This window comes from Reyranella sp. (assembly GCF_004296935.1).
Classification (GTDB): domain Bacteria; phylum Pseudomonadota; class Alphaproteobacteria; order Reyranellales; family Reyranellaceae; genus Reyranella.
The window spans coordinates 1-47734 of record NZ_SCVH01000047.1 but is presented as its reverse complement, the minus strand read 5'-3'; the positions used below and the strand labels follow the sequence as shown (position 1 = coordinate 47734).

At 66.0% G+C, this 47734-nt stretch carries 49 protein-coding genes; 23 read left to right on the top strand and 26 right to left on the bottom strand.

Annotated features, from left to right (window positions below; translation table 11 throughout):
- On the top strand, window positions 1–1620 hold a 1620-nt coding region (locus EPO55_RS06410; protein WP_296335710.1), incomplete at its 5' end, for an SIR2 family protein.
- Entirely contained in the window at window positions 1617–2102 is a 486-nt protein-coding gene (locus EPO55_RS06405) for a nucleoside 2-deoxyribosyltransferase (RefSeq protein ID WP_296335709.1), read from the top strand. The genes EPO55_RS06410 and EPO55_RS06405, both read left to right, overlap by 4 nt.
- Window positions 2103–2325: 223 nt before the next feature.
- On the opposite strand, the gene EPO55_RS06400 is transcribed toward EPO55_RS06405, so the two are convergent.
- From EPO55_RS06400 to EPO55_RS06380, 5 genes are all read right to left on the bottom strand, one after another.
- Window positions 2326–2505: a hypothetical protein gene (locus EPO55_RS06400; RefSeq protein WP_296335708.1), complete on the bottom strand. Its 180-nt coding sequence runs from the start codon at window positions 2503–2505 to the stop codon at window positions 2326–2328.
- A 29-nt stretch (window positions 2506–2534) separates the two neighbouring features.
- Complete coding sequence (locus tag EPO55_RS06395) at window positions 2535–3383, bottom strand: TauD/TfdA family dioxygenase (protein ID WP_296335707.1); 849 nt, start codon at window positions 3381–3383, stop codon at window positions 2535–2537.
- A 246-nt stretch (window positions 3384–3629) separates the two neighbouring features.
- Window positions 3630–5012: a tetratricopeptide repeat protein gene (locus EPO55_RS06390; RefSeq protein ID WP_296335706.1), complete on the bottom strand. Its 1383-nt coding sequence runs from the start codon at window positions 5010–5012 to the stop codon at window positions 3630–3632.
- 111 nt (window positions 5013–5123) lie between these two features.
- Window positions 5124–6395 carry an amidohydrolase/deacetylase family metallohydrolase gene (locus tag EPO55_RS06385; protein WP_296335704.1) on the bottom strand — a complete coding sequence of 424 codons (1272 nt, stop codon included), beginning with the start codon at window positions 6393–6395 and terminating at the stop codon, window positions 5124–5126.
- A 174-nt stretch (window positions 6396–6569) separates the two neighbouring features.
- A complete protein-coding gene (locus EPO55_RS06380; protein ID WP_296335703.1) occupies window positions 6570–6818 on the bottom strand; it encodes a hypothetical protein in 249 nt (82 codons plus the stop codon).
- Between the two features lie 56 nt (window positions 6819–6874).
- Here EPO55_RS06380 and EPO55_RS06375 point away from each other — a divergent pair, with 56 nt between their 5' ends.
- Entirely contained in the window at window positions 6875–7957 is a 1083-nt protein-coding gene (locus tag EPO55_RS06375; protein ID WP_296335701.1) for a serine hydrolase domain-containing protein, read from the top strand.
- A gap of 9 nt (window positions 7958–7966) precedes the next feature.
- Here the strand turns inward: EPO55_RS06375 and EPO55_RS06370 are convergent, their stop codons facing one another.
- A complete protein-coding gene (locus tag EPO55_RS06370) occupies window positions 7967–9067 on the bottom strand; it encodes a serine protease (protein ID WP_296335700.1) in 1101 nt (366 codons plus the stop codon).
- A 209-nt stretch (window positions 9068–9276) separates the two neighbouring features.
- Between EPO55_RS06370 and EPO55_RS06365 the strand changes: the two genes are divergently transcribed.
- The gene (locus EPO55_RS06365; RefSeq protein ID WP_296335698.1) at window positions 9277–10245 is read left to right on the top strand and encodes a tripartite tricarboxylate transporter substrate binding protein; all 969 of its coding nucleotides are present in this window, start codon (window positions 9277–9279) and stop codon (window positions 10243–10245) included.
- Between the two features lie 12 nt (window positions 10246–10257).
- Here EPO55_RS06365 and EPO55_RS06360 read toward each other — a convergent pair whose 3' ends face one another.
- Window positions 10258–10590, bottom strand: a complete 333-nt coding sequence (locus tag EPO55_RS06360; protein ID WP_296335697.1) for an EthD domain-containing protein — start codon at window positions 10588–10590, stop codon at window positions 10258–10260.
- Window positions 10591–10642: 52 nt separating this feature from the next.
- Between EPO55_RS06360 and EPO55_RS06355 the strand changes: the two genes are divergently transcribed.
- Both EPO55_RS06355 and EPO55_RS06350 read left to right on the top strand, forming a co-directional pair.
- Window positions 10643–11428: a dienelactone hydrolase family protein gene (locus tag EPO55_RS06355; protein WP_296335696.1), complete on the top strand. Its 786-nt coding sequence runs from the start codon at window positions 10643–10645 to the stop codon at window positions 11426–11428.
- 53 nt (window positions 11429–11481) lie between these two features.
- The gene (locus EPO55_RS06350; RefSeq protein ID WP_296335695.1) at window positions 11482–12045 is read left to right on the top strand and encodes a LysE family transporter; all 564 of its coding nucleotides are present in this window, start codon (window positions 11482–11484) and stop codon (window positions 12043–12045) included.
- On the opposite strand, the gene EPO55_RS06345 is transcribed toward EPO55_RS06350, so the two are convergent.
- Window positions 12030–13553 carry an MFS transporter gene (locus EPO55_RS06345; RefSeq protein ID WP_296335694.1) on the bottom strand — a complete coding sequence of 508 codons (1524 nt, stop codon included), beginning with the start codon at window positions 13551–13553 and terminating at the stop codon, window positions 12030–12032. The two genes, EPO55_RS06350 and EPO55_RS06345, sit on opposite strands and share 16 nt — an antisense overlap.
- Window positions 13554–13638: 85 nt before the next feature.
- Between EPO55_RS06345 and EPO55_RS06340 the strand changes: the two genes are divergently transcribed.
- Window positions 13639–14367: a haloacid dehalogenase type II gene (locus EPO55_RS06340; RefSeq protein WP_296335693.1), complete on the top strand. Its 729-nt coding sequence runs from the start codon at window positions 13639–13641 to the stop codon at window positions 14365–14367.
- A gap of 102 nt (window positions 14368–14469) precedes the next feature.
- Here the strand turns inward: EPO55_RS06340 and EPO55_RS06335 are convergent, their stop codons facing one another.
- Window positions 14470–15618: an alpha/beta hydrolase gene (locus tag EPO55_RS06335; RefSeq protein ID WP_296335692.1), complete on the bottom strand. Its 1149-nt coding sequence runs from the start codon at window positions 15616–15618 to the stop codon at window positions 14470–14472.
- Window positions 15619–15853: 235 nt separating this feature from the next.
- Between EPO55_RS06335 and EPO55_RS06330 the strand changes: the two genes are divergently transcribed.
- The 3 genes from EPO55_RS06330 to EPO55_RS06320 are packed head-to-tail and all read left to right on the top strand — an operon-like array spanning window position 15854 to window position 17226.
- On the top strand, window positions 15854–16288 hold the full coding sequence (locus tag EPO55_RS06330) for a VOC family protein (RefSeq protein ID WP_296335712.1): 435 nt from the start codon (window positions 15854–15856) through the stop codon (window positions 16286–16288).
- Between the two features lie 54 nt (window positions 16289–16342).
- The gene (locus EPO55_RS06325; protein ID WP_296335690.1) at window positions 16343–16699 is read left to right on the top strand and encodes a metalloregulator ArsR/SmtB family transcription factor; all 357 of its coding nucleotides are present in this window, start codon (window positions 16343–16345) and stop codon (window positions 16697–16699) included.
- On the top strand, window positions 16696–17226 hold the full coding sequence (locus EPO55_RS06320) for an SRPBCC family protein (RefSeq protein ID WP_296335689.1): 531 nt from the start codon (window positions 16696–16698) through the stop codon (window positions 17224–17226). Before EPO55_RS06325 ends, EPO55_RS06320 begins: the two co-directional genes overlap by 4 nt.
- Window positions 17227–17463: 237 nt before the next feature.
- Here the strand turns inward: EPO55_RS06320 and EPO55_RS06315 are convergent, their stop codons facing one another.
- The 7 genes from EPO55_RS06315 to EPO55_RS06285 all read right to left on the bottom strand — a co-directional run bounded on the left by EPO55_RS06315 (window position 17464) and on the right by EPO55_RS06285 (window position 22431).
- On the bottom strand, window positions 17464–17766 hold the full coding sequence (locus tag EPO55_RS06315) for a hypothetical protein (RefSeq protein ID WP_296335688.1): 303 nt from the start codon (window positions 17764–17766) through the stop codon (window positions 17464–17466).
- A gap of 42 nt (window positions 17767–17808) precedes the next feature.
- A complete protein-coding gene (locus EPO55_RS06310) occupies window positions 17809–17952 on the bottom strand; it encodes a hypothetical protein (RefSeq protein WP_296335687.1) in 144 nt (47 codons plus the stop codon).
- Window positions 17953–18083: 131 nt separating this feature from the next.
- Window positions 18084–19250, bottom strand: coding sequence for an acyl-CoA dehydrogenase family protein (locus EPO55_RS06305; protein ID WP_296335686.1), 1167 nt, complete (start codon window positions 19248–19250; stop codon window positions 18084–18086).
- 146 nt (window positions 19251–19396) lie between these two features.
- Window positions 19397–20191: a 3-oxoadipate enol-lactonase gene (gene pcaD, locus EPO55_RS06300; protein WP_296335685.1), complete on the bottom strand. Its 795-nt coding sequence runs from the start codon at window positions 20189–20191 to the stop codon at window positions 19397–19399.
- Window positions 20192–20206: 15 nt separating this feature from the next.
- The gene (locus EPO55_RS06295) at window positions 20207–20977 is read right to left on the bottom strand and encodes a glucose 1-dehydrogenase (protein ID WP_296335684.1); all 771 of its coding nucleotides are present in this window, start codon (window positions 20975–20977) and stop codon (window positions 20207–20209) included.
- Window positions 20974–21900 carry a DMT family transporter gene (locus tag EPO55_RS06290; RefSeq protein ID WP_296335683.1) on the bottom strand — a complete coding sequence of 309 codons (927 nt, stop codon included), beginning with the start codon at window positions 21898–21900 and terminating at the stop codon, window positions 20974–20976. The genes EPO55_RS06295 and EPO55_RS06290 overlap by 4 nt, the downstream gene beginning before the upstream one ends.
- A 90-nt stretch (window positions 21901–21990) precedes the next feature.
- The gene (locus EPO55_RS06285) at window positions 21991–22431 is read right to left on the bottom strand and encodes a hypothetical protein (protein ID WP_296335682.1); all 441 of its coding nucleotides are present in this window, start codon (window positions 22429–22431) and stop codon (window positions 21991–21993) included.
- 121 nt (window positions 22432–22552) lie between these two features.
- Here EPO55_RS06285 and EPO55_RS06280 point away from each other — a divergent pair, with 121 nt between their 5' ends.
- The gene (locus tag EPO55_RS06280; protein WP_296335681.1) at window positions 22553–23152 is read left to right on the top strand and encodes a VOC family protein; all 600 of its coding nucleotides are present in this window, start codon (window positions 22553–22555) and stop codon (window positions 23150–23152) included.
- A 40-nt stretch (window positions 23153–23192) separates the two neighbouring features.
- On the opposite strand, the gene EPO55_RS06275 is transcribed toward EPO55_RS06280, so the two are convergent.
- The 5 genes from EPO55_RS06275 to EPO55_RS06255 form a co-directional block, all read right to left on the bottom strand.
- Entirely contained in the window at window positions 23193–24695 is a 1503-nt protein-coding gene (locus EPO55_RS06275) for a hypothetical protein (RefSeq protein WP_296335680.1), read from the bottom strand.
- Window positions 24692–26056: a hypothetical protein gene (locus EPO55_RS06270; RefSeq protein ID WP_296335679.1), complete on the bottom strand. Its 1365-nt coding sequence runs from the start codon at window positions 26054–26056 to the stop codon at window positions 24692–24694. Before EPO55_RS06270 ends, EPO55_RS06275 begins: the two co-directional genes overlap by 4 nt.
- An 8-nt stretch (window positions 26057–26064) precedes the next feature.
- A complete protein-coding gene (locus EPO55_RS06265; RefSeq protein WP_296335678.1) occupies window positions 26065–27105 on the bottom strand; it encodes a serine protease in 1041 nt (346 codons plus the stop codon).
- An 83-nt stretch (window positions 27106–27188) separates the two neighbouring features.
- Entirely contained in the window at window positions 27189–29234 is a 2046-nt protein-coding gene (locus tag EPO55_RS06260) for a DNA/RNA non-specific endonuclease (protein ID WP_296335677.1), read from the bottom strand.
- A 175-nt stretch (window positions 29235–29409) separates the two neighbouring features.
- Window positions 29410–30633 (bottom strand): acyl-CoA dehydrogenase family protein, encoded by a 1224-nt coding sequence (locus EPO55_RS06255; RefSeq protein WP_296335676.1) that lies wholly within the window; start codon window positions 30631–30633, stop codon window positions 29410–29412.
- A 112-nt stretch (window positions 30634–30745) separates the two neighbouring features.
- Here EPO55_RS06255 and EPO55_RS06250 point away from each other — a divergent pair, with 112 nt between their 5' ends.
- The 6 genes from EPO55_RS06250 to EPO55_RS06225 all read left to right on the top strand — a co-directional run bounded on the left by EPO55_RS06250 (window position 30746) and on the right by EPO55_RS06225 (window position 36535).
- Entirely contained in the window at window positions 30746–31840 is a 1095-nt protein-coding gene (locus EPO55_RS06250; protein ID WP_296335675.1) for a mandelate racemase/muconate lactonizing enzyme family protein, read from the top strand.
- A gap of 44 nt (window positions 31841–31884) precedes the next feature.
- Window positions 31885–32196, top strand: coding sequence for a nucleotidyltransferase domain-containing protein (locus EPO55_RS06245; protein ID WP_296335674.1), 312 nt, complete (start codon window positions 31885–31887; stop codon window positions 32194–32196).
- A 61-nt stretch (window positions 32197–32257) separates the two neighbouring features.
- The gene (locus EPO55_RS06240) at window positions 32258–32575 is read left to right on the top strand and encodes a HEPN domain-containing protein (protein WP_296335673.1); all 318 of its coding nucleotides are present in this window, start codon (window positions 32258–32260) and stop codon (window positions 32573–32575) included.
- A gap of 51 nt (window positions 32576–32626) precedes the next feature.
- Window positions 32627–34507: an AMP-binding protein gene (locus EPO55_RS06235; RefSeq protein ID WP_296335672.1), complete on the top strand. Its 1881-nt coding sequence runs from the start codon at window positions 32627–32629 to the stop codon at window positions 34505–34507.
- 4 nt (window positions 34508–34511) lie between these two features.
- Window positions 34512–35390 (top strand): glucose 1-dehydrogenase, encoded by an 879-nt coding sequence (locus tag EPO55_RS06230; RefSeq protein WP_296335671.1) that lies wholly within the window; start codon window positions 34512–34514, stop codon window positions 35388–35390.
- The gene (locus EPO55_RS06225; protein WP_296335670.1) at window positions 35387–36535 is read left to right on the top strand and encodes a DSD1 family PLP-dependent enzyme; all 1149 of its coding nucleotides are present in this window, start codon (window positions 35387–35389) and stop codon (window positions 36533–36535) included. The genes EPO55_RS06230 and EPO55_RS06225 overlap by 4 nt, the downstream gene beginning before the upstream one ends.
- Before the next feature lie 19 nt (window positions 36536–36554).
- Here EPO55_RS06225 and EPO55_RS06220 read toward each other — a convergent pair whose 3' ends face one another.
- Window positions 36555–37763, bottom strand: a complete 1209-nt coding sequence (locus EPO55_RS06220; RefSeq protein WP_296335669.1) for an MFS transporter — start codon at window positions 37761–37763, stop codon at window positions 36555–36557.
- Window positions 37763–38887, bottom strand: a complete 1125-nt coding sequence (locus EPO55_RS06215) for a CaiB/BaiF CoA-transferase family protein (protein ID WP_296335668.1) — start codon at window positions 38885–38887, stop codon at window positions 37763–37765. The genes EPO55_RS06220 and EPO55_RS06215 overlap by 1 nt, the downstream gene beginning before the upstream one ends.
- Window positions 38888–38982: 95 nt before the next feature.
- Here EPO55_RS06215 and EPO55_RS06210 point away from each other — a divergent pair, with 95 nt between their 5' ends.
- The 6 genes from EPO55_RS06210 to EPO55_RS06185 all read left to right on the top strand — a co-directional run bounded on the left by EPO55_RS06210 (window position 38983) and on the right by EPO55_RS06185 (window position 45716).
- Complete coding sequence (locus EPO55_RS06210) at window positions 38983–40185, top strand: CoA transferase (RefSeq protein WP_296335667.1); 1203 nt, start codon at window positions 38983–38985, stop codon at window positions 40183–40185.
- A 133-nt stretch (window positions 40186–40318) separates the two neighbouring features.
- Window positions 40319–41515, top strand: coding sequence for an acyl-CoA dehydrogenase family protein (locus EPO55_RS06205; protein ID WP_296335666.1), 1197 nt, complete (start codon window positions 40319–40321; stop codon window positions 41513–41515).
- A gap of 1 nt (window position 41516) precedes the next feature.
- Entirely contained in the window at window positions 41517–42680 is a 1164-nt protein-coding gene (locus tag EPO55_RS06200; RefSeq protein WP_296335665.1) for an acyl-CoA dehydrogenase family protein, read from the top strand.
- Between the two features lie 27 nt (window positions 42681–42707).
- Window positions 42708–43850: an acyl-CoA dehydrogenase family protein gene (locus tag EPO55_RS06195; protein ID WP_296335663.1), complete on the top strand. Its 1143-nt coding sequence runs from the start codon at window positions 42708–42710 to the stop codon at window positions 43848–43850.
- 25 nt (window positions 43851–43875) lie between these two features.
- Window positions 43876–44835 (top strand): AEC family transporter, encoded by a 960-nt coding sequence (locus EPO55_RS06190; RefSeq protein WP_296335662.1) that lies wholly within the window; start codon window positions 43876–43878, stop codon window positions 44833–44835.
- Window positions 44836–44858: 23 nt separating this feature from the next.
- A complete protein-coding gene (locus EPO55_RS06185) occupies window positions 44859–45716 on the top strand; it encodes a TauD/TfdA family dioxygenase (protein WP_296335660.1) in 858 nt (285 codons plus the stop codon).
- 9 nt (window positions 45717–45725) lie between these two features.
- Here EPO55_RS06185 and EPO55_RS06180 read toward each other — a convergent pair whose 3' ends face one another.
- The 3 genes from EPO55_RS06180 to EPO55_RS06170 form a co-directional block, all read right to left on the bottom strand.
- Window positions 45726–46235 (bottom strand): DUF992 domain-containing protein, encoded by a 510-nt coding sequence (locus EPO55_RS06180; protein WP_296335659.1) that lies wholly within the window; start codon window positions 46233–46235, stop codon window positions 45726–45728.
- A 27-nt stretch (window positions 46236–46262) separates the two neighbouring features.
- On the bottom strand, window positions 46263–46796 hold the full coding sequence (locus EPO55_RS06175) for a DUF992 domain-containing protein (RefSeq protein ID WP_296335657.1): 534 nt from the start codon (window positions 46794–46796) through the stop codon (window positions 46263–46265).
- 66 nt (window positions 46797–46862) lie between these two features.
- On the bottom strand, window positions 46863–47734 hold an 872-nt coding region (locus tag EPO55_RS06170), incomplete at its 5' end, for an ABC transporter ATP-binding protein (protein WP_296335656.1).

Sequence of the window (47734 nt, the reverse complement as noted above, 5' to 3'; positions counted from 1 at the left end):
AGTGACATGCCCAAAGCGGTCGTTCATTTGCGTGCTCAATATCAACGCAAGCGGCTTGGTCTAATTTTTGGATCAGGCGCGAGCAAAGAATTGGGCTTCCCCGACTGGGATCAGCTAGTTGCGCGGATAGCTGAAGACGGTAACGTCCAAGGCCAAAAGATTCTTGAAAAATTTCAACCTCAAGGTGAAGCAGGTTCATCCAAGCAAGTGAGATCCTTAGCATCAATCACGCAGATGCTATTTAGTCACTATCGCGACGGTTGCGCTAGGAAGGAGGGCCTGAGCGGATCTCTTACCTTCTTGAAAGAACAGCGCATACGAAGTGACTGGCTCAAGATAATTCATAGCTGCTTGTACAGAGATATATCGGGCGAGAATCGAGAAGAGCTAATCAATGGGCACGTTTATCTAAAGGCATTTCTCGAAATTATTAAGACGTCGCCGCTAACGGTTAACTACAATTTTGACGATACACTTGAAAAGATGCTGTTGAACGCTCGTGACCATAAAGAGGCGGTATCAACTCGTGGATATGAGGTGACAGACAAACCTAACGCGCAATTCCAAAAGGATTTCGGCGTTATCTATCATCCAAACGGTTATCTGCCATCGGCATTCGACGATGGCACCAGTGTCGAGGTGGTGTTTTCAGACGACGCGTTTCAAGATCGTCTGATTAGTGCTGCTACTGGAAAGTACGTTCACCTGTCTAATCATCTGCTTCGAAATACTTGCCTTTTGATTGGTCTGTCCTTGGATGATTCGACTCTCCAAAGTCTCCTTCGACAGAATGCAGTGACGAATCCGGGGAATGTGCACTACATCGTCCAATTTCTGCCCGAGGGTGATCGCCCCGATGACCAGACTTTGGAAGCTGTATTCGAATCGAATTTTTCTTCTTACAATCTTTACACGTTGTTCCTCGATAGTGCTGGTATCAAAGCGCTAGCCGAGTTGGTGTCCATGCCAACTCAGCCATTCGATATGAAATTTCCAGGTGCTAGTCGGAAATTCGTCTACTACGTCGTAGGTTGCATGGGTGCGGGAAAAAGCACTGCGGCGAGTAATTTCCGTAGTTTGATTACGTATGATGAGTGGTTCGACGAACGGAAGGCTGAACTCGCCGTTCCAGAAGACAGTCTCCCGCCATCAGAAATCGCTGATGTAAATCGGTGGGTTGCAGAGCAGTTCAGAAAGAAGAACTACGCACTTAACATGGCGCATGAAGGTATTCATTTGGTTGATCGATGCCCGCTGGATCCCCTGGCGTTTGGTTCGCCAGAAGAGAGACCTACGAAGGCAAAGTCGTTAATTGAGAAAATCACGGATTCGGGAGAACGCCGGATCGAGCGAGGTCACATCATATTTCTCGATGGCGACTTGGCCGAGTTGCGACTGCGGAACAGCCTCAAGCATCGTTATTGGCCCGATGACGAGTTAGAAAGACATCTTTCGGCGCTTCAGGACGTCTACAAAGACGTCTCGACTTCATTGATATGCACGCGCGGTCGTACCATCAGCGATGTGACGAGAGAGATTGCAAAGACCATATTTCTCGAACGATACAATGGCACTGATGTCCAAGAAGCTCTTGCCAAAGTATCGGCTGGCCAGTCATGACCATTCCGCGACCCCAAATCTATCTGGCCGCTCCATTGTTTAATGATCGTGAGCGGCAATTCAATATTCAACTTGCGCATACGTTAGAGGAACACGCTTGTGTCTTTCTCCCTCAACGGAACGGAGCTTTGTTAAGTGAGCTTGTCGCGTTGGGCGTGCCGGGACCTGCCGCTGAAAGAAGGGTTTTTGATCAAGATGTAGCAGCCATGTCCGCTGCGGACTTTCTGGTTGCCGTTCTTGACGGAGGACACATAGATGAAGGGGTCGCGTTTGAGATCGGCTTCATGTGTGCCCTTGGGAGGGTATGTATTGGTCTTCAGACTGATATCCGACGGGCACTGCCAACGGGGAACAATCCGATGATTTCTCAAGGACTTAATGAAGTCTGTAGGAGCGTAGGAGAGTTGATAGGTCGCGTGGAAAGTCATGTTCGTGCTGGTGCGCTTGTGCACAGGCGTCAAAATGGCCGGAGGCACGCCTGACCTCATGCGCATCGTCTAACAGTGCTCGTCTCTATATTATATTTGAGAATGTGCTGACTGGGTCAAAGGTTAAGCCGAAAGACCAGTAGCGCCCTTTCGCCGTCAGCACCTCTGGCGCCCACCGGAGCTTGACAGCACATTATCGCCCGCGATCAGCGTGTGCTGTCTGACCTGAGCCCCAAATTTGATCCAGCCGAGAGTAGAATCCGTTCGCCATTTGGGCCTACCTGGCCCGCATCCATTCCTGACGCAGCGCGTCGTCGGTGACGTATTCCTCGCGGTGGGATCCGTCGGTCGCCCGCAGGACCCACACCGGCTCGCCGCCTGCCTCGTTGCGGCGGCCCACGACCTCATAAACCGCGCGCAAGGCATCGATACGCTTGATGTATCGAGAGCCCGTCATCGCGATGTCCTCCTTGCGGCCGGCCGCCCTCACACCACCGCGTCGCCGGCGATCTGCGTGCGCTGCAGGCGGCGGTGGAACGGGCCGGCATCGTGCACGGCGAGGTGCTTGGTGCAGCGGTTGTCCCAGAAGGCGATCGAGCCCGCCTGCCAGCGGAAGCGGCAGGTGAACTCCGGCCGGTGGCCGTGTTCCATCAGGAACTCGAGCAACGGCGCGCTCTCGCGTTCGGTCATGCCGTCGAAGCGCATCGAGTAGGAGCGGTTGACGAACAGGCACTTGCGGCCGGTCTCGGGATGGGTGCGCACCACCGGATGCACGCTCTCGGTCGCCTGCCAGTTCGAATCCTCGCGGATCTTGCTGGAGCGCCGCGCATTGAGCTTGTTGTGCGGGCCCGCCACCTTGATGTCACTGTGCACGGCTTTGAGGCCGGACAGCATCGCCTTCATGCCGTCCGACAGGGTCTCCCAGGCGAGGTACTGGTTGGCGAACAGCGTGTCGCCGCCGTAAGGCGGCACCTCCAGGGCATAGAGGATGGCGCCCATCGGCGGCTCGGCCATCATCGTGGTGTCGCTGTGCCAGTCCTCGCCGATGATGCGCTCGTCGCCGGGCTGGCGCACCACGCGCACGATCTCGGGGTCGGCCTGGCCGAGGTCGAAGTTGGGATGGACGAAGAGCCGGCCGAAGCGGCGCGAGAATTCCTTGTGGCTGCGGTCGTCGAGCTTCTGGTCGCGGAAGAAGATGACCAGGTGTTCGAGCAGCGCGCGGCGGATCTCGGCGATCGTGGCGTCGTCGAGGCCCGCTTCGATATCGACGCCGCCGATCTCGGCCCCGAGCGCGCCGGCAATCGGCGAAACGGTGATGCGTTGGTAGGCTGTCATGGCGGGAAGAGTAGGACCAAGTCGGGGCCCCGTCCAAGGGGGCCTTCGGGGTCGACTTTGTCCTGGAGTCTTTCCGACTGAAGTAGAATCAATCTCCTCCCCATTCAGATGGGGAGGTGCCCCGTAGGGGCGGAGGGGTCATGACCCCATCGCCCTCGTAAGACGAGGGCACTTCCCCTGCGCGGAGTCCGCGCAGGGGAAGAGAAAGATCGCGACCCTGATGGTTCAAGCCACGCCGGAAAGGCCCTAGTTCAGCCCGTAGACGGCGAACTGCTGGTCGATCTCGGGATTGATCGTCCGTGCGGCGGCCTGGTCGCCTTCGCCGCCCCTGATGTCGCCGCTCCTGATCCGGGCCAGGCCGCGGCCGAACAGGGCCGTCGCGCGATTGGGGTCCTTCTCGAGGGCGGCGTTGTACTCGTTCAGCGCCAGCGCCGGATCGCCCAGCTTCAGGTAGATGAAGCCGCGCGTGTCGCGAACGTCGAGGTTGAGCGGCATGAGCCGGAGCGCCACGTCGCAATCGGCGAGCGCCCGCAGGAGATCCTGGCCGACGATGGCGCGCGTGAGGCAGCGGTTGTTGTAGGCGAGGCCGAAGTTCTCATCGAGATCGATGCCCGAGGTGTAGTCGGTGATCGCCTTCTGGTACTCCGCCTTGGCGAAACGGGCATAGCCGCGGTTGAAGAAGACGTTGGGGTTCCGATTGTCGACGGCGATCGCCGCATCGAGGTCCTGGATCGCGAGGTCGAGCTTGCCGTCGAGCGAATGGATCGCCGCGCGGCTCGTGAGCGCATCGACATTGCGCGGGCCGCGCTGCACGGCCGCGTCGTAGTCGCTGAGGGCGGCCGCCGTCTCGTTGCGCCGGGAGTGGATCAGGCCGCGGTAGAAATAGGCCTGCGAGCTGCTGGGCGCGAGCGCGATGGCGCGATCGAGGTCGACCAGGCCGCGCCCGGTCTCGCCCAGTTCGCCGAAGGCCGCGCCGCGGCGGATCAGGGCCAGTACATTGTCCGGCTCGAGCACGAGGACCTTGTCCAGGTCCTCGATGGCCCGCTCGTAGGTGCGCTTGCGGCTCGCCAGCAGGATGCCGCGTCCCAGGAAGGCCAGGGTCGACCTGGGGTCGAGGCGGATGGCTTCGCTGTAGAGCTCCAGCGCCTTGTCGGTATTGCCGAGCGCATCCTCCGCCACGGCGCGCCGGAACAGGTTGAGCGCGTCGGGGTTCCTCGAATCGAACATGCTGTCGTAGCGCCTCAGCGCGTCGCTGTAGTCGTCACCCCCCAGCTGCTTGTCGCCCAGCGCCATGCGCGCGCTGCCGCGGATCAGGCGCGCCAGCGCCAGTTCGTCGGGCGTGAGTTCGCGGCTCTGGATCGCCCTGGAACAATCGGCATTGCGCTGCTCGGCATCGTCCAGCGTGGGGAAGCTGCCCCGCACGCATTTGTCGTAGAGGGTTCTGGTCGACGGCGCGCGTGTTGCCGCTGCCGGCGCGGAAACGGGCATTGGAGAAGCCGCGGGAGCGGGGACGGCAACGATGTCAGGGGCGGCGTGCCGCTGCGCATACTTGTAGTAGGCGTAGCCGTAAAACGCCGCCGCCGCGCAGACGACGACTCCTGCTCCCATCAGAATCCTGCCGAAACGCATGACATTTTCCCCAACCCCGGCCGCATCATAGCGTGCCGGCCCGGGGGCCACGATGCCCCCGCCTGGATCCGTGCCTGGGCCCGTGTCAGGGGCCCGTGTCAGGGGCCCGTGTCAGGCCGCCAGCACTTCCGGCAGGATCGGCGCCGCGGCGTCGTGGCGTGTGCCGGCGCGGAGGCAGAACAGCGGCGTCAGCATGCGGTCGGCGATCACTTCCGTGCCCTCGTTGTCGCCCAGCCTGAAGCGGCCGCGGTCGTCGGCCAGCACCGAGACATCGGCGATGGCGCCCGGCCTCAAGGTGCCGATCTCGTCCGCGAGGCCGAGCATGGCGGCGGCATTCGTTGTCACCATGGGCACGATCTGCGGCAGCGTGAGGCCGAGCGTCAAAAGCTCGGTCATGGCGTAGCAGAGGCTGAAGCGGGCGGCGCCGGCGAAGGGATGCGCCTCCTCGTCGTCGGGATGTCTGGCGGGCGTGCCGGGTGGTGGCGTCATGCGCGTGTTGTAGCCGTGCATGTCGGCGCCCAGCGTGTCGGGCAGCACGCCGGCATCGAGCGCGAGGCGGGCCATGCGGAAGGAGAAGTGGCTGCCGTGGCCGACGTCGACTTTCAGGCCGCGCTCGAGCGCCCGCTGCACGACGGGATGGAGCTTGCCGTGCCTGTCGACGAAGCCGCCGGGATGGCGGGTGAAGGGATGGGCCAAAATATCACCGGGCCGCATCAACTCGACGACGGCAGGCAGGATTTCGTCGGGGTCGACGCCGTTGCTGCCATCCGGCAGAGCCCACATCTGGCCGAAGTGCATATAGACAGGGAGATCGGCCTCGCGGCCGATTTCGGCCGCCTTGCGCAGGACCTCGTAGCCCCAGCGCGTGACGCCGCCGACCTCGGCATGGACTTTTATGCCGCGAATCAGATCGCGGTTGGCGAGCGCGGTCTTCACGGTGGCGGCGACGTCAACGCCTTCGGGGCCGTAGAGGCTCGGGTAGAAATGGCCTTCGAGGCCGCCCACGACATAGGCCGAGAGGAAGGACAGCACGCGGCTCCTGGCCGGCTCGGCGATGAACTTGCGGAAACCGGGGAAGGTCATGCACGAGGCGCCGCCCTGGTCGACGAGGGTGGTGACGCCGCTTTCCACGCCCACCATGTCGGCCGGCAGGCCGAAGCGGCCGGAGACGTAGGTGTAGATGTGGGCGTGGGTGTCGATCATGCCCGGCAGGACGATCCGGCCGCGCACGTCGATGGTCTCGCGCGCCATGCCGGGGAGATCGGTCTGCATCGCCGCGATGCGGCCATCCGTGATCGCGACATCGGCGATGCCGTCGAGACCGGTGGCCGGGTCGATGACGTGTCCACCGCGCAGGATCAGGTCGTAGGGGGCGAGGGTCATCGCACTATCTCCTTTGGGGCCCATGACCCCCTCCGGCCTTCGGCCACCTCCCCCGAGACGGGGGAGGAGTCCGTTTTTCTTCTCCTCCCTCGCGAAGCGGGGGAGGTGGCCGAAGGCCGGAGGGGGTCAGAGAAGACAGCTAGGTCGCAAGCGTCGTGCCAATGGCCCACCACGTCAGCGGCAGATGAAGGCCTTGAAGGTGATGATGTCGCACGGCGAGCCGGTGCGCTCGCAATAGGCGACGAACTCCTCGGGCGTGACCGCGACCATCTGGATGGTGTGCCGCCGGGCCCGCCACTCGGCCATGCGGGCCGCTTCCTTCAGGTGCCAGTCGGCATAGGAGGAGGCAGGGTAGTGCTTCACGAGTTTCTGCAGCTTCTCGTGATCGGTGGCGCTCACCTTGGCGAAGTGCTGGACGGCCATGCCAGTGTATCCTCTTTGCTGGTGCCGCTTTTACCCGCCCCCGGAGGCTTTCCGCAATGCGCCGCTTTCGCGTCCTGAGCCTTGCCCTGCTGCTGGCCGCCTGGGCGGTCGAAGCACGCGCCGAGACGGTGGCCGGCATCGAGGCGGCCTGGCGCGGCTGGATGACCAAGTCCGGGCGCTCGACCGGCGGCCTCGCGGTGATGCATGGCGGCCGCCTCGCCCACCAGGCCGTGATGGGCCGCGAGGCGCCCGGCGCATCGGTGCCGCTTGCCAGCCTCTCCAAGGCGGTGACCGGCGTCTGCGTCGCGGGCCTGGTCGACCGCGGCCGGCTCTCGTTCGACACGCCGCTGTCGCGGGCGCTCCCCCGCACCTTCGCGCGGCTGGGCGCGCCGGCCGATCCCCGCCTGCAGGGCGTCACGATCGGCCAGCTGCTGGTCCATCGCGCCGGCTTCGACCGCTCCGATGGCGGCGATCCGGTGACCGGTCGCCTGGCCACCTACCTGCGGACCGCCACCGCGACCCGGCCCTCGATCGACGAGCAGATGAAATGGGTGCTGCGCCGCCGCCTGCCGCTGGCCCCCGGTGAACGCTTTGCCTACACCAACGCCACCTACCTGATGCTGGGCGCCGTGGTCGAGGAGGCGAGCGGACAGGACTACGAAAGCTATTGCCGCAACACCATGCTGGCGCCGCTCGGCGTCCGCGGCGCGGCACTCGACCCGGCGTGGCGCATCCTCGCGAGCTACGGCGGCTGGCGCATGCCGCTCGCCGACTACGGCCGCTTCTACCAGGCCTTCGCCGCGAACAGTCCCGCGATTGGCCCGGCGGCGCGGCGCTGGATGATGTCACCGGAAGGCAAGCAGATCGGCGGCGGCGCCCACTACGGCCTCGGCACGATGGTGCGGCCGACGCCGGGCGGCGGCAACTTCTGGCACTGGGGAAGCTGGACCTTCACGCTGGACAACGCCTTCGACGGGCATCTCAACATCTCCTACGCCACCTTCGCGGTGCGGTTGAGCGCCCTCGACGTCAACATGGTGGTCTACATGACGCCGTCGCGCGGCGACGCCGATGCCACGCGCAACGAACTCGACCGCGCGCTGGGCGAGGCCGCCCGCGCGGTCAAGCGCTGGCCGTAGGGCGTCCGCTCAGCGCTTGCAGTCGACGAGGACGGAGAAGGCGCGCGCCTTGTCGCCGATGTCGGCGACGCTGAGGTCGCGGCCGCCGCCCGCGGATTCGGCCGGGACGCCCGCGGCGGCGAGGAAGGTCCGGGCGACATCGGCCTTGAGCGCGAAGTTGACGTTCTGCGGCACGTCGCGGCCGCGCAGGCCGAGGGACGACGTGGCGATGCCGACGACGCTGCCGGCGGTGTCGAGCACGGGGCCGCCGCTGTTGCCGCCCTGGATCGGCGCGGAAACCTGCAGATAGCGCGAGTCGTCGCGAAAGCCGGACAGGGCGCTGATGCTGCCGTTGGTCACCACGCCACTGGAGGAGAGTGTCCCGGTCATCGGATAGCCGTAGACGACCACGGCCTCGCCGGGGCGCACCGGCCGGCCAGTGCGGAAGGCCGCGACCGCGGGCGAGGGGGTTGCGATGAGGACGGCGAGATCGTTCGAGGCGTCCGACTTCACGACGCTTGCCGGGACCGCGGCGCTGCCCTGGCGGGAAACCGTGATTTCCCGACACTTGTCGATGACATGGGCGTTGGTGAGCACATGGCCCTGGCGGCTGATGTAGAAGCCGGTCCCCGTGGCGACCCGCTTCGTCGCAGCGGGCGGCGCGGTGCCTGGTGCCGCCGCTTGTCCTGCTCCCTGTCCTGCCCCCTGTCCTGCGCCTTGTCCCGCTCCGGGCGCCGTGCCGGCGATCGTCGTGGCGCCGAAGCCGAGGTAACGCGCGCTCTGCTGGCGATCCATGCCGTAGGTGAAGGTCACTGGACTGCCGGTGCCGGAGGTTCCCACGCCGTAGCCGCTGACCGGCGTCAGGCCGGTGAAGCGGATGAGGGCGCGCTGGCCGTCGTCGCAGCCGATGATGCCGCGACCCTCGAGAACGCCGGGGTAGTAGGCGAAGTCGCCGGTGCAGCGGTTGCCGCTGGTGTTCCTGACTTCGATCTTGCCGGTGCGATCGGCGTAGCCGGTTGCCGTGCCGGTGTAGAGATCGTCCTCGTCGCCGACGATGCCATAGGCCGGCGCGGTGGCCGAACAGCCGGCCAGCGCCAGCGCGGCCAGGAGAAGCAGAAGAAGTCGGGGCATCGTCGTCTCTCGGATGATGGGAGAATTATACAACCCAACTTTCAGGCAGCCAGCAACTCCAGATTGCAATCCGTGCGGCGTGCCGCGCCGGGACCAGCCTGCGGTCCGACGCCGCGCGACCAGGGCCGCCTCGATGGCCTGCCGGCACTGGTTGGCGGAACGCAATCCCTCTAGATTGCGCGGCAAGAAGATGGATCAGGGAGGATCTGGTGAGAGAGTTGAAGCGTCGTGGCGTCATTGTGGGCGCGGCCGGTGCCGTACTGGCGCCAGCAGTCGTTCGCGCCCAGGAGTTTCCCACCAAGCCGGTCCGGGTCGTGGTGCCCTATCCGGCGGGCGGCGGCACCGACCTGGTGGCGCGGCTGATCGTGCCGCGGCTGGCCGATCGCTGGAAGCAGACCGTCGTCATCGACAACAAGGGCGGCGCCAGCGGTATCCTGGGCAGCGAGATCGTCGCCAAGTCGGCGCCCGATGGCTACACGCTCCTGATCATGACCAGCGCCCACACCATCAATCCCTTCACCACCAAGACGCTGCCCTACGACACCGAGCGCGACTTCACGCCGATCACGCCGCTGGTGGCCGGCGTCATCGCCCTGGTGGGCTCGCCCAAGGCAGGCTTCGACACGGCCGAGAAGTTCATGACGGCGGCGCGCGCGGCGCCGGGCAAGTACACCTTCGGCAGCACCGAGAACACGACGCGCATGGTGGGCGAGCTGTTCCGCCTCAAGAGCGGGCTCAAGATCGAGAACGTGGCCTACAAGGGCGCGGCGCCGATGATGCAGGAGCTGGCCGGCGGCCATATCCCGGTCGGCTTCACCAGCCCGCTGACCGTGATGTCGCACCACCGCGCCGGCACCTTGCGCATGCTGGCGGTGAGCAGCGGCAAGCGGCTGGCGGTGCTGCCGGAAATCCCGACCATGGCCGAGATCGGCGCTCCCGGCGTCGACCAGTCGGCCTGGTTCTCGCTGTTCGGTCCGGGCGGCATGCCGCCGGCGCTGGCGCAGCGCCTGCGCGACGATGTGGTCGCCGTGCTCGCCGAGCCGGAGGTCCGGGCCAAGATCGCCGATCTCGCCAGCGAGCCGGGCGGCGAGGCGCCGGCCGTCTTCGCCGAACGCGTCAAGACGGAGCTCGCAACCTGGCGCGCGATCGCCAAGGAAGCGGGCATCCAGCCGGAATAACCGGCGCAAGGCTCAGCCCACGATCGTCTTCTCCTCGACGACGTAGCTCCGGATGCGGCCGATGAAGATCGCGCCGTCGGCGTGCAGCGCCTGCATCTCGGGCGTGCGCGCCGCGGCTTCCAGCGCGGCGCGATCGTCGAACCACAGTTCGGCCACGCCGTCGATCTCGACGTCGATCGCAGGAATGTCGGCGCGGGTGCGTTCATCCCGGATGTGGTTCTGCACGTAGCGCCTGAGGCCGGGCACGGCATGGGCGAGCGGCGCATGGACCTCGACCCAGTGCTTCATGAATTGGTCGTGCGTCCAGCCGGGCTTGCGCGCGAGCAGTCCGATGGTCTTGATCATGGTGCATTCCTCCAGCCTTTGAGGCCTCCCGCAGATCGGTCTAGTATCGCTCATGATCCGCGCGCTCGCGATTGCATTGCTTGTGCTGTTTGCCGGCGGCGCCTCGGCGCAGTCCGTCAGCTTTCCCAGCGTCGCCGTCGGCAGCTCGGCCGCCGGCCCCGAGATCAAGGGCTGGATCTACAAGCCGGCCGGCCCGGGCCCGTTCCGGGCCATCGTCCTGGCGCACTCCTGCTCGGGCACGAGCCCGCATACCGACGTCTGGGGCAGGCTGCTGGTGAGCTGGGGTTACCTCGTGCTGGCGCCCGACTCGTTCGGCCCGCGCGGGACCAAGGCAGTGTGCACCACGCCCGGCGCGGTGACGCCCAACATGCGCATCGCCGACATCGCGGGCGCGCTCGACTATCTCGCCACCCGTCCCGACGTGATCAAGGGCAAGGTCGGCATCATCGGCCACAGCCACGGCGGCTCGACCACCATCCGCTCGTCGCAGAAGATCTTCGGTCTCGCCCAGCGCGGCCTGGCGGGCGGCGTCGCCTATTATCCCGGCTGCAATCCGGCGTTCGATACCGGCATCGACGTCCCGGTGCTGCTGCTGGCCGGCGACAAGGACGACTGGACGCCGGCCGACCGCTGCCGGCAGATGGTCGCGGGCCTTGCCAGGCCGGCGATGGTCGAGGCGGTCTATTATCCCAACGCCTATCACAGCTTCGACAACAAGGCGCCCGACCGCAGCGTGCCCGGCGCCGGCGGCAAGACGCACCGGCTGGTCTACGATTCCGTCGGCGCGCCCGACGCCGAGGCACGCACCAGGGCGTTCTTCGCCAAGATCCTGCAGTAGATCTCGCACGATCGTTCAAGACGGCGGTTGGCGGCGGGCGATAGCCTTCGCCCATGTTGCTGTCGCTGATCGTGGCGTGCCTCGTCGTCATGGGCAGCCCGGGCCCCTCGACGATCAGCGTGACGGCGGTCGGCGCGGCCTTCGGTTTGCGCCGCTCGCTCGGCTATCTGTCGGGGCTGATCGCCGGCACGGTCGCCGTCCTGCTCGCGGTGGCGACCGGCGTGGTCGCGCTTCTGCTCGCGGTGCCACGCCTCACGCCGGTGCTGCTGGCGGCGTCCGCCGCCTACATTCTTTATCTCGCCTACCGGATCGCCACCGCGTCGCCCCTGTCGAAGCCGGACGCAGCGGCGGCCGCACCCTCCTTCGCGGGCGGCGTGCTGCTGGCGATCGCCAATCCCAAGGCCTATGTCGCGATCGCCGCCGTCTTCGCCGGCTCGGCGCTCGAGCCCGCGCTGAAGACGGCGGTGCTGGCGGTCATGATCGTGCTCATCCATCTCGTGTGGCTGCTGGCCGGCGCGGCCTTCTCGCGGATCTTCCACGATCCGCTGTGGTCGCGGCGCGTCAACATCGCCTTCGCCGCGGCGCTGGTGGCGACGACGGCCTACGCGGTCTTGTGACCGTCACCGCCTGCTTCGGTCGTCTGTGGGCGCGCGGGACGGATCAGCGCGATCAGGCCCGCGAGGGCGGCTAGGATGCCCAGCATCAGAACGACGTCGCGGCTGGCCCCCACCAGCAGCGCCGGCGCGACATCCAGCGTGCTGCCCTCGATCCGGCCGAGGCCGAGCGCCAGCACCGTCGACCCCGCGGAGACGCCAGCGCTGATGCCGAGGAAACGCACCACGTTCAGCGCACTGCCCGCCTGGCCGGTCTTGTCGGCGGGCGCCGTCGCCATGATCGCGCTGCTGTTGGGCGAGATGAACAGGCCTTGCCCCGCGCCGAAGACGGCCAGCGCCAGCATGACCATGGGCATATTGCCGGGAGTGCCATCGAGAAAGACATAGAGGAGGGCGAGGCCGACGACGCAGATCAACATGCCGCAGAAGGTCGGTACCCGGGATCCCAGCCGATCGGAGAGCGCGCCGCCGATCGGTGCCACCAGTCCCAGCACCACCGGCAGGATCGACAGCCTGAGTCCCGCCGCCAGCTCCGAGTCGTGGTAGACGCGCACCAGAGCGAAGGGGATGACGAAGAACACCCCGAACAGGGCGGCGTAGGACAGGAAGTTCGACATGTTGCCGAGCAGGAACGCGGGCTTGCCCAGGAGATGCAGGTCGAGCAAAGGTGCTGCGGCGCGGCGCTCGGTACGGATGAACAGGACGAGAAGGACGATCGCCAGCAGCAGGCAGCCGAGCAGGGCAGGCGATGTCGGTCCCCAGGCGTGCAGCTGGTTCAGGACCGCCATGACCGCCGTCATGGCCGGCGCGATCAGGATCGCGCCCCGCCAGTCGAAGCCGCCCGTGTCCGGCGACAGGCTCGACCGTGGCAGGACGAGCCAACCCAGGACGGCCCCCGCAAGGCCGACCGGCACATTGATCCAGAAGGCCCATTGCCAGCCCAGCGTATCCAGGACCAGACCGCCGACCGCCGGTCCGGCGCCGAGGCCGACGGCCTGGGCCGCCGACAGCAGCCCGAGGGCGCGCCCGCGTTCCTCGGGGCCGACGGCCATGACGATGATGGCGATGCCGTTCGATGTCAGCAGCGCCGCGCCGGTCGCCTGGAGGATCCGGAACGCGATCAGCATCGGAAGGTCCGTGGCGAAGCCGCACAACGTCGAACCCGCGAGGAAGATCAGGAAGCCGCTGGTGTACATCAGCTTGCGGCCGATCAGGTCGGCCAGGCGACCGAAGATCGGCGCGAAGGCGGCGAGCGTCAGCAGGTAGGAGATGGCGACCCAGCTCACGGTGCTAAGACGTGCCGCGAACTCGCGCTCGAGTCTGGGCAGGAGCATCTGGGTCATGCTGGCGTCGAGCTGGCCCATGCAGGCGCCGATGCACACCGTTGCGACGACGAACCAGCGGTACGAAGCGAGGCGGGCGACGGCCTGCAGCGGCGGCGGCTCGCGCCCCTCGAGCACCGCCGCGCGAAGCGCCCCGATCGAGAGGGGACCCGGAGTGGCTTCAGTCATCAGGCACGGTATCGCGCGGCGGTGGTTTGACGCCAGCCGAATTCGCAGGCGATGCTCGGCCGGGCAAATGGGGATGATGAGGGACATGGCGCACGCGGCATCACTTGCGAACGTCCGGGCGCTCACTTTCGACGTCCAGGGCACCTGCGTCGATTTTTGCCGGCCGCTCCTGCGCATGGGCGAGGCCGTGAACCGGGCCAAGGGCCTGCAGATCGACTGGGGCGCGTTGTCCTCCGACTGGCGCGGGCTCTATCGCGCGGTGCTCGACCAGATCATCGCGGGCGAGCGGCCGTGGCTCCGGGTCGACCGCATCTACCGTGAAACCCTCGATACGTTGCTCGAGAAGCACGGTCTGTCCGCGGTGTTCACGGCTGCCGAGCGCGACGAGCTGAACCAGATCTGGAGCCGGCTCGATGCCTGGCCGGACAGCGTCGAAGGACTCGCACGGTTGCGTCGTCGTTTCGTCGTCTCGACGCTTTCCAATGCCGGCATGAGAGCCATGGTCGCGGTGGTCAAGCACGCGGGCCTGCCGTTCGACGCCGTGCTGACGGCGGAACTTGCGCGGAGCTACAAGCCCGCGCCTGCCGTCTATCAGCTCGCGGTCGACTATCTCGGCTACCGGCCCGACGAGATCATGATGGTGGCCTGCCACAAGTACGACCTGAAGGCGGCCCGCGCCTTCGGGATGCGCACGGCCTTCGTGGTCCGCCCGCTGGAATTCGGTCCGGGTGCCAAGCCCGACGTCGCGCCGGAACCCTGGTTCGATCTCTATGCGGACAGCTTCGTCGCGCTGGCGGACGCCCTGGGGGCCTAGGGCGCGTTCCGATTGGACGTCATCACCTTCATACACCTCTCCCCCTAGCGGGGGAGAGGAACATGAAAGCACCGAAACGATGCCACCTGATCGGAATCCGCTCTAGCGGGCGTTTTTCAGGAACTCGATCAGCAGCCGGTTCACCGCCTCCGCCTGCTCCTGCTGCACCCAGTGGCCGGCGCCGTCGAGGAGATGGATCTCCTTCATGTTCGTGCAGGCGACCTTCTGCATCTTCGCGATGGCGCCCGGTGTCTGGTAGATGCCCCAGTCGCTCTTGCCCGAGATGAAGGTCGCGGGCACGTCGATGGTGCGGCCGGAGAAGACCTCCAGTTCCGCGGTGAGCCGGCCGGTGGTACGCACACGATACCAGTTGAGACCGCCCTGGAAGCCGGTGCGGGCATATTCGCTGCTGTAGACCGTGAGTTCGTCCTCGGTGAGCCATTTGTTGGCGGCGATCTCGCCGGGCGAAGGCATTTCCCTGGCCACCGTCTCGGCCATGCCGTCGGCCATATCCATGATGTAGTAGGTCGGCATCTTCGCGAGTTCCTCGGCCGTCCAGCCGGCGAGCTCGAACGGCTTGTTGGCTTTCCAGTCGGCGCTCTTGTGATGGTAGTAGCCGCGCAGGAAATCGTGCACGCCCTGCGGTGCGCGCCACATGTTCTCGTTGGCCGGCCGGGTCGAGTAGTACCACTGGTAATGCTTGCGCGGCCGCGCGAGGGCGGCCATCGCGGCATGAATGTCCGGGCCCTTGGGCGGCGGCTTCCGGTCCGCCGTGTCGAACGGTACTGAGGGCGGCCCGGCGTAAGGCGCGCTCATCAGCACCAGGCGCTTGAAGATGTCGGGCCGCACGAGGGCCGCCTGGGCCGCCACCGAGGCACCGAAGTCGTGGCCGACGACCGCCTCCGCCGTGCGGTGGCCCAACGCAAACAGCACGCCGATGGCGTCGCACAGCAAATTCATGAAGCGGAAGTCGTTCAGGTTGCCGTCGTAGTCGGCGTCCCAGCCGGTGGTGCGGCCATAGCCGCGCTGGTCGGGCGCGATGGCGTGATAGCCGGCGGCGGCGAGCGCCGGCAGGACCTTGCGCCAGCTGTAGGCGAGTTCGGGGAAACCGTGCAGCAGCAGCACCGCTGGCCGGCCCTTGTCATGGCCGGCCTCGAGCACATGGATATCGAGGCCGTTGATGCCGGGCAGGATCCGCGCGCGGACGCCGGCGGGCAGGACGGAAGCGGGCAGGGGATCGAGAGCGGTCATTGCCTTGTCATTTAATCGAAGGGTCACTTGATCGGAGGCGTCCGCTTTTCTACGCTGGCAAAGTCGAAAAAGGCAGGCCGGTGTGGTTTAGCCCGGCGCTTCCGTCCGCAGTGCGGGCGGCGGTCCTGTCGGACGCAGCAAGTTCTCTTGAATTTGAGGCGTCTTTGTCCCGCGACCTCGCGCCCGCGCAATTCCGCGCCGGCGAATCAGAGGGACGTGGATCATGACGACGACCATGCAGCAGCAGATTTCTCTCATCACTCTGGGCATTGCCGATATTGCCCGCTCCAAGCGCTTCTATGGCGAAGGCTTCGGCTGGACGCCGGTGTTCGAAACGCCGGGGATCGTCTTCTACCAGATGAACGGCCTGATGCTCGGCCTGTGGCCGACGCCGGACCTCGAGGCCGACATGCAGCGTCCTGGGCAGCGCCCGGTCCTGGTGCGGCCCGGCGCCTTCGCCCTGGCGCACAACGTGGCGACGCAGGCCGACGTGCAGCCGCTGCTCGACCGGCTGGCGGCGGCGGGCGGGCGGATGCTGCGCGTGGCCGACGCGCCGCCGCACGGCGGCTTCCGCGGCTACGTCGCCGATCCCGACGACCACGCCTGGGAGATCGCCTGGAATCCGGCCTGGCCGATCGATGCCGAGGGCCGCGTGAAATTCGGCATCTGAAAAATATTCAACTGAAGGGTTGAATAGTCCGGCGGCGGCGCTATATTAAACCACATGGTTGAACATAACGCCGCCGCCCTCGACCGCGTCTTCCACGCCCTCGCTGACCCCACCCGCCGCGCCATGCTGCGCAAGTTGTCGGCGGGCGAGCACAGCGTGGGCGAACTGGCGGCGCCCTTCGACATGTCCTTCGCCGCCGCCGCCAAGCACGTGAAGGTGCTGGAGGGGGCGGGGCTGCTCAGCCGGACGGTCGAGGGCCGCACCCACCACTGCCGCCTCGAGGCGCGGGCGCTCGCCGAGGCTGACCGCTGGATCGCTTACTACCAACGCTTCTGGACGGGACGCCTCGATGCGCTGGAGACCGCGCTGCTGCGTCATGTCCGCAAGACGAAGAAAAGGAGCCGCAAATGACCGACACTGCCTACGGCCAACTGACAGCACCCGCCGAAGTGCGTTTCGAACGCCTGTTGCCCGGACCGATCGAGACGGTGTGGGAATTCCTCGTCGATTCCGACAAGCGCGGCCAGTGGCTGGCTAGCGGGCCGATGGAGCTGAAGGAAGGCGGCGCGGTCGAATTGCGCTTCCAGCATCGCGATCTGTCGCCGCACAAGGTGGCGCCGCCCGAACGCTACAAGGAAATGGATGAGAAAGGCCATGTCAGCCGCGAGCGCGTGCTGCGGGTCGAGCCGCCGCGGCTGCTCGCGATCTCGTGGGGCACGTCGGAGGTGACGTTCGAACTGGCGCCCGAAGGCCGGAACGTGCGGCTGATCCTGACCCACCGGCACCTGCCGGATCGCGCGAGCATGGTCCAGACCTCGGGCGGCTGGCACACCCATCTCGACATCCTGGTGGAGCGCGCCAACGGCCGCGTGCCGAAGGCCTTCTGGACGGTCTTCGGCAATATCGAGCAGCAATACGAGGCGCGCTATCCGCGCTAGAGGCCCGCTTCTTCTCCTCCCCAGCGAAGCTGGGGAGGTGGGCCGTCTTACGGGCCGGAGGGGTCATGAGTCCCACTGGCGGCCCATGACCCCGCCCGCGAAGACGCGGGCACCTCCCCTTGCAAGCAAGGGGAGGAAAGACGCGATTCAATCGACGTTGGAACGGCGCAGCCTTGCCGCCATGACGCGGCAAGGCTGCGATTTGGTGCTCAACCCTCGAGCGGGTTGAGTTTCGCTTTAGAAATCGAGGCCGACGAGGATTTCGCGTTCGTGCATGACCGCGCCGATCTTCGCATTGTCCGCCAGGAGTTCCTGCATGTCCGCGCTAGCGGTCGCGGCTGCCGATGCTTTCGCATAGACAGCCATATCGGGAAAAACGACGACGAAGAGCCATTGGCCGGTCTGCGGCCCGGTGAACATCTGGTTCAGCCGGACATCCAGTGCGCCAAGCTTCTTCCACAACGCTCTTGAACGCGTCGCGACTTTTGTCGATGCCGGAACATTCGGCGTGGTCCAACGCGTCACTACTGTAACGGTCATGTTGAATCCTCCCCTTCGGCTCGGCATGAGCCGACGGGAAGGCTAATGCGGAAATGCGCCGACGGACAAGGGCAGCCTGGCCCGTCGTTTCAGGAACGGCGGCACGGCGGGCGAGAGCAGAGCGACGCCCGCGAGGATGGCGATGGTCCCCAGGGCTATGCCGGCGTGAATCTGGCTGCGGGTCATGGAAGTCTCCCCCTACCGAACGACTAACGGTCCGACGGGGGAACGCACGCCGGGGCGCGAGGTTGCAACTCAAATGAAAGGAAAAACGGGAAGCCCGTTCAAGGGTTTGCCCCCCAACCGCGGGGCGGCCCTCAGTAGCTCTTGGGCAGGCCCAACACCCTTTCGGCGACGTAGCACAGGATCAGCTGCTCGCTCACCGGCGCGATGCGGGCGATCATGACCTCGCGCAGGAAGCGCTCGACGTGGAACTCCTTGGCGTAGCCGTAGCCGCCGTGGGTCAGGATCGCGCGCTCGCAGGCCTCGTAGGCCCAGCGGGCGCCGAGATACTTGGCCGAGTTGGCCTCGGCGCCGCAGTCCTGGCCGTTGTCGTAGAGCCAGGCCGCCTTGAAGGCGAGCAGGTTGGCCGCCTCGAGCTGCATCCAGCTCTCGGCCAGCGGGTGCTGGATCGCCTGGTTCTTGCCGATGGGCCGGCCGAACACGATGCGCTCCTTGGCGTATTGCGTGGCCTTGGCAAGTGCTGCCTTGCCGATGCCGATCGCTTCGGCCGCGATCAGGATGCGTTCGGGGTTGAGGCCGTGCAGGAGATAGTGGAAGCCCTTGCCTTCCTCGCCGATGCGGTCCTCGAGCGGGATTTTCAATCCGTCGATGAACACCTGGTTGGTGTCGATCGCCTTGCGGCCCATCTTGTCGATCTCGGTGATCTCGACCTTGGAGCGGTCGAGGTCGGTATAGAACAGCGTGAGCCCGTCGGTCGCCTTCCTGCACTTGTCCTTGGGCGTGGTGCGGGCGATCAGCAGCATCTTGTCGGCGACCGAGGCCGTGGTCGTAAAAGTCTTCTTGCCGTGCACGATGTAGCCGTTGCCGTCGCGCTCGGCCTTGGTGTCGAGCGCCGTGGTGTTGAGGCCGGCGTCGGGCTCGGTGACGGCGAAGCAGCCCTTCACCTTGCCGGCGATGATGTCGGGCAGGATGCGCTTCTTCTGCTCCTCGGTGCCGAACACCACGATCGGGTTGGGACCGAAGACGTTGAGATGGATGGCCGAGGCGCCCTGCAGCGCCGCGCCCGATTCGGCCACCGCCTGCATCATGATCGCGGCCTCGGCGATGCCGAGGCCCGAGCCGCCGTATTCCTCGGGCATGGCGATACCGAGCCAGCCGGCGTCGGCCATGGCGCGGTAGAAGTCCTCGGGGAAGCCGCCTTCCTTGTCCTTCTTCAGCCAGTACTTGCCGTCGAACTGGGCGCACAGCTTCGCCACGCTGTCCTTGATCGCGAGCTGCTGTTCGGTGAAGGCGAAATCCATTTTCCAGTTACTCCTGTCATCACCGCTTGACCCCTCCGGCCTTCGGCCACCTCCCCCGCAGACGGGGGAGGAGTTTGATTTCTTCTCCTCCCTCGCGAAGCGGGGGAGGTGCCCCGTCTTACGGGGCGGAGGGGGTCAGAGCACTATCAGCGATTCGAACCAAGCCACGACATCATGATGCGGTTGAATTGCTCCGGCCGCTCGACGTTGGGCAGGTGGCGGGCCTTGGCGATCTCCTCGTAGCGGCCGCCGGGAATCTTGGACGCGATCAGCTTGTTGCGCTCGGGCGGCGTGCCTTCGTCCTGGTCGCCGCAGATCACCAGGGTCGGGACCTTGATGGTGTTGAGGCGGTCGAGATAGTCGAAGTGCTGGATTGCCGACATGCAGCCGGCGGAGCCTTCCGGCGTCGTGCCGCTGATCGTGTCGCGGATCTCGCGCCAGCGCACGGGATTGACATTCCTGAACTCGTCGGTGAACCAGCGCTGCATCGTGGCGTCGGCGAGCGCCGCAAGTCCCTTGCTGCGCACCGTGGCCTTGCGCTCTTCCCATGTGCCGGCCGAGCCCGGTGGCGTCGAGGGCTGGGTGTCGCAGAGCGTGAGCGAGGCGAGGGCGCCGGGATTGGCGAGCGCAAAGCCCTGGCCGATCATGCCGCCGATCGAGAGACCGATGAAATGCACCTTCTTGATGTCGAGCACGTCGAGCGCGCCTTTCACGTCGGCCGCCAGCGCGTCCATCGTGTAGTCGCCCGGGACCGCCTCGCTGCCGCCGTGGCCGCGCATGTCGAGGCGCAGCACGCGGTAGCCCGCGGCCAGCAGCGGCACCATCTGTTCGACCCACATGCCGCCGTCGGAATTGAGCGAATGGGTGAAGCAGACGACAGGGGCATTCTGCGGTCCGGCAAGATCGAAATAGACGCGACGATTGTTGAGGGAGAGAAGCATGCCAGGTCCTCCGAATCACATTGCCGAAATGCCGCCGTCGATGACCACTTCCGAGCCGGTCATGAAGCTCGATTCGTCGGAGGCGAGGAAGACCAGCGCCCAGCCCACTTCCTCGGGCCGGCCGAGGCGGCCGATCGGGACCTGCTTGCCGAGCTTCTGCTGCATGATCTCCTGGCCGAAGCGGACGCGGTGGCGGTCGAGGATCGGGGTGTCGATGAAGGTGGGATGAACCGAGTTGGAGCGGATGTTGTAGCCCGACTTGGCGCAGTGCAACGCCACCGACTTGCTGAGGAGCCGCACGCCCGCCTTGGCCGAGTTGTAGGCCGCCATGTTGGCACCGGCGATGATGCCCGAGATCGACGAGATGTTGATGATCGAGCCGCCCAGCGTCTTCGTATGCTTCTTGATCTCGGCGACGCCGTGCTTGCAGCCGAGGAACACGCCGTCGAGATCGATGGCATGGACGCGCCGCCATTCCTCGAGCGTGATGTCCTCGACCGTCTTGGTGAGGCCGATGCCGGCGGAATTGACCAGGACGTGCAGTGCGCCGAAGGTCTTCACCGCTTCGGCGATGGCGGCCTGCCAGTTGTCTTCGCTGGTGACGTCGAGCTTCACGAAATGCGCGGCCTTGCCGATCCTGGCGGCGAGGGCGCGGCCCTTGTCTTCCTGGATGTCGGCGATCACCACCCGGGCGCCCTCGTGGGCCATCAGGATGGCAGAACACTCGCCCAGACCCGACGCGCCGCCGGTGATGAGGGCCACCTTGCCGGCCAGACGATCCGTCATTTCTTTTTTCCTCCCGCGATTGCTGCGGCTTTCGATTCGCGATGGGCGATGTAGGTCGTGGCCGCCACGATGATCGCAGCTCCCACGAAGGTCCAGACATCGGCCGTCTTGCCCCAGACCGCCACGTCCATCAAGGCGGCCCAGACGATGGCGAGGAAGGTGATGGACTGCAGGGCGGAAATGTCGAGCAGACGGTAGGCCCAGGTGATGAAGAAGTAGCCCATCGTGCCGAAGAAGCCCGAGGCCACGAACAGGCCGAGCTGGGTCAAGGTCGGCGTCTGCCAGAACCAGATCCCCAGCGGCGTGAAGCAGATCGCGCCGACCACGCTCTGCCACAGCACGACGACGGCGGGCTTGTCGCGGCCCGAGACGACCTTGGCGATCAGGTTGGAGCCGGCGATCAGCGGCACCGCCAGCATCATCATCAATATGCCGGGGTTCATCTCGATGATGCCGGGACGGACGATCACCAGCATGCCGGCGAAGCCGACCGCGACGCCCAGCCAGCGCCGCCAGTGCACGGTCTCGCGCAGGAAGAGCACCGCGCCCAGGGTGACGAAGATCGGGCCGGTGAAGCCCAGTGCCGCCATGGTGGCGAGCGGCAGCCAGACGACGGCCTCGTACCACAGGCCATAGCCCGGCGTGTGGAAGAGCCCGCGCAGGCAATGGAGCTTCATGTCGTGGGTGCGCATGCCGTCGAGTCCGACGCGCCACCAGAGATAGGGCGCGACCAGCAGGATGCCGGCGATCCAGCGCCCCCACGCCACGTAGAGCGGCGGCATGTCGGTCGCCAGCTCCTTCACCGCGCCGTTCAGGAAATTGAAGAACAGGCCGGCGACGATGGCGAGGAAGAAGCCGCGCGCCACCCGCGACGGAATCAGGTGGCTCAGGGCATCGGGAGCGTCGATCGCGGGCGCGGACATGACGCTGGGGCTTGCCCCCGCACGCCGCGCCGGTCAAGCGCGCTGGCTATTCCGGGGAGCGAGCCGGCGCAACGTTCGTTCAGCTGGAGCTCATTTCAGTTTGACGCGCAGGAAGTTCCAGAACCGCGTCTTGGACGATCCCGGATCGATCATCTGGTTCTCGCCGCCCTGTCCTTCGACGAGCGAGAACTCCTTCGCTTGCGGATCGAGCGGTTCGAAGCGCAGCGCCATGCTTTCGTGCGCCGCGTAGTTGCGCACTGCCGGGCAGGCCGTAATGCCGTCGCCGCCGAGGAAGCGATAGCGCCGGCCGCCGGCCAGCAGATAGGGGCTGTCGGTACCTTGCGAGGTCCAGCAAACCCCGTTCAAGGCGGCCTGCGTCTGCAGCCGTACTTCGGTATAGCGCGCCGACGTGACGACGCCGATCATGGTCACCGGGACCTTGTTCTCGGCCTGCTGGGACACGATCTCGGCCGCCGCCGGCTGAAAACATCCGAGCACCAGGACGCCGCAGAGCAGCGCGGTAAGCCGCATGTTCGTTCCCCCACAGACTTGTTGCCGAAGACTACCACACTTCCCCGGCATCCAGAGCGATCGCATCGGGGCCGGTGACTTCGTCCGGCGAGGTGTCTAAAGTCGAATCACGGAGGTTCCCATGGACACAGTTCTCGAGACGACCTCGCGTAGCCGCCGCACGCTCGACCCCAAGCCCGCCACGCCGGTGCTGTTCGCCCACTTCGTGCTGCGCTCGTCGAACATCCAGCCGATGATCGACTGGTACTCGGCCGTGCTGAACATGCATGTGGTGCAGCGGACGGATTACATCTGCTTCCTGACCTACGACGACGAGCATCATCGCCTCGGCATCGTGAACCTGGCGGGGCTCGCGGCGCCCGACGCCAGCAATTCGGGCCTGGCGCATGTCGCCTACACCTTCGCCGACATCGGCGCGCTGCTCTCGACCTACGCCCGCGTGAAGAAGCTCGGCATCGCGCCGTCGCGCTGCATCCATCACGGGCCGACCGTGTCGATCTACTATCGCGATCCCGACGGCAACGGCGTCGAGCTGCAGGTCGACCGCTACGCCACCAAGGAGGCGACCGCGGCCTACTTCCAGACGGCGGCCTTCAGGAAGAATCCGATCGGCGTCGCCTTCGACCCCGAGGCGCTGGTGCAGGCCTACGAGGCGGGCGCGCCGGAGGCCGAGCTGCTCGAGATGCCCGAGGGCCCGCCGGCACCGGGTCAGTCGCGCTAGAACAGCCAGATCAGCGCGGAGCCGCCACGGTGGCCGCTGCCTAACGATTGAGGTCGATCCAGACTTCGAGCGTTCCGGCCGGCGGCCGGTTGGGGAAATCGAAGAGCTGCCGCACTGTCAGGGGCTTGTCGCCGTTGAACGTGCCGAGATCCTTGGCGACGAGATTCGCCATCGGCAGGTCCTGCTTCCAGAAGACGCGAACGTCGTCGGTCTTTCCTGCACTCTTGACTTCTTGTACCGGCGGCACCTGGAAACTCATGCCGAGGAGACGCGACCGCAGGGCCTGCGCCTTGCTGTCGTCTCCCGTGTACTGCACGAAGACCCGGGTGCAATATTGCTGTGGCGCCGTCACCGACGCGAAATATTGGTCCAGTGCCGAGGGGCTGGACGATCTGTGCATTTCCGCCTTGCTTGTCAGGATCAGCGACGCGCCACCCGGCACAACACCGATCTGCGCTGCCATGATATAGCCCGGCAATGGCATGCTCTTGCGAAGGCGAACGGAGCTGCCGTCCCTCACAGTGATGGTCTCGCCGCTCTGGAGGCCCGAAAGAGGGCCGCCGTTGGTGATGAGCTTGTCGGACTCGTTGCCGAGCCAAAGAACGCCTTTGCACTCGCTGTCCTCTGTCGGGGCAATGGCTCTCTGTTCCACCCCGGCCGGGCTCACCGTATTCTCCGACGAGGTGACATTGGGCGGACCGGTCGGAGGGCCGACCTGCAGACGACTGAGTTCCTTGGGCTGCGCATCGCCGAGGCGTTTCAGCAGTGCCCGAAGCAGTTTCAGCGGATCCGGTCCGCTGGCATCCAACGCTTCGATCGCACGCCGCGCTTCGTCGCGTGTCTGCTGGCTTTCGCGCGTGCGCGCGATCTCGACGGCGTCGCGGGCCAGTCGCAGTTCCACGCTTTCCCGCGCGAGATCGGCGTTGGCCTGCTCGAGTTCGGCGTTGAGATCCACGAGCCGCCAGATTCCCGCGGCAAGCAGGCTCGCGAGCAGTGTCGTGGCGATGGTCAATGCCTTCCAACGCTTGCTCTTGGCGCTTGCCGCCGCGACCTCGCTGGCATCGACGAAGGCGCGGATATCGAGATCATTGTCCCTGTAATTCTTCGCCTCTTCCAACGCCGCGCCGGAGAGGAGGTAACCGGGATTCTGGCCGGCGACCTGCCATTGTCGGGCGAGCGCGGCGATACGGATGATCGCCCGCGTGTCAGGCGCGGCTTCGATGTCCTCGGTGAATGACGTACTGACGGTGGAGGAGCCGCCTTGTTCTTCCGGTCCGCTGCCGCTGTAGGGTGCGAGCTCCGGCAGTGGGGTATCGCGGCTCAACTCGCCCCTGGCGACGGCGTCGGCGGCCCAGAAATAGAGCATCTTGCGCAGCGCCTCGCGATCACGCCGCGCCGCCACGCCGCGCCCTGCCTCAATCAGCTGCTCGACGAATTGCCGGCACTGCTCCGGCGATGCCGACTTGGCCAGATTCTCCTTCAGGAGATCCTGATGTCGTCGGCGCAACTGCTCGACAGTGCTGGTGGGCGATGTCGTGCTCATGGCAGGCACGGGCTGAATAGGGGGACGCGCTTTCGCAGGCGATCCAGCGACGCTCTGAGCGGCAGCAGGCTGGAGAACACCGATTTCAGTGACTGATCGACGGCGAGAAAGCGCAATCGCGCCTTCGGGCGGAAGTCATTGAAAGCTTTCGCCATGTCGCCAAGGCGTTCTTCCGGGGTAGGTCCGGACGGGGCGGGCATGCCCTGCATCGGCAGCGCTTTCTCGTAGAGCACCATCGCAGAGTTGAGCGTCGTATCGATGGAAATCCCGCCGCTGGGAGTATCGACGAGTGTCTGCAGGTTCTGCCTGACGGCGGTCCACTCGGAGGAGAGGTCACGAAGGAAGCCGGGGCCAGGGTGGGCGAGGAGCCGTGCAACGGCATGGATGTGCACTTCGGTGGCCTGCCAGAGCGCGTGCTCGAGGATGTGCGCGCGCATCGTCTCGCTCAGACGGTCGAGGGCCTCGGCAGCCGTCATCGTCGGACCGTTGATCGGCGGCGCGGGAACGGGCGCCTCCTCGAGCAGTCCGCGCAACTGCTTGATCGGAAGGTCGCGGGACAGGACGAACATGCACTCGTCGAGCCGGGGCAATTCAGCGACGACGAGTGCGCGAAGCTGAGCCAGCGCGAAGTCGTGCTGATTGGGGTCGCTGGTGGCCAGCCGCGTTGCTGCATCGGCGGCGGTGTCGGCGCATCGCTGGAGACTTGCGGAGGCAGTCGCCGGAATCCGGTGCTTGACGTCGGTGGCGGCCTTGCCGACGTCTGCGACGATCCCCTGCAGGACGGGAAGAGGGATGTCCGGTTCGGTATCCGTGTCGTCCTGGTCGAGCCAGTCGGCGCCCTTGACCTGAAGAACATGAAGGCTGTCGTGCAGGATCTTGAGAGCCTCGAAATGATCGAGCGACTCCACGATCGTGTCGATGGCAGGTCTGTGGCCCTGCACGTATTTGCAGGCCGGCTTGTTTCCGCACTGGCTGGCCGCCGGATCGGTGGCGACGATGGGCGTCAGGGCCTCCAATGCCGCGATGATCGTGGCGATATGCGGCGCCGTCTCGGAGGCGGAGCGTATCAGGAAGCGGGCCTGGCCGAAGATCGCCCACCGGAAGGCCTCCTTCTCCCATTTGTGTTCGACGACGCGCGACAGGAACGGGACGAGCGTTCCCTCCCTGTCGACCTCCTTCAGGCATGCAGAGGTCACGAAGAGCATGGGGCGGCCGGCGAGGTCGGCGGGAAGGAAGGTGGCGGGCTCGCCCCGGCCGGGGTAGCGCCCCAGCACGATGCCGAAATCGTCGATCACGAAGACCCGCGCGATTTCCAGGCCGAGGCGGTCGATCTGCTGAGGCGAGAAGGGCGGTGGGGGCATGGGCTGTCTCAGGTAAGAAGCGCGCCGTGGCCGCGGTTGACGATGTTCGCGCGGATAAGGCCGATCGGTATGCCTTGATTGTAGGTGGGTGGCGGCCGGCCCGGATCTCCCAGGTGGTGGAGCGCGACCAGATCGAAGTCCATGTTGAAGCAGGGCGAGCCGGAAGAACCGGCTTCCGTGTTCGTCCGGTAGCGCAGCCGCAGTCCGGCGTGCTTGTAGGCTTCCACCGCGCTGGTATCGATCGCGAAGCGCACGGGATCGCCGCGCGGATGCTGGACGATGATCAGGGCTTCGTCCTTCTGGACCGGGGCGCCGGTCATGGTGATCGCGCCGCGCGCGACACCGGGAAGGGGCGACAGAAGCAGCAGCGCATAGTCGAGCTCGTCCGGCTTCGGCGCCGGGTCGTCGGGCTTCGCGGTCAATTCGGCCGGGCTGCACCGGCGCTCGTCCGCGATCGAGACGACCGGAACGGAGAGGCCCGGCTCGACGGTGCCGTTCGACAGACGCCGGTAGTCGAAGCGGCAGTTCATCTGGGCCTCCGCGCCGGCCTTCCGGGCATCCTCGACGACATGCCAGTTGGTCAGCACGGCGGCGGGTCCGACGAGAAAGCCGGTGCCCAGCGCCTGCCCCGGGATCTCGACCCGGCAGACCTGTCGGCGCACGGTTTCGAGCTTGTCCATCCACACGCTCACGTCGGGCGACTTGAGGGCGGGTCTGATGTTCTTCTGCAACCCGGGCGCGGCGCCCAGCTCGATCCCCTGGTCCACGCCGCCGATCTGCAGGCGGAAATCGACGGGCGCCTGCTGGGCCTGACCGGCGACGCCGGGATAGAGTCCGGCGATTGCGCTGCGGACGTCGTTCCGGAACGGCTTCTCCCGATAGACGACGGTCAGGAAGCGCTCGGCGATGCCTTCGTTGTCGAATTTCTTCAGGAGCTTCTGGACCATCGTCCGCAGCGGGTCGTCGTTGTGCGCGCCGAGGTAGGCCTCGAAGACATCGTCGCCGGTCGCCAGATAGACCATCCTCTCCAGCGCCGGCAGATCGCCCATGGCCTTCGACAGGAGCTTGGCCAGCTCATCCTTCTGCGCGGGAGACGGCGCCGTCATGGCGGGCTGGACACCGTTGCCGTTCATCACACGAATCGGATCTGCTCGAGGCTGGCCAGCGGCGGCGGCGTGTCGGCACCACCCAGGCTCTCGTGCGTGCCGGCCAGCGGGTCAACGCCGGCGAGCCCGTGGAAGGTGATACCGCTGCGCGCCTCGATGGAGCGGATCGGGATCTGGGTCGCAACATTGAGCTGCGGCGAGGTGAAGCCGCCGAACACGAACTCCTCGGCCGGCAGGAAACTCTTCTCCTGGTTCATCTCGTAGCCCGTCGCGCAGAGCTTCCTGGTGTCGTCATGGACGAACGCGATGACCTTCCAGAAGGCGCGCGGGATCAGCACGCCATACATCTCCGGATCGTTGTCGCGGAAGTACGGGCCGGTGAAGACCGAGACCTTCATGCCGTCTTCCCTGGTGTGGTCGAGCGCGTAGTCCTCGAGCGCGAGCCAGATCGGGGCGTTGAAGGCCTGCATCTGGGGAGTGGTGTTGGTGACGTGCATCGAGTCTTCGTTGCCGCGCTTGGAGGTCGCCGTGCTGCCCCACCCCGGATCCTCGCGTCGCGTCATGTGTCCGCGGCTGAATTTCGGCGGGTTGCCGTAGCACTCGTTCATGATCTGCTGCTCTTTCGGAATCCGCGGATCCCATTTCCACGCCACGCGCCTGGCTTTCTTGGACTGGGCGCCGTCGATGTTGACGGCGCTGAAGAAGCACATGCGACGGCTTCGGCTCATGACGACGGAGTAGTGCTCGTAGCGAAGTTCGGTCTCGGCCTTGCCGTTGACCTTGAAGCGGAGAACGTCGTCGGTGCGGCTCACGATCGACGGCAGCTTGACCGCGAACTTGTTCTTCCCGAGGAACGACGGGACATATCCCTTGCGGTCGCGATAGTCGGCAACGACGGCCTCGTCGCCGGCAACGCTGCCGCCTCCGGATCCGGCCGCCGGTGGTGGAAGGCGCGGCGCGGGCGTCGCGACCGGCATGTCGCCCAGCGACACGGTGACGGTGATGGGAATGGTGAAGCTCGCGCCGCGCCGATCCTGGCGCATGGCGGGCAGCGGCGTTCCGCCAACCGTGGCGACGACCGGCTGCCGCGCGGCGGCCTCGACCGGCACGGGACGACGGCGTCCCGCCCGGACATCCTCGAGCAACTGCTTCACGATGTCGGAGCGCACGGCGTAGTTGGTCGTGAGAAAGCTGCCGCTGAAGTGCAGGCCGAGCGCATGACCGCTGTCGAGATCGATGATGGCGGAGCCCGAATTGCCGCCGAGCGTGGTGCAATTGTGCAGGAGCCAGCTCTCGTCGACCTTGGTCACGGCGCCGGGCGCGAGGCGCTTCTTGTTGTAGGTCCGGCCGAAGATCTTCTCCATGAGGTCCGGCTCGGGAATGCGGCTGTCGTAGGCGGGATAGCCGATGGTCGCGGCGTTCTGCGTCAGCGCCGGCTTGTCGGCGAGCTCGATGGGCTTGGCGATCGCGGCCTTGCCGTTGGCCGGTTGCACGCGGAAGAAGGCGACATCCGGCCCCGGCTCTTCCTCGATGTGGAGCGGTGCGATCAGGTTGAAGATCAGTGTCGCGGGATTGCCGATCTCCTGCAGGAAGTCGATGCCGGCGATGATCGGACCGGCCGTGCCGATCCTGAAGCTGAAGCCCTCGCCCTGGCGCGCTGCGAACTCCACCGCGACGTGGCGGTTGGTGACCACGATGTCCTCGGCGATCAGCCATCCCGTACCGACCCAGTCGAGCCCTGCGCCCTTGAGGTCGATGCGGCCGATGGCGCGAATGGCCCGATCGAGCAGGGGCCTGGCCTTCGTCAGTCGCCCCTTCCAGATTTCGCTGTCCGCTGCGTCGGCGAAGACCAGCTTGGTGGCGTTTTGCCGGATCTCGAGGACCGGTCGCGTGCGTCGCAAGATGATACTCTCAAGGCCGATCTCCTGCTCGGTCGAGGTCGCGCCCGTCATGGATTCGAGACCGCCGGCCGGTGCGGTGTCGCGGCTTTCCTCGGCGAGCAGCGGATCCGCCAGGCAAATATCGGCGTTCAGCGCGCGCAGCCGCGCGAGCCTCGCTTCAAGTTCGCTCATCCGATGCTCGAGGTGACGGTCTGCATGCGTCGAGCCCCCCGGCCCGCATGGCCAGACCATAGCGTAATTGTCACGGGCCGTGCACGTTTACGTTGACCCCGCTTTTCGCATATCTCGGTGCCCCAAAAGAAAAGGCCACCCGAGGGTGGCCCATTCCCGGTCCGGGCGTGCCGGATCAGTTGTACTTGGCGATCTCCAGCCGGCCGACCTGGTCGCGATGGACCTCGTCCGGACCGTCGGCCAGGCGCAGCGTGCGCTGGTGGGCGTACATGCTGGCGAGCTTGAACACCTGGGAGACGCCGCCGGCGCCATGGAGCTGCAGGCAGCGGTCCACGACCTTCGATGTGATGTTGGGCACCGCCACCTTGATCATCGCGATCTGCTGGCGGGCTTCCTTGTTGCCGAACTTGTCCATCGCCCAGGCGGCCTTCAGCACCAGCAGGCGGGCCATGTCGATCTCCATGCGCATGTCGGCGACATGGGCCTTGGTGACGCCCATCTCCGAGATGCGCTGGCCGAAGGCGACGCGGCTCTTGGCGCGCTTGATCGCCATCTCGAGCGCCCGCTCGGCGACGCCGATGGCACGCATGCAGTGATGGATGCGGCCGGGACCGAGGCGGCCCTGGGCGATCTCGAAGCCGCGGCCCTCGCCGAGGAGGATGGCCGACTTGGGCACGCGGACGTTGTCGTAGACCACTTCGGCGTGGCCGTGCGGGGCATCGTCGTAGCCGAACACATGCAGCATCTTCACGATCTTGATGCCCTTGGCGTCGCGCGGCACCACGATCATCGACTGCTGGCGGTAGGCCGGCGCGTTGGGATCGCTCTTGCCCATCAGGATGATGACGGCGCAGCGCGGATCGCCCATGCCCGACGACCACCACTTGCGGCCGTTGATGACATAATCGTTGCCGTCGCTCTCGATGCGGCACTCGACGTTGCGCGCGTCCGAGGAGGCCACCGCCGGCTCGGTCATGGCGAAGCAGGAGCGGATCTCGCCATTGAGAAGCGGCTTCAGCCACTTCTCCTTGTGCTCCTTGGTGCCGTAGCGGGCGAACACTTCCATGTTGCCGGTATCGGGCGCCGAGCAATTGACCGCTTCGGAGGCGATCGAGGCGCGGCCCAGCACTTCGCAGATCGGCGCGTATTCGAGGTTGCTGAGGCCCATCGTGCCGTGGGTGTCGCCGGTCTCGCGGTCGGCCGGCAAGAACATGTTCCACAGGCCACGCTTCTTCGCCTCGGCCTTGCACTGCTCGAGGACGGGCGGGAGCTGCCAGCGGTCCTTGGCCTTCTCCATCTGCTCTTCGTAGACGGGCTCGGCCGGGTAGATGACCTCGTCCATGAATTTGTTGAGTTTCTCAAGCAGCGCCTTGCTGCGATCCGAGTATTCGAAGTCCATCGCTCTCTCCCTTTGTGCTGCGGCGGACTCTGGCTGAAAATGGTGCCAATGTGAACGGGCATTCAGGCGCAGCCCGGTTCCGGCTTGCGGACGGGAAGATGGAGAAAGCGTAATGAAAATCGCCAGTTACCAGGTCGTGACCCTTGCGGTGCCAGAGGACGATCCGCTGGCCAATATGCCGGAGGACGCCAACCGCAAGCGGCCGACGGTGATTCTGCGCCTGCGCACCGACAACGGCATCGAGGGCATCGGTGTCACGCTCTACGGCGGCCGCGTGACGCGTAGCCTGCATGCGATGATGGAAGACCTGTGCGCGGGCATCGTCGGCGAGGACCCGATGTGCAACGAGGCGCTTCTCGCCAAACTGCGTGCCGGCGACACCGGCGGCCCGGGCGGCATCTTCACCCTCGCCCTGTCGGCGATCGACACGGCGTTGTGGGACATCAGGGGCAAGGCGCTCGACCAGCCGCTGTGGAAGCTCCTGGGCGGCCATCGCGACCGCGTGCCGACTTATGCCTCAGGCTCGCTGCGCCGCGGCCTCACCGACAAGCAGACGGAGCAGGCCGCGCGCATCCTGGTGCAGAAGGGCTTCCGCTCGATGAAGACCCAGATGGCGCTGCCCGGCGATCCGACGCCGGCCGACGAGCTTCGCCGTATGCGGGTCGTGCGCGATGCAATCGGTCCCGACATCCCGCTGATGTGCGACATCAACCAGCGCTGGCGGCCCGAGCATGCGATCGACATCGGTTCCAGGGTCGAGCAGGCGGGTATCGGACTGTTCTGGCTGGAGGACGTGACGACGGCCGACGACTACGCGGGCCTCGCGCGCGTCACTGCCGCGCTCAAGACCCCGGTCGCGGGCGGTGAGTATGTCTGGGGCATCGTGCCCTTTCGTCACATGATCGAGGCGCGCTCGGTCGACATCGTGATGGTCGACATCGCGCGGGTCGGCGGTCCGACGCAGTGGATGAAGGTCGCCGCCATGGCCGAGGCCTTCAACTTGCCGATCGTAAGCCATGTCATGCCCGAAGTGCTGTGCCACATGGTGGCTGCCTGCCCGAACGGCCTCACGGTGGAATACATGCCGTGGATGCTGGCGCTCTACGAAGAGACGCCGGCGATCGAGAAGGGCGAGCTGGTGCTGCCGACCAAGCCCGGCCTCGGGCTCAAGTTCGACGAGAAGGCGATCGCAAGGTTCAAGGCTTAGGCCCCGGCGCAGCCTTCCCCAGCGCGACGTGTTATAATGTGGTCATGAATGCGGACCTCTCTCTTGCGCTCGAATACAAGCGCCGCGTCGACAGTGCCTTCAACGGCCGCGTAGCCAAGATGGTGCTGTTCGGGTCGCGGGCGCGCGGCGAGGCGCACGAAGAGTCGGACTGGGACATCGCCGTTTTCCTGACGGACGATCCGACGATGGAGGATCGTCATAGACTGACCGACCTCGGCAGCGATGTTCTCATGGACACCGGCCAGGTCATTCAATCGGTGGCTCTTCCGTCGCGCAGGGAAGCCGAGGATAGCTATCTGATGCGGGCAATCCGTTCGGAAGGGATTACCTTGTGATCGAGGAGGTCCGGCTACACCGCGTGCGGGCGCGGCGCCTCCTGACAATGGTCGAGAGTCGATGGGACCAGGAACTCCCGAGATCGTGGCACACACTGCCTACTATGCGATGTACCATGCGGCGATCGCGCTATTCGGCAGGCGCGGCGCGCCGTTGCCCAAGACCCATGCGGGGGTCCATGCGCGCTTCGGCGAACATTTTCGGCAAGTCGAGCCCGATGGACGAGATCAAGTCAGAAGATTGGGGCGTGCCTTGGAGCGCCGCTTGATTGCCGACTATGACGCCGTAGACATCTTGAAGACAGAAGACGCAAGTGCCGCGCGCGACGATGCCATTGCCTTTGTCGCATTCTGCGAAAGACTTATCGACGAATCCTAGCAAGTCACTTGCGGGCGACCCGGCGACCCTCCTAAATCAATGCCAAATAGAATGCTGGGAGAACCGTCGTTGGACAGTGTTGTGCAGGTTCCATTCAAGCCCATCGAGTTCCTGAGCCGCGACATCGAGGTCGAGCGGCGCAGTGACGGCACGATCGTTTTGCAGTCGAACCACAAGCTGAAGCCTTACGAGAAGCATGTGCCAGCACTGCTGGCGAAGTGGGCGAAGGAGGCGCCGGACCGAGTCTGGCTGGCGCAGCGCCGCGGGCCGGACCGCGACTGGCTGAAGCTCACCTACGCCGAGGCCAAGAAGCAGGTCGATGCCGTGACGCAGGCGCTGCTCGACCGCGGCTTCGGGCCCGGGAAGCCCGTCATGATCCTGTCGTCGAATTCGATCGAGTTCGCGCTGCTCACCCTGGCGGCCATGCAGGCGCGCGCGCCCGTGGCGCCGGTGTCGCCGGCCTATTCGGTGATGAGCCAGGATCACGCCAAGCTGAAATACGTCTTCGACCTCGTCAGGCCCGGGCTGGTGTTCGTGCAGAACGGCGAGATCTACGCCCGTGCGCTGGCCGCCCTCGACCTAGAGGGCGTGCTGCTGGTCCATGTCGACAAGCCGCCGCCCAGGATGCAGTCGATGCCGTGGAGCGAGCTGGTGGCGACCCGGGCGACGGACGCGGTCGCGAAATCGGTCACGATGATCGAGCCCAGGACCGTTGGAAAATTCCTGTTCACCTCGGGCAGCACCGGCCTGCCCAAGGCGGTGATCAACACCCAGGAGATGATGTGCGCCAACGTAGCGATGATGAGCATGGCGCGCGTGCGCAAGCCCGGCGAGCCCGCGCCGGTCATGCTCGACTGGCTGCCGTGGAACCACACGATGGGCGGTAACGCCACCTTCCAGGGCAACCTCAACGAGGGCGGCACGACCTGGATCGACGACGGCAAGCCGCTGCCAGGCCTGTTTGAGGAGACGCTGCGCAACCTGCGCGAGGTCTCGCCGACGTCGTTCTCCAACGTGCCGGCGGGCTACGCCATGCTGGCCACCGCGCTCGAGAAGGACGAGAGCCTGGCCAGGCGCTTCTTCAAGAACATCAACGTGCTGTCCTACGGCGGCGCCACCCTGCCGAACGATCTCTATGAGCGCATGGAGACGCTGGCGGTGAAGCACACCGGCTATCGCATCCCCTTCGTCACCGGCTGGGGCTCGACCGAGACGGCGCCGACCGCGACGTCGGTCCATTGGGCATCGGACCGCGTCGGTCTCGTCGGCCTGCCCTATCCCGGCGTGCAGCTGAAAATGGTGCCGACCGGCGAAGAGGGACGCTACGAGCTGCGGCTGAAGAGCGTGATCGTGACGCCGGGCTATTTCAAGCAGCCCGAGCTCACGGCGCAGATGTTCGACGAGGAGGGCTTCTACAGGATCGGCGACGCCGGCCGCTTCGTCGATCCCGAGGATCCGAGCTGGGGCCTGATCTTCGACGGCCGTGTGGTCGAGGACTTCAAGCTCAGCAGCGGCACCTTCGTGCTGGTCGGCACCTTGCGCACGACGGCGATCGCGGCGGCAACGCCGGTGCTGCAGGACGCCGTGATCTGCGGGCAGGACCGCGACTATGTCGGCCTGCTGGGCTTTCCCAACATCGCCGCCTGTCGCCAGCTCGCCGGCGACACGGCGGCAAACCTCACGACGGCAGAGCTGCTGGCGCATCCCGCCGTGGTCGGCACCGTGCGCGATGGCCTCGCCCGCCTGAATGCCGGCAGCAAGGGCTCGTCGATGCGGGTGCGCCGCGTGCTGCTGATGGCCGAGCCGCCCGCGGTCGACGGTCACGAGATCACCGACAAGGGCTACATCAACCAGCGCGCCACGCTGGAGCGCCGCAAGGCGCTGGTGGAAAAACTCTATGCCGGCGGCGAGGGCGTGATCGAGGTAGGATGAAGCCATGAACAAACGATTGGCAGGCAAGGTGGCGATCGTCACCGGCGGCGCGAGCGGCATGGGCCGCGCGACCGTCATGCGTTTTCTCGCCGACGGCGCCAAGGTGATGGTGGCCGACCTCAACGAGGCGAACGGCGCCGAGACGATGGCCGTGGCCAAGGCCCAGGGCCACGGCGACAACATCGCCTTCGTGCGCTGCGACGTGGCCAACGAGTCCGATGTCGCGGCCACCGTGGCGGCGGCCGAGACGCGCTTCGACCGGCTCGACATCGCCTATCTCAATGCCGGCGTCGGCGGCGCCTTCGGGCCGATCGCCGAAATCAGCGTCGAGGACTGGGACTATACTTTCGCGGTGCTGACCCGCTCGGTGTTCCTCGGCATGAAACACGCCTCGCCGGCCATGAAGAAGTACGGCGGCGGCGTGATCCTGGTGACGGCCTCGATCGCGGGCATGGTGGGCGGCGGCGGCAGCCACGCCTATTCGGCGGCCAAGGCCGCCCTCATCAGCCTGATCGAGAATGTCGCGGCCGAGCTCGGCCCCGACCGCATCCGCGTCGTCGGCATCGCCCCCGGCGTGATCTCGACGCCGCTGGTCCATCGCGGCCGGCCGGAAAAATTCGAGAAGCAGTTCAGCCAGCAGCCGTGGCCCGACCGCGGCGAGCCCGACCACATCGCCGATGTGGCGTCCTTCCTGTGCTCCGACGAGGCGCGCTTCATCACCGGCGAGACGGTCAAGGTCGACGGTGGCCTGCTGGCGCAGGGCGTGGCGCTGTGGGGCACCGGCCGCGACAACACTTTCATGAAAAGCGCGGGCGTCAACCGCGGCACGACGGGCGAGGCCATGGTCGTGCGCAACCTTCAATCCGGAGACCAGAAGAAATGACGAGCGAAGCGCAAAAACTGCACGGACATCTCATCGGCCAGCAGGGGTCCAGGCGGTCGCTGAACACGCCGGCGCTGGTGCTCGATCTGGAGATGCTCGACCGCAACATCGCCGAGATGGCGTCCTTCGCCAAGGCGCACAATGTGAAGCTGCGCCCGCATTCCAAGACCCACAAGTCGGCCGACATCGCCCGCCGCCAGATCGCATCGGGGGCGCTGGGCGTTTGCTGCGCCAAGCTGGGCGAGGCCGAGGCGCTGGGCGAGGCCGGTATCGAGGGGCTGCACATCACTTCGCCGGTGGTGACGCCGCAGGCGATCGCGCGGCTGATTGCGCTCAACGCCAAGGTGAAGGGGCTTATGGTGGTGGTCGACCATCCGGCCAACGCCGCGGCACTGGCCGCGGCGGCGGCGAAGGCCGGCCAAACGCTCACCGTGATCGTCGACATCGATCCCGGTATCCACCGCACCGGCGTCGCCTCGCCCGAGGCCGCGGTCGAGCTTGCGCAACTGGTCGCCAAGCAGAAGGCTCTGAAATATGGTGGCGTGCAGTTCTACTGCGGCCGGCACCAGCACATCGTCGATTTCAAGCAGCGCAAGGCCGAGATCGAGGAGCGCACCGACTACCTGAAGGGAATCCTCGCGAAGCTGGAGGCCGCCGGGCTAAAACCCGCCATCGTTACCGGCTCCGGCACCGGCACCCACTTCATCGACGCCAAGCTGGGCGTCTACACCGAGCTGCAGGTCGGCTCCTACGTCTTCATGGATCACGACTACAACGTCTGCGACCTGCGCGGGGCCGACAAGCCCACCTTCGAGCAGGCGCTGCAGATCGATGCGCGGGCGGTGAGCGCCAACACGCCGGGCATGGTCACGGTCGATGCCGGCCTGAAGGCGATGGCGACGGAGAAGGGGCCGCCCATGATCCTGAAAGGCGCCGCCCCCGGCTCGACGACGCGCTTCATGGGCGACGAGCACCTGGCGGTGATCGCGCCGGAGGGCCAGGCAGCACCTGCCTTGGGCGACCAGGTGATCCTGGTGCCGCCGCACTGCGACCCCACGGTCAACCTCTACGAGAGCTATCACGTGGTGAAGGGTGACACGCTGGTCGAGATCTGGCCGGTCACGGGAAGAGGGCGCTCGCGCTGAACATCAAACTCCTCTCCCCCTAGCGGGGGAGAGGAACATGAGGTTCGCCGACCAGCAGTCCGCCCTTCCAGGTGCGGGCGAGCGCGACCAGCGCACACATGCCGACGGCGCTGACAAGGGTCATCGCGAGAAACGCGTGCTGGCCGTAGTGCGAATAGAGCAGGCCGGAGAACTGGTAGACCAGCGCCTGCGTGGCGCCGGTGCCGAGCGCATAATAAAGACTCTGGCCGATGGCGGCGCCGTGCGCCGGTAGCGCCCGCTGCAGGAAGGCCATGGCGCCGAGATGGTTGGCGGCGAAGGTGCAGGAATGGAGCGCCTGCAGCAGCACCAGCGCCCAGAGTTCCGTCGTGAAGGCCATCGCCGTCCAGCGCACGATGCCGGCTGCGAGGCCGAGCCCGATCAGGCCGCAGACTCCCACCCTCGCCAGCAGCCAGCCGCCGAACAGCATCAGCACGATTTCTATGGCGACGCTCTCCGCCCACAGCGCGCTGATGGTGATGTCGTCGATGCCGGCGGCGCGCCAGGTGAGCGTGCCGAAGCTGTAGAGCACGGAGTGGCTGGCGGCGCAGAGGCCGGTCGCCATGAGGAACAGCAGGAAGGGCGGCTGGCGCAGGAGATCGCTGACGCGGAACGAGGCGTGGACATGTCCGGCAGCCTGGGCACGGGCTGGCGCCGCCGGCAGCAGGAGCGCGAAGGGCGCCAGCAGCACGATGCTCGCCATGCCGACATAGAGCACCCAGGGCGGGCCGTAGCGGTCGACGGCGATGCCGGCCACGAAGGTGCCGCCGATGAAGGCGACCGAACTCCACATGCGCACGCGTGCATAGTCGAGGCCGCGGCGCTTGGTCTCCGTCACCAGCACGCCGTCGTAAAGCGGCATCGGCGGCGACCACATGAAGCCCCAGATCATGGTGACGACGAAGATCGCGAGGAACGAGGTGGAGAAGTCGTAGGCCACGATCATCACGACCGCCGCGAGACCCAGCGTCACCAGCACGCCGCGCGGGCCGCCCAGCCGGTGGGCGATCCAGCCGACGGAGAGCGTGGCGATCACAGAGACGATCTGGCGCGACATGAAGAGCGTGCCGATCTCGGTGTCGGTGACGCCGCGGTCGCGCAGCCACACCGGCCAGTAGCTCATGAAGGCGCCGGCGGCGAAGAAGTACGCCGCGCCATAGCCGGCGAGCCTCAAACCCGTCAGCAGGCGGCCCGTCAGCCGACGGTCCATCAGGCCGCAAACTCGCGGCGCGCCTCGGCGGTGTGCTGTCCCAAGGCCGGCACCTCACCCAGCCGCTCGGGTTCGCCGTCGTAGGAGGCGGCGAGCGCCGGGATGGAAACCTCGCCCTTGTTCGAGGTGAAGACGGTGCGGCGAAGCTGCGGATGCCTGGAGAGATCGCCGACCGAGCTCACGCGCGCCCAGGCGATCTGAGCGGCATCGAGCCGCGCGGCCAGCGTCTCGAAGCTCTGCGCGCCGAAACTCTTCGCGACGATGGCGTTGGTGTCGTCGCGCCGCGAATTGCGCGCCTTGTTGGTGGCGTAGTCGGGATCCTTCTCCAGCCCCGGCCGGTCGAGCACGCCGTGGCACAGGCGCTCGAACTCGCGGTCGTTCTGGATCGAGATCAGGAGTGGCACCTTGTCGGCGCTCGGATAGACGCCGTAGGGCGCGATGAACGGATGCGTGAGGCCAAGGCGCGGCCACTCGTAGGCGGCGTAGTCCATGGCGAGCAGCGGCACCGTCATCCATTCGGCCATGGAGGAGAACAGCGAGACCGAGATGGCCCGGCCTTCGCCGGTCTTCTGGCGCGCCAGCAACGCTTCCAGCACCGCGGCGTGGGCATACATGCCGGTGCCGATGTCGGTGGCCGAAATGCCGACGCGGCCCGGCGCGTCCGCGGTGCCGGTGATCGACGCGAGGCCGCTCTCGGCCTGTACGAGGAGATCGTAGGCGCGGCGGTTCTTGTAGGGCCCATGGTCGCCGTAGCCCGAGACGTCGACGGTGATGAGCTTCCTGTGCTTGGTTCGCATGGCGGCCGAGCCGAAGCCGGCACGCTCGGCAGCCCCCGGCGCCAGGTTCTGGATCAGCACGTCGGCCCTGGCGATCATGCGATGGAGAAGGGCGAGATCCTCGGCCTGCTTGAAGTCGAGCGCGACCGACTGCTTGCCGCGATTGAGCCAGACGAAATAGCTCGACTCGCCTTTCACGTAGCCGTCGTAGGCTCGCGCGAAATCGCCCTCGGGCCGCTCGATCTTGATGACGCGGGCGCCGGCGTCGGCCAGCCGTGCCGCGCAGTAGGGGGCGGCCACCGCCTGCTCGACACTCACCACCAGGAGGCCGTCCAACGCTCCAGACATTGCAGCTCTTCTTTCCGTTCGGGGCCCGCAACATGCCTTAGCCTCTCGGGCTATGCCATAGTGCGCGCCGAAACGAAGAAGGATGGGGAGCGTAAATGCCGGGACCGTTGACGGGCGTGCGGGTGATCGATCTGACGGCGGTGCTGCTGGGCCCGTTCGCCACGCAACATCTGGCCGACATGGGCGCCGACGTGATCAAGGTCGAGCCGCCCGAGGGCGATCTGCTGCGGCTGTCGGGCGGCGTGATGGGCCGCGACAAGAGCATGGGCCCGATCTACATGGCGGCCAACCGCAACAAGCGCTCGATCTGCCTCGACCTCAAGAAGCCCGAGGCCGTCGAGGTTCTGAAAGGCATGATCAAGACCGCCGACCTGTTCATCCACAACAGCCGGCCGGCGGCGATCGAGCGGCTGGGCCTGGGCTACGAGGACCTGAAGAAGATCAATCCCTCGATCATCTTTGCCTATTCGCTGGGCTATGCGCGCAAGGGACCGTACGGCCACAAGCCTGCGTTCGACGATCTCGTGCAGGGCGTGAGCGGGGCGGCCTCGTTGCAGAGCCGCGTCGACGGCGCGCCGCCGCGCTTCATGCCGAGCCTGATCGCCGACAAGACGACGGGGCTGCATCTCTGCATCGCCGTGCTGGGCGCGCTCTATCATCGCAAATGCACCGGCGAGGGCCAGATGATCGAGGTGCCGATGCTGGAGACGCTGGCCTCGTTCTGGCTGACCGAGCATCTGTTCGGCGCGACCTGGAAGCCGGAACGCGGCGCCATGGGCTACGACCGCATCATCAACAAGTACCGCCATCCGTTTCCCACGAAGAACGGCTACATCTGCGCGCTGCCCTACACCGACCAGCACTGGATCGCCTTCTTCGAGCTGGCCGGCCGGCCCGATCTCGCCAAGGAGAAGAAGTTCGTCGACCGCACCGAGCGGCCGAAGCATTTCAGCGAGCTCTACCAGGTGCTCGACAGCCTTCTGAAGGACCGAACCACCGAGGACTGGCTCGAAATGTTCGACAAGGCCGACATCCCGGCCATGCCGGTGCACACGCTCGAGGAGCTGGTCGACGACCCGCATCTGAAAGCCACCGGCTTCTTCACCGAGCGCGAGCATCCGACCGAAGGCCCGATCACGACCTTCGCCAGTCCGCTCGATTTCGAGAAGACCAAGACCGAGTTCCGCCGCCATGCGCCGCGCATCGGCGGCGACGGCGTGGAAGTGCTGCGCGAGGCGGGCCTGAGCGACGCTGCCATCGAGAAACTGAAGGCGGACGGGGCGTTGCTGGTGCCATGACGTAACCGATTTCCTACGTAAACTTGTTCCGCTTCGCGGCGTACCCAGCCGCCTGCCGATGGCGTAACGCTTGTCCGGAACGGGCTCGTGGCTAAACTCCGGCCAAATCCAAAACCCGGCCCGGGAGGGACTGATGGACCTCGCTTTCACCCCTGAAGAACAGAAATTCGCCGACGACGTGCGTGCGTTTGTCCGCGCCAATCTGCCGGCCGACGTGCGCGACAAGGTCAAGAACGGCAAGCACCTCGGCCGCGACGACTACATGCGCTGGCAGCAGGCGCTCGGGAAGAAGGGCTGGCTGGTCTACACGTGGCCGAAGAAGCACGGCGGCCCGGGTTTTACGCCGGCCGAGCGCTACATCTTCGAGAACATCTGCGCCGAGGAATATGCGCCCGGCATCATCCCGTTCGGCACCAAGATGGTGGGTCCGGTGATCTACACCTTCGGCAACGAGGAGCAGAAGGCGAAGTATCTCGACCCGATTCGCCTCAGCACGGTGTGGTGGTGCCAGGGCTACTCCGAGCCGGGCTCGGGCTCCGACCTCGCCTCGCTGCGTACCAAGGCCGAGAAGGAAGGCGACCATTACATCGTGAACGGGTCCAAGACCTGGAACACGATGGGCCACTGGGCCGACTGGATCTTCTGCCTGGTGCGGACCGACCCCAAGGCCAAGCCGCAGGAGGGCATCTCCTTCCTGCTGATCGACATGAAGACTCCGGGCATCACCGTGAAGCCCATCATCATGGCCGACGGCGGCCACGAGGTGAACGAGGTCTTCTTCGACAACGTAAAAGTTCCGGTCGCCAACCTGGTGGGCAAGGAGAACGAGGGCTGGACCTGCGCCAAGTTCCTGCTGGCCAACGAACGGCTGGGGATCGCCGCCGTGCCGCAGTCCAAGCGCGGCGTCGCGGCCTTGAAGGACATCGCCCGCGCCGAGCAGGACAACGGCAAGCCCCTGATCGAGAACCAGAGCTTCGCCGAGAAGATCGCCGATCTCGAAATCCAGGTGACGGCGCTCGAGTACACCGAACTACGCGTGCTGTCGGCGATGGCGCACGGCGGCCAGCCCGGTCCGGAAGTTTCGGGGCTCAAGATCCGGGGCTCGGAGATCCAGCAGCGCCTCACCGAACTCACCATGGAAGCGGTTGGCGAATATTCCGCGCCATACCTGCCGGGCCTGTTGTGGCAGGGCACCAACGAGGCGCCGGTCGGGCCCGACTACGCCCATCTCGCGGCACCGCGCTACTTCAACACACGCAAGACCACGATCTACGGCGGCAGCAACGAGATCCAGAAGGGCATCATCTCCAAGATGGTGCTGGGACTCTAGGATGGACCTCGCGCTCAAGCCCGATCACAAGGCGTTCGCCGACGAAGTACGGGACTTCGCCCGCAAAAACCTGTCGCCCGCGACCAAGGAAAAGACCTTCTCGGGCAAGCACTACGACCGCGACGACCACATGGTCTGGCAGCAGGCGCTCGGCAAGAAGGGTTGGCTCGCCTACACCTGGCCCAGGAAATTCGGCGGGCCGGGCTGGGACGTGACGCAGCGCTTCCTGTTCGAGAACGTGCTGGCGGAGGAGGGCGCACCGCGCATCCTGCCGTTCGGGCCCAAAATGGTCGGGCCGGTGATCTACACCTTCGGCAACGAGGAGCAGAAGGCGCGCTTCCTGCCGGGCATCCGTGAATCGACGGTGTCATGGTGCCAGGGCTATTCCGAGCCGGGCGCCGGCTCCGATCTCGCCAATCTACGCACGAGGGCGGTGCGCGAGGGCGACCACTACATCGTGAACGGGCAGAAGACCTGGACCTCCTACGCCCATTGGGGCGATTGGATCTTCTGCCTGGTGCGGACCAACACCGAGGCCAAGGCGCAGGAAGGCATCTCCTTCCTGCTGATCGACATGAAGACGCCGGGCGTCACCGTGCGGCCGATCATCATGCTCGACGGCGCCCATGCCGTGAACGACGTGTTCCTCGACAATGTGAAGGTTCCCGTCGCCAACCTGGTGGGCAAGGAGAACGAGGGCTGGACCTGCGCCAAGTTCCTGCTCGCCAACGAGCGCCTGGGCATCGCCGAGGTGCCGTCATCCAAGCGCGGCGTCTCGATGCTGCGCACGCTCAGCGACGATCCGTCGATGGCCGAGAAGATCGCCGATATCGACCTTCAGGTTCAGGCGCTGGAGATGAGCGAGCTGCGGGCGCTCTCGACCATGGCGCTGGGTGGCGCGCCGGGACCCGAGGCCTCGATCCTCAAGGTCCGCGGCTCGGAAATCCAGCAGCGTATCGCGGAACTGGCCATGGAAGCCTGTGGCGAGTACGCCGCGCCCTATCAGCCGGGCATGCTGTTTCAGGATACGAACGAGACGCCGATCGGCCCCGACCATGCGCCGCCCGCCGCGCCGCGCTATTTCAACATGCGCAAGACCACGATCTACGGCGGCAGCACCGAGGTTCAGAAGAACATCGTGTCCAAGGCCATCCTCGGGCTATAAGACGCGCAATATCTGGAGGAAGACGAGATGGATCTGTCCCTTTCCGACGAGCAGAAACAGCTGCAGGAGCAGGCCGAGCGTTTCGTGCGCGACAAGTACGCGTTCGATGCCCGCCGCAAGATCGCGGCGACCGAGCGCGGCTGGCTGCCCGAGAACTGGGCGCAGTTCGCCGAGCTGGGCTGGCTCGGCATGTCGTTTTCGGAAGAGGACGGCGGCTACGGCGGCGGTCCGATCGAGACCATGATCGTGATGGAGCAGTTCGGCAAAGGCCTGGTGCTGGAGCCGTTCCTGCCGACGGTCGTGCTGGGCGGCGGCATGATCGCCCGCTCAGGCTCCAAGGCCCAGAAGGAGGCGCTGCTGGCGCCGATGATCGAGGGCAAGAAGCAGTTCGCCCTGGCCTGGCTAGAACGCCAGTCGCGCTACAATCTGGCCGACGTTTCGCTCAAGGCCACCAAGGAGGGTGCCGGCTGGTCGCTCTCCGGCCACAAGGGCGTGGTCTATAACGCGGCCTCGGCCGACCACATCATCGTGCTCGCCCGCACCGCCGGCAGCGCGCGCGAGCCCAAGGGCCTCACACTCTTCATCGTCGACGGCAAGGCCAAGGGACTTTCACGCCGCGACTATCCGACCCAGGATTCGCTGCGCGCCTCCGAACTCACCTTCGACAAAGTCTCGGCCGGCGCAGACGCCGTGCTGGGCAAGGTCGACGAGGGCTTCGGCATCGTCGAGGACGGCGTCGACCGTGCCATCGTGGCGCTCTGCGCCGAGGCCACCGGCTGCATGGACGCGATCAACGCGGCGACGCTGGAATACATCAAGACCCGCAAGCAGTTCGGCGTGCCGATCGGCAAGTTCCAGGTGCTGCAGCATCGCATGGTCGACTGCTTCACCAACGCCCAGGAAGCGCGCTCGATGACCCTGATGGCGTCGCTCAAGATCGACGACAAGGATCCCGTCGTGCGCGCCAAGGCGGCATCGGGCGCCAAGGTGCAGATCGGCAAGTCGGGCAAGTTCTGCGGCCAGAGTGCCGTCCAGATGCACGGCGGCATGGGCGTCACCGACGAGCTTTCGGTCAGCCACTACTTCAAGCGGCTGACCATGATCGACCTGATGTTCGGCAACCAGCAGCATCACCTGACGCGCTACAGCAACCTCGCGATGGCGGCGTAAACGCCGCTTTCACGCGGCGGAGACCATGAGCGCGATCGTCGACATCATCGTGCCGGTGTTCGGCATGGTGCTGATCGGCTGGGTGATCGGCCGCACGCCGCTGCTCAGCGCCGAGGGATTGCGCGGGCTCACCGGCGTCACCTTCTACGCGCTGTTTCCGGCGCTGCTCTTCCGCTCCATGGCCAAGGTGCGGATCGAGACGCTCGAGCCCGACATCCTGCTGGTCTTCTTCGGCGCCGTCTTCCTGCTCTATGGCGTGCTGATGCTGCTCGGCCGCGCCTTGGGCATGGGCATCGGCGACCGCACCATGCTGGCGCTCTCCGGCGTCTTCTCCAACGGCGTCGGCATCGGCATCCCCTTCATCACCTACGCCTTTGGCGAGCAGGGGCTGGTGCCGCTGCTGATGATCATCAGCGTACATTCGCTGATCCTGCTCACCTTCTCGTCCTTCCTGATGGAGATGGATGCGCCGGGCGGCGCCCGCCGACGGCTGCTCGGCCGGCTGGGCGGGGCGGCGCTCAACATGCTGAAGCATCCCGTCATTCCGGCGATCTTCGCCGGCCTCGCCTGGGGTGAACTCACCCGGCTGGTCCCCGGCCTCGCGACGCCGGCCGTGATCGACCGCATCCTGCAGGCCCTGGCGATGGCGGCGCCGCCCTGCGGCCTGATCATGGTCGGCGCCTCGCTCGCCCACGTCGGCTTGAAGGGGCACTGGCAGTCGGCAGCGTTGGCCACGGCCTTCAAGCTGGCGGCGCTGCCGCTGCTGGTGTGGACGCTGGGGCGCTACGTCTTCCCGCTCGATCCGCTGTGGCTCACCGTGGCGACCCTGAACGCCGCCCTGCCGGCCGGCGCCAACGTCTATCTGGTCGCCCAGATGTACGGAGTCGGAGTCGCGCGGGCGACCAACGCCGTCGTCATCTCGACGGCGGCCAGCGTGTTCACGCTGTCGATCGCGCTGTTGTTGCTGGGCGTTCAGGCGCGCTAGTATTTCGTCCGGAGGGAAAGGTCATGACCTACGAAACGATTCAGGTGCAGAAGATCACCGGTGGCTGCGGCGCGGAGGTGCTGGGCATCGATCTCAACGTCATGAGCAACCGCCAGTGGGACGAGGTCCAGCGCGCCTTCGTCGAGCACGGAGTCATCTTCTTCCGCGACCAGAAGCTCACGCCCGAGCAGCACATCGAATTCGCGCGGCGCTGGGCGCCGATCGACGTCAACCGCTTCTTCAAGGCCGCGCCGGGCTATCCCGAGATCGCCGAGGTGCGCAAGGAGCCGGAGCAGAAGACCAATATCGGCGGCGGCTGGCACACCGACCACAGCTACGACCAGGAGCCGGCAATGGGCTCCATCCTGCTGGCCCGCGAAGTGCCGGAGGAGGGCGGCGACACGCTGTTCGCCAACATGTACCGCGCCTTCGAGACGCTCTCGCCCGGACTGCAGCGCACGCTGGAAGGAATGCGTGCCGTACATGGTTCGGCGCACATCTTCGGCAAGGGTGGCGTCAATGACAAGAATCCCGAAGGTGCGAGCCGTTACGAAAATCACGACAAGGTCGGCGCCGATGTCGTGCACCCGGTCGTGATCAAGCACCCGCTGAGCGGCCGCAAGGCGCTCTACGTCAACCGCGCCTTCACCCTGCGCTTCGACGGCTGGACGGCCGAAGACAGCAAGCCGCTGCTCGACCATCTCTACCAGCACGCGGCGCGGCCGGAATTCACCTGCCGCTTCCGCTGGCGCGAGGGCTCGATCGCCTTCTGGGACAATCGCGCCACCTGGCACTATGCCGCCAACGACTATCAGGGCGAGCGCCGCCTGATGCACCGCATCACCGTCGCCGGCTGCGCGCTGCAGGCGGCGACGGCCTAGAAGTCGACGTTACCGGTGGAGCTTCAGCGACATCTCGCCGATGCCCATCGCTAGGTTGTAGCCCGCGTCCTGCACGATGCCCGAGGCGACCATGCCGATCTCGGCGTTGGGGCCGCCGTAGAGCCAGTTGCCGCCGGCCTGGCCGCCGACCGCGGCCGTACCTTGCTCGCCGACATAGGTGCCGCTCAGCGAATTCGCCGCGCGCTCGGAGCCCAGCGAATAGACGCGCCAGATCGTGTGCATGGCCTTGGTGTAACCGATGTCGACGCCGACCTTGTTGATCGTGCCGCTGTACTGGGCGGTCGACACGCCGTCTTTGCCGAGGAAGACGCAATCCATGCTCTTGCTCGAGCCCAGGATGTAGCCCGTGCCGCCGGCGATGTTGCAGGTCAGCGACCCGATGAAGATCCGGGAATTGGCGTTGGTGGTATTGAGTTCCTGGGGCGTCGACTGCTGCATGCAGGCACCAGCGGCCAGAGCCAGGGCGACCGCCGCGGCGGCCGAAAGATACTTGTTCACTGAGTACTCCTTGCGACGAACGTTGCGCTAGTTCCTGAGGGTGAGACCCATCTCGGCGATGCCATAGGCCAGGTTGTAGCCGGCGTTGCCGCTATCCTGGATCTGCGTCGCCTGCAGCACGATCTGGTTGTTGCTGCCGCCATAGAGCCAGTTGCCACCGGCGCTCGAACTCACCGCGACCGAGACCTGTTCGCCGCCATAGTTGCCCGCCAGGACCCTGGGATTGGTGCTCGTGGCGTCACCGACCAGGCCGCCGAGCTGGAAAACGTGCCAGATCAGGTGAGCGGACTTCGTATAGCCGATGTCGATGCCGAACTTGTGGATCTTGCCGGTGTAGGCCTGCGAGACGCCTTCCTTGGTGAGGTAGACGCAGCTCAGGTCCTTGGTCGAGCCGAAGACGTAGCCGGTGCTGCCGCTCACGTTGCAGGTGAGGGCGCCGATATAGACCTTGGAATCCGCATACTGCTTGTTCATGGCCTGCGCCGTGGGCTGGCCTGTCTGACAGGCGCCGGTCGCCGCTGCGAGAACTGCCACCGCGGCGGCCGCAATAAACTTGTTCATTCAACACTCCTTTGCGGTCGCGAGTATGCCACAGCCCGCGGCAAGTCGCTGTCCACAGGAGCGCTGTCAGTCGATCAGCGGGTGGAGGCAGGCAACCTCGCGTCCGGCGCGTGTCGTGGCAAGCGGCGGCTCGTGCGTGCGGCAGTCCTGTGCCGCCCGCGGGCAGCGGCCGGCGAACCGGCAGCCCGGCGGCAGGTCGATCGGGCTCGGGATCTCACCGGGCAAGGTCTCGGCGATCGGCTCGAAGAACCGGGGCGAGGCGTTGAGGAGCGCCCTTGTATAGGGGTGTAGAGGGTATCGCAGCACCTCCTTTGTCGGACCGGCCTCGACGATCCGGCCGAGATACATCACCGCGATCCGACGGCAGAGATAGCTCGCCACCGCCAGGTCATGAGTGATGAACAGCAGCGTCAATCCCATCTCGTGCTGCAGGCCACGCAGAAGATTGAGCAGCTGCGCCTGGGTAGACACGTCGAGCCCCGAGACCGCCTCGTCGGCCACGATCACTTTCGGCTCCGAGGCAAGCGCGCGGGCGATCGCGACGCGCCGCACCTGGCCGCCCGACAGCTGGCTCGGATAGCGGTCCGCGGTATCGGCCGGCATGCCCACGCGGGCGAGCAGGGCGGCGACGCGGGCGCGCAGCGCCGACTCCGGACACAGCGCGTGCTGGCGGATCGGCTCGCCGATCAGGTCGAGCGTCTTGAGCCGCGGATTCAGCGAGGCGCGCGCATCCTGATAGATCATGGCGACGTCGCGCTGGAACGAGCGCCGCTTGTCGTTCGTCAGGGTTTCGATGTCGTCGCCGCGATAGAGTGCGCGACCGTCGCTGCTCTCCGTCAAACCGAGCAGCACGCGCAACAGGGTCGACTTGCCCGAGCCGCTCTCGCCGACCAGTGCGACACTGTCGCCCGCCTGCACCGTGAGCCGGATGCCGTCGA

Bases quoted from the DNA above. Each gene is read 5' to 3' on its own strand.
- EPO55_RS06405 (WP_296335709.1), top strand. From the start codon at position 1,617: ATGACCATTCCGCGACCCCAAATCTATCTGGCCGCTCCATTGTTTAAT.
- EPO55_RS06400 (WP_296335708.1), bottom strand. From the start codon at position 2,505: ATGACGGGCTCTCGATACATCAAGCGTATCGATGCCTTGCGCGCGGTT.
- EPO55_RS06395 (WP_296335707.1), bottom strand. From the start codon at position 3,383: ATGACAGCCTACCAACGCATCACCGTTTCGCCGATTGCCGGCGCGCTC.
- EPO55_RS06390 (WP_296335706.1), bottom strand. From the start codon at position 5,012: ATGCGTTTCGGCAGGATTCTGATGGGAGCAGGAGTCGTCGTCTGCGCG.
- EPO55_RS06385 (WP_296335704.1), bottom strand. From the start codon at position 6,395: ATGACCCTCGCCCCCTACGACCTGATCCTGCGCGGTGGACACGTCATC.
- EPO55_RS06380 (WP_296335703.1), bottom strand. From the start codon at position 6,818: ATGGCCGTCCAGCACTTCGCCAAGGTGAGCGCCACCGATCACGAGAAG.
- EPO55_RS06375 (WP_296335701.1), top strand. From the start codon at position 6,875: ATGCGCCGCTTTCGCGTCCTGAGCCTTGCCCTGCTGCTGGCCGCCTGG.
- EPO55_RS06370 (WP_296335700.1), bottom strand. From the start codon at position 9,067: ATGCCCCGACTTCTTCTGCTTCTCCTGGCCGCGCTGGCGCTGGCCGGC.
- EPO55_RS06360 (WP_296335697.1), bottom strand. From the start codon at position 10,590: ATGATCAAGACCATCGGACTGCTCGCGCGCAAGCCCGGCTGGACGCAC.
- EPO55_RS06355 (WP_296335696.1), top strand. From the start codon at position 10,643: ATGATCCGCGCGCTCGCGATTGCATTGCTTGTGCTGTTTGCCGGCGGC.
- EPO55_RS06350 (WP_296335695.1), top strand. From the start codon at position 11,482: ATGTTGCTGTCGCTGATCGTGGCGTGCCTCGTCGTCATGGGCAGCCCG.
- EPO55_RS06345 (WP_296335694.1), bottom strand. From the start codon at position 13,553: ATGACTGAAGCCACTCCGGGTCCCCTCTCGATCGGGGCGCTTCGCGCG.
- EPO55_RS06340 (WP_296335693.1), top strand. From the start codon at position 13,639: ATGGCGCACGCGGCATCACTTGCGAACGTCCGGGCGCTCACTTTCGAC.
- EPO55_RS06335 (WP_296335692.1), bottom strand. From the start codon at position 15,618: ATGACCGCTCTCGATCCCCTGCCCGCTTCCGTCCTGCCCGCCGGCGTC.
- EPO55_RS06330 (WP_296335712.1), top strand. From the start codon at position 15,854: ATGCAGCAGCAGATTTCTCTCATCACTCTGGGCATTGCCGATATTGCC.
- EPO55_RS06325 (WP_296335690.1), top strand. From the start codon at position 16,343: ATGGTTGAACATAACGCCGCCGCCCTCGACCGCGTCTTCCACGCCCTC.
- EPO55_RS06320 (WP_296335689.1), top strand. From the start codon at position 16,696: ATGACCGACACTGCCTACGGCCAACTGACAGCACCCGCCGAAGTGCGT.
- EPO55_RS06315 (WP_296335688.1), bottom strand. From the start codon at position 17,766: ATGACCGTTACAGTAGTGACGCGTTGGACCACGCCGAATGTTCCGGCA.
- EPO55_RS06310 (WP_296335687.1), bottom strand. From the start codon at position 17,952: ATGACCCGCAGCCAGATTCACGCCGGCATAGCCCTGGGGACCATCGCC.
- EPO55_RS06305 (WP_296335686.1), bottom strand. From the start codon at position 19,250: ATGGATTTCGCCTTCACCGAACAGCAGCTCGCGATCAAGGACAGCGTG.
- pcaD (WP_296335685.1), bottom strand. From the start codon at position 20,191: ATGCTTCTCTCCCTCAACAATCGTCGCGTCTATTTCGATCTTGCCGGA.
- EPO55_RS06295 (WP_296335684.1), bottom strand. From the start codon at position 20,977: ATGACGGATCGTCTGGCCGGCAAGGTGGCCCTCATCACCGGCGGCGCG.
- EPO55_RS06290 (WP_296335683.1), bottom strand. From the start codon at position 21,900: ATGTCCGCGCCCGCGATCGACGCTCCCGATGCCCTGAGCCACCTGATT.
- EPO55_RS06285 (WP_296335682.1), bottom strand. From the start codon at position 22,431: ATGCGGCTTACCGCGCTGCTCTGCGGCGTCCTGGTGCTCGGATGTTTT.
- EPO55_RS06280 (WP_296335681.1), top strand. From the start codon at position 22,553: ATGGACACAGTTCTCGAGACGACCTCGCGTAGCCGCCGCACGCTCGAC.
- EPO55_RS06275 (WP_296335680.1), bottom strand. From the start codon at position 24,695: ATGAGCACGACATCGCCCACCAGCACTGTCGAGCAGTTGCGCCGACGA.
- EPO55_RS06270 (WP_296335679.1), bottom strand. From the start codon at position 26,056: ATGCCCCCACCGCCCTTCTCGCCTCAGCAGATCGACCGCCTCGGCCTG.
- EPO55_RS06265 (WP_296335678.1), bottom strand. From the start codon at position 27,105: ATGGGCGATCTGCCGGCGCTGGAGAGGATGGTCTATCTGGCGACCGGC.
- EPO55_RS06260 (WP_296335677.1), bottom strand. From the start codon at position 29,234: ATGAGCGAACTTGAAGCGAGGCTCGCGCGGCTGCGCGCGCTGAACGCC.
- EPO55_RS06255 (WP_296335676.1), bottom strand. From the start codon at position 30,633: ATGGACTTCGAATACTCGGATCGCAGCAAGGCGCTGCTTGAGAAACTC.
- EPO55_RS06250 (WP_296335675.1), top strand. From the start codon at position 30,746: ATGAAAATCGCCAGTTACCAGGTCGTGACCCTTGCGGTGCCAGAGGAC.
- EPO55_RS06245 (WP_296335674.1), top strand. From the start codon at position 31,885: ATGAATGCGGACCTCTCTCTTGCGCTCGAATACAAGCGCCGCGTCGAC.
- EPO55_RS06240 (WP_296335673.1), top strand. From the start codon at position 32,258: ATGGGACCAGGAACTCCCGAGATCGTGGCACACACTGCCTACTATGCG.
- EPO55_RS06235 (WP_296335672.1), top strand. From the start codon at position 32,627: ATGCTGGGAGAACCGTCGTTGGACAGTGTTGTGCAGGTTCCATTCAAG.
- EPO55_RS06230 (WP_296335671.1), top strand. From the start codon at position 34,512: ATGAACAAACGATTGGCAGGCAAGGTGGCGATCGTCACCGGCGGCGCG.
- EPO55_RS06225 (WP_296335670.1), top strand. From the start codon at position 35,387: ATGACGAGCGAAGCGCAAAAACTGCACGGACATCTCATCGGCCAGCAG.
- EPO55_RS06220 (WP_296335669.1), bottom strand. From the start codon at position 37,763: ATGGACCGTCGGCTGACGGGCCGCCTGCTGACGGGTTTGAGGCTCGCC.
- EPO55_RS06215 (WP_296335668.1), bottom strand. From the start codon at position 38,887: ATGTCTGGAGCGTTGGACGGCCTCCTGGTGGTGAGTGTCGAGCAGGCG.
- EPO55_RS06210 (WP_296335667.1), top strand. From the start codon at position 38,983: ATGCCGGGACCGTTGACGGGCGTGCGGGTGATCGATCTGACGGCGGTG.
- EPO55_RS06205 (WP_296335666.1), top strand. From the start codon at position 40,319: ATGGACCTCGCTTTCACCCCTGAAGAACAGAAATTCGCCGACGACGTG.
- EPO55_RS06200 (WP_296335665.1), top strand. From the start codon at position 41,517: ATGGACCTCGCGCTCAAGCCCGATCACAAGGCGTTCGCCGACGAAGTA.
- EPO55_RS06195 (WP_296335663.1), top strand. From the start codon at position 42,708: ATGGATCTGTCCCTTTCCGACGAGCAGAAACAGCTGCAGGAGCAGGCC.
- EPO55_RS06190 (WP_296335662.1), top strand. From the start codon at position 43,876: ATGAGCGCGATCGTCGACATCATCGTGCCGGTGTTCGGCATGGTGCTG.
- EPO55_RS06185 (WP_296335660.1), top strand. From the start codon at position 44,859: ATGACCTACGAAACGATTCAGGTGCAGAAGATCACCGGTGGCTGCGGC.
- EPO55_RS06175 (WP_296335657.1), bottom strand. From the start codon at position 46,796: ATGAACAAGTTTATTGCGGCCGCCGCGGTGGCAGTTCTCGCAGCGGCG.